General features: G+C 70.1%; 47 protein-coding genes and 1 pseudogene (1 of these 48 running past the window's edge). 35 read left to right on the forward strand and 13 right to left on the reverse strand.

Going from position 1 to position 57,671, the window contains the following annotated elements; translation table 11 throughout:
- Window positions 1-718: 718 nt before the first annotated feature.
- Window positions 719-1,735, reverse strand: a complete 1,017-nt coding sequence (locus IT347_08840) for a hypothetical protein (GenBank protein MCC6349680.1) — start codon at window positions 1,733-1,735, stop codon at window positions 719-721.
- Window positions 1,736-1,790: 55 nt separating this feature from the next.
- Window positions 1,791-2,492, reverse strand: a complete 702-nt coding sequence (locus tag IT347_08845) for a hypothetical protein (protein ID MCC6349681.1) — start codon at window positions 2,490-2,492, stop codon at window positions 1,791-1,793.
- 183 nt (window positions 2,493-2,675) lie between these two features.
- Between IT347_08845 and IT347_08850 the strand changes: the two genes are divergently transcribed.
- The 4 genes from IT347_08850 (at window position 2,676) to IT347_08865 (ending at window position 7,170) form a co-directional block, all read left to right on the forward strand.
- Entirely contained in the window at window positions 2,676-3,602 is a 927-nt protein-coding gene (locus IT347_08850) for a site-specific DNA-methyltransferase (protein MCC6349682.1), read from the forward strand.
- A gap of 67 nt (window positions 3,603-3,669) precedes the next feature.
- The gene (locus tag IT347_08855; protein ID MCC6349683.1) at window positions 3,670-4,845 is read left to right on the forward strand and encodes a DEAD/DEAH box helicase; all 1,176 of its coding nucleotides are present in this window, start codon (window positions 3,670-3,672) and stop codon (window positions 4,843-4,845) included.
- Window positions 4,820-5,626: a hypothetical protein gene (locus IT347_08860; GenBank protein MCC6349684.1), complete on the forward strand. Its 807-nt coding sequence runs from the start codon at window positions 4,820-4,822 to the stop codon at window positions 5,624-5,626. The genes IT347_08855 and IT347_08860 overlap by 26 nt, the downstream gene beginning before the upstream one ends.
- Window positions 5,627-5,631: 5 nt before the next feature.
- The gene (locus IT347_08865; protein MCC6349685.1) at window positions 5,632-7,170 is read left to right on the forward strand and encodes an ATP-binding protein; all 1,539 of its coding nucleotides are present in this window, start codon (window positions 5,632-5,634) and stop codon (window positions 7,168-7,170) included.
- A gap of 652 nt (window positions 7,171-7,822) precedes the next feature.
- On the opposite strand, the gene IT347_08870 is transcribed toward IT347_08865, so the two are convergent.
- The 4 genes from IT347_08870 to IT347_08885 all read right to left on the reverse strand — a co-directional run bounded on the left by IT347_08870 (window position 7,823) and on the right by IT347_08885 (window position 14,166).
- Entirely contained in the window at window positions 7,823-8,305 is a 483-nt protein-coding gene (locus tag IT347_08870) for a hypothetical protein (protein MCC6349686.1), read from the reverse strand.
- A 552-nt stretch (window positions 8,306-8,857) separates the two neighbouring features.
- Entirely contained in the window at window positions 8,858-10,294 is a 1,437-nt protein-coding gene (locus tag IT347_08875; GenBank protein ID MCC6349687.1) for an ATP-binding protein, read from the reverse strand.
- A gap of 195 nt (window positions 10,295-10,489) precedes the next feature.
- Entirely contained in the window at window positions 10,490-13,171 is a 2,682-nt protein-coding gene (locus IT347_08880; GenBank protein ID MCC6349688.1) for a serine/threonine-protein kinase, read from the reverse strand.
- 101 nt (window positions 13,172-13,272) lie between these two features.
- A complete protein-coding gene (locus IT347_08885) occupies window positions 13,273-14,166 on the reverse strand; it encodes a hypothetical protein (GenBank protein ID MCC6349689.1) in 894 nt (297 codons plus the stop codon).
- 268 nt (window positions 14,167-14,434) lie between these two features.
- Between IT347_08885 and IT347_08890 the strand changes: the two genes are divergently transcribed.
- Window positions 14,435-16,393 (forward strand): GAF domain-containing protein, encoded by a 1,959-nt coding sequence (locus IT347_08890; protein MCC6349690.1) that lies wholly within the window; start codon window positions 14,435-14,437, stop codon window positions 16,391-16,393.
- Window positions 16,394-16,412: 19 nt separating this feature from the next.
- On the opposite strand, the gene IT347_08895 is transcribed toward IT347_08890, so the two are convergent.
- The 3 genes from IT347_08895 to IT347_08905 all read right to left on the reverse strand — a co-directional run bounded on the left by IT347_08895 (window position 16,413) and on the right by IT347_08905 (window position 18,831).
- Window positions 16,413-17,024, reverse strand: coding sequence for a redoxin domain-containing protein (locus IT347_08895; GenBank protein ID MCC6349691.1), 612 nt, complete (start codon window positions 17,022-17,024; stop codon window positions 16,413-16,415).
- A gap of 150 nt (window positions 17,025-17,174) precedes the next feature.
- On the reverse strand, window positions 17,175-17,747 hold the full coding sequence (locus tag IT347_08900; GenBank protein ID MCC6349692.1) for a peroxiredoxin family protein: 573 nt from the start codon (window positions 17,745-17,747) through the stop codon (window positions 17,175-17,177).
- Between the two features lie 67 nt (window positions 17,748-17,814).
- Window positions 17,815-18,831: a hypothetical protein gene (locus tag IT347_08905; GenBank protein ID MCC6349693.1), complete on the reverse strand. Its 1,017-nt coding sequence runs from the start codon at window positions 18,829-18,831 to the stop codon at window positions 17,815-17,817.
- Window positions 18,832-18,948: 117 nt separating this feature from the next.
- Here IT347_08905 and IT347_08910 point away from each other — a divergent pair, with 117 nt between their 5' ends.
- Window positions 18,949-19,500, forward strand: coding sequence for an energy transducer TonB (locus tag IT347_08910; GenBank protein ID MCC6349694.1), 552 nt, complete (start codon window positions 18,949-18,951; stop codon window positions 19,498-19,500).
- A gap of 10 nt (window positions 19,501-19,510) precedes the next feature.
- On the opposite strand, the gene IT347_08915 is transcribed toward IT347_08910, so the two are convergent.
- Window positions 19,511-20,446 carry a GNAT family N-acetyltransferase gene (locus IT347_08915; GenBank protein ID MCC6349695.1) on the reverse strand — a complete coding sequence of 312 codons (936 nt, stop codon included), beginning with the start codon at window positions 20,444-20,446 and terminating at the stop codon, window positions 19,511-19,513.
- Between the two features lie 91 nt (window positions 20,447-20,537).
- Between IT347_08915 and rfaE1 the strand changes: the two genes are divergently transcribed.
- The 3 genes from rfaE1 to IT347_08930 all read left to right on the forward strand — a co-directional run bounded on the left by rfaE1 (window position 20,538) and on the right by IT347_08930 (window position 22,772).
- A complete protein-coding gene (rfaE1, locus tag IT347_08920) occupies window positions 20,538-21,539 on the forward strand; it encodes a D-glycero-beta-D-manno-heptose-7-phosphate kinase (GenBank protein ID MCC6349696.1) in 1,002 nt (333 codons plus the stop codon).
- A complete protein-coding gene (rfaE2, locus tag IT347_08925) occupies window positions 21,536-22,036 on the forward strand; it encodes a D-glycero-beta-D-manno-heptose 1-phosphate adenylyltransferase (protein MCC6349697.1) in 501 nt (166 codons plus the stop codon). Before rfaE1 ends, rfaE2 begins: the two co-directional genes overlap by 4 nt.
- Window positions 22,037-22,277: 241 nt before the next feature.
- Window positions 22,278-22,772: a sigma-70 family RNA polymerase sigma factor gene (locus IT347_08930; GenBank protein ID MCC6349698.1), complete on the forward strand. Its 495-nt coding sequence runs from the start codon at window positions 22,278-22,280 to the stop codon at window positions 22,770-22,772.
- Window positions 22,773-23,230: 458 nt separating this feature from the next.
- Here IT347_08930 and IT347_08935 read toward each other — a convergent pair whose 3' ends face one another.
- Window positions 23,231-25,750, reverse strand: coding sequence for a serine/threonine protein kinase (locus IT347_08935; protein MCC6349699.1), 2,520 nt, complete (start codon window positions 25,748-25,750; stop codon window positions 23,231-23,233).
- 241 nt (window positions 25,751-25,991) lie between these two features.
- Between IT347_08935 and sucC the strand changes: the two genes are divergently transcribed.
- From sucC to IT347_09045, 22 genes and pseudogenes are all read left to right on the forward strand, one after another.
- Entirely contained in the window at window positions 25,992-27,131 is a 1,140-nt protein-coding gene (gene sucC, locus IT347_08940; GenBank protein ID MCC6349700.1) for an ADP-forming succinate--CoA ligase subunit beta, read from the forward strand.
- Entirely contained in the window at window positions 27,128-28,183 is a 1,056-nt protein-coding gene (gene sucD / locus IT347_08945) for a succinate--CoA ligase subunit alpha (protein ID MCC6349701.1), read from the forward strand. Before sucC ends, sucD begins: the two co-directional genes overlap by 4 nt.
- A 125-nt stretch (window positions 28,184-28,308) precedes the next feature.
- Window positions 28,309-28,731, forward strand: a complete 423-nt coding sequence (gene ndk, locus IT347_08950) for a nucleoside-diphosphate kinase (GenBank protein MCC6349702.1) — start codon at window positions 28,309-28,311, stop codon at window positions 28,729-28,731.
- A 251-nt stretch (window positions 28,732-28,982) separates the two neighbouring features.
- The gene (locus IT347_08955; GenBank protein MCC6349703.1) at window positions 28,983-29,450 is read left to right on the forward strand and encodes a DUF177 domain-containing protein; all 468 of its coding nucleotides are present in this window, start codon (window positions 28,983-28,985) and stop codon (window positions 29,448-29,450) included.
- A 28-nt stretch (window positions 29,451-29,478) separates the two neighbouring features.
- Window positions 29,479-29,661 carry a 50S ribosomal protein L32 gene (gene rpmF / locus IT347_08960; GenBank protein MCC6349704.1) on the forward strand — a complete coding sequence of 61 codons (183 nt, stop codon included), beginning with the start codon at window positions 29,479-29,481 and terminating at the stop codon, window positions 29,659-29,661.
- Window positions 29,662-29,677: 16 nt separating this feature from the next.
- Window positions 29,678-30,700 carry a phosphate acyltransferase PlsX gene (gene plsX / locus IT347_08965; GenBank protein MCC6349705.1) on the forward strand — a complete coding sequence of 341 codons (1,023 nt, stop codon included), beginning with the start codon at window positions 29,678-29,680 and terminating at the stop codon, window positions 30,698-30,700.
- 34 nt (window positions 30,701-30,734) lie between these two features.
- The gene (locus IT347_08970) at window positions 30,735-31,745 is read left to right on the forward strand and encodes a ketoacyl-ACP synthase III (protein MCC6349706.1); all 1,011 of its coding nucleotides are present in this window, start codon (window positions 30,735-30,737) and stop codon (window positions 31,743-31,745) included.
- The gene (fabD, locus tag IT347_08975) at window positions 31,742-32,692 is read left to right on the forward strand and encodes an ACP S-malonyltransferase (protein ID MCC6349707.1); all 951 of its coding nucleotides are present in this window, start codon (window positions 31,742-31,744) and stop codon (window positions 32,690-32,692) included. Before IT347_08970 ends, fabD begins: the two co-directional genes overlap by 4 nt.
- Window positions 32,689-33,471 carry a 3-oxoacyl-[acyl-carrier-protein] reductase gene (gene fabG / locus IT347_08980; GenBank protein MCC6349708.1) on the forward strand — a complete coding sequence of 261 codons (783 nt, stop codon included), beginning with the start codon at window positions 32,689-32,691 and terminating at the stop codon, window positions 33,469-33,471. Before fabD ends, fabG begins: the two co-directional genes overlap by 4 nt.
- Window positions 33,472-33,512: 41 nt before the next feature.
- The gene (acpP, locus tag IT347_08985) at window positions 33,513-33,755 is read left to right on the forward strand and encodes an acyl carrier protein (GenBank protein MCC6349709.1); all 243 of its coding nucleotides are present in this window, start codon (window positions 33,513-33,515) and stop codon (window positions 33,753-33,755) included.
- 120 nt (window positions 33,756-33,875) lie between these two features.
- Complete coding sequence (gene fabF / locus IT347_08990) at window positions 33,876-35,123, forward strand: beta-ketoacyl-ACP synthase II (GenBank protein ID MCC6349710.1); 1,248 nt, start codon at window positions 33,876-33,878, stop codon at window positions 35,121-35,123.
- A gap of 158 nt (window positions 35,124-35,281) precedes the next feature.
- On the forward strand, window positions 35,282-36,589 hold the full coding sequence (rnc, locus tag IT347_08995; GenBank protein ID MCC6349711.1) for a ribonuclease III: 1,308 nt from the start codon (window positions 35,282-35,284) through the stop codon (window positions 36,587-36,589).
- A gap of 67 nt (window positions 36,590-36,656) precedes the next feature.
- Window positions 36,657-38,330, forward strand: a complete 1,674-nt coding sequence (locus tag IT347_09000; GenBank protein MCC6349712.1) for a tetratricopeptide repeat protein — start codon at window positions 36,657-36,659, stop codon at window positions 38,328-38,330.
- A gap of 78 nt (window positions 38,331-38,408) precedes the next feature.
- Window positions 38,409-39,032 (forward strand): sigma-70 family RNA polymerase sigma factor, encoded by a 624-nt coding sequence (locus tag IT347_09005; protein MCC6349713.1) that lies wholly within the window; start codon window positions 38,409-38,411, stop codon window positions 39,030-39,032.
- The gene (locus IT347_09010) at window positions 39,029-39,613 is read left to right on the forward strand and encodes a zf-HC2 domain-containing protein (protein ID MCC6349714.1); all 585 of its coding nucleotides are present in this window, start codon (window positions 39,029-39,031) and stop codon (window positions 39,611-39,613) included. Before IT347_09005 ends, IT347_09010 begins: the two co-directional genes overlap by 4 nt.
- A gap of 25 nt (window positions 39,614-39,638) precedes the next feature.
- Entirely contained in the window at window positions 39,639-40,901 is a 1,263-nt protein-coding gene (locus tag IT347_09015) for a serine protease (protein MCC6349715.1), read from the forward strand.
- A gap of 26 nt (window positions 40,902-40,927) precedes the next feature.
- A complete protein-coding gene (aroB, locus tag IT347_09020; GenBank protein ID MCC6349716.1) occupies window positions 40,928-42,031 on the forward strand; it encodes a 3-dehydroquinate synthase in 1,104 nt (367 codons plus the stop codon).
- 22 nt (window positions 42,032-42,053) lie between these two features.
- The gene (locus IT347_09025; protein MCC6349717.1) at window positions 42,054-42,500 is read left to right on the forward strand and encodes a 3-dehydroquinate dehydratase; all 447 of its coding nucleotides are present in this window, start codon (window positions 42,054-42,056) and stop codon (window positions 42,498-42,500) included.
- On the forward strand, window positions 42,484-43,050 hold the full coding sequence (gene accB, locus IT347_09030) for an acetyl-CoA carboxylase biotin carboxyl carrier protein (protein MCC6349718.1): 567 nt from the start codon (window positions 42,484-42,486) through the stop codon (window positions 43,048-43,050). The genes IT347_09025 and accB overlap by 17 nt, the downstream gene beginning before the upstream one ends.
- Before the next feature lie 50 nt (window positions 43,051-43,100).
- A pseudogene (locus IT347_09035) lies at window positions 43,101-44,431 on the forward strand (type IV pilus twitching motility protein PilT).
- Window positions 44,319-45,686 carry an acetyl-CoA carboxylase biotin carboxylase subunit gene (gene accC / locus IT347_09040; protein ID MCC6349719.1) on the forward strand — a complete coding sequence of 456 codons (1,368 nt, stop codon included), beginning with the start codon at window positions 44,319-44,321 and terminating at the stop codon, window positions 45,684-45,686. Before IT347_09035 ends, accC begins: the two are co-directional and overlap by 113 nt.
- A 6-nt stretch (window positions 45,687-45,692) precedes the next feature.
- The gene (locus IT347_09045) at window positions 45,693-46,430 is read left to right on the forward strand and encodes a 2-phosphosulfolactate phosphatase (GenBank protein ID MCC6349720.1); all 738 of its coding nucleotides are present in this window, start codon (window positions 45,693-45,695) and stop codon (window positions 46,428-46,430) included.
- A 7-nt stretch (window positions 46,431-46,437) separates the two neighbouring features.
- Here IT347_09045 and lptG read toward each other — a convergent pair whose 3' ends face one another.
- Together lptG and IT347_09055 are read right to left on the reverse strand one after the other, a co-directional pair.
- Entirely contained in the window at window positions 46,438-47,517 is a 1,080-nt protein-coding gene (gene lptG / locus IT347_09050; protein MCC6349721.1) for an LPS export ABC transporter permease LptG, read from the reverse strand.
- On the reverse strand, window positions 47,514-48,923 hold the full coding sequence (locus IT347_09055) for an LptF/LptG family permease (GenBank protein ID MCC6349722.1): 1,410 nt from the start codon (window positions 48,921-48,923) through the stop codon (window positions 47,514-47,516). Before IT347_09055 ends, lptG begins: the two co-directional genes overlap by 4 nt.
- A 169-nt stretch (window positions 48,924-49,092) precedes the next feature.
- Between IT347_09055 and sprA the strand changes: the two genes are divergently transcribed.
- The 4 genes from sprA to nusA all read left to right on the forward strand — a co-directional run.
- Window positions 49,093-55,719 carry a cell surface protein SprA gene (sprA, locus tag IT347_09060; GenBank protein ID MCC6349723.1) on the forward strand — a complete coding sequence of 2,209 codons (6,627 nt, stop codon included), beginning with the start codon at window positions 49,093-49,095 and terminating at the stop codon, window positions 55,717-55,719.
- The gene (locus IT347_09065) at window positions 55,719-56,651 is read left to right on the forward strand and encodes a M28 family peptidase (protein MCC6349724.1); all 933 of its coding nucleotides are present in this window, start codon (window positions 55,719-55,721) and stop codon (window positions 56,649-56,651) included. The genes sprA and IT347_09065 overlap by 1 nt, the downstream gene beginning before the upstream one ends.
- 134 nt (window positions 56,652-56,785) lie before the next feature.
- Window positions 56,786-57,298 (forward strand): ribosome maturation factor RimP, encoded by a 513-nt coding sequence (locus IT347_09070; GenBank protein ID MCC6349725.1) that lies wholly within the window; start codon window positions 56,786-56,788, stop codon window positions 57,296-57,298.
- On the forward strand, window positions 57,295-57,671 hold the start of the coding sequence (nusA, locus tag IT347_09075; protein MCC6349726.1) for a transcription termination/antitermination protein NusA. 1,006 nt of this gene lie beyond the right edge of the window; the window shows 377 of its 1,383 coding nt (coding positions 1-377); it begins with the start codon at window positions 57,295-57,297; its stop codon lies off the right edge, out of view. The genes IT347_09070 and nusA overlap by 4 nt, the downstream gene beginning before the upstream one ends.

Here is a 57,671-nt window from a genome sequence, read left to right on the forward strand (position 1 = left end):
GGTTCAGCAGCGCCAGGTTCTGGAAACGATCGGGTCGAACTACCGCGTCACCGCGCGGAAGGCGCTCTACGACGCGAAGAAACCGTTCACGCTCATCAAGGCGACGGGGTCAGATTCTGACTGGTGCGCCACTCTCCGAGACGTTCGAACTTGGATCCTCGAGAATCCCGACTTCTACATGCCGGCCTTCGAGTGGAGCGCCCTCCCAAGCCGCGACAGGGCTGTCGCCTGACACCCTCTTCGAGGAAGCGAGCTAACCTTCGATCAGCTGACGCAAGTACCCTCGGAGGGAACGTTCGATGTCACTGCGCGGCAAGTCGAGCTTCCGAATCAAGCCGATGCCGTAGTGCCGAAGGATAGCGCGTTGGCTCGGGCTTCGACGAAGGGGTGCGCCGAGACGCGGCAGCTTGGCGAGTTGCTTGATGATGGCCGCGACATCTGCGGGTTTCGTTGGTCTGTAGTACATAAGGGGAGTTGTGTGTAAGTGAATGTAGTTCGGCCGGCCCGCATATCAGCGCGCAGGAACAATCGGTTCGCTCACGCGAGCGCAGATCCGCTGCCATCAGCGGGCGGGGTTCACCGCGAGGCGAGAGGTGCATCGGCCTGGAAGGCTCGAACGTAGAGCGCGCATACTATATCACAAATACAGATTCTTGCAAGCAGTTCGCCTTTAGCGCGCTGACCGTCGCCGGTCTGTGTAGTTGCCCCAGTGGCGAACCTATCGCCATTTCGTCGCCGACCACGGCCTTCCGCCGGTCACTTGATCCATCCAACCACTGCGATACGTCGTCACCGATTTTGGTCGCTCCTTCGGCGGGTCGGCACCCCAAAAGTGCCGGCCCTCGGCGTTCGTGCCAGTGGACTCAATGGAGGTCTCCACCGTGACGTGATCGGACTCGGGCAGCGGGTCGAGGTGCATCCGCAAGTCGATCGCCTTCGCGGCGGCGATCTCCTCGACCGGCACCACGGTGAACCCCGACATCCGGATCCGGCCGGGGCCATCGACCACCACCTCGTCGGCGCCATAGTGGATCGTCTTGGACTTCCGCTCACCCAGTGGCATCAATCCGCCGCGGAGGTCCACAAACCCACGAGGTTCGCCCCAGCGTGCTTCCATCGAGCACTGGTGGAGCGGCAGCACGAGGCGCTCGGGGGTCTGGGGGACGACGTACAGCGTGACGTCGACGCTCAGCGATGGTTCGTGTTTGTCGGTGAGGCCGGTTGCAGCTTTGGCTCGCAACACTTGGAGTTCGGGCACGCGCGCTCGCGGAACAAGCAACCGGATGAGGTCGGTGTGACGCGCCGAGCGGGTAGCCGTGCCCTCTCGCCACGGCACCTCCCACAACCCCGAGCTGTCCGTCGGATCCTGCCGGTGCTTGACGACGTATGGCGGGCGATCGGGCTCGAAGTAGAGAACGTGCACGCCCTCTACGATCAGGTGCTCCAGGCGTGGCGGGGAGGGATCAAGGAAGCTCGCCACCTGTGTCCACCAACGCGAGAACTCCGGATCCTTCGGCAGCGCGACCGGCCCCACGCACTCCTTGATGCCGATGAGGACGAGGAATGGCTCTGTCCGAGCGGCGTTCGCCAGCCCCGCAATGCGACGAGCGGCCTTTGCCGGCTCCACGAACGACTCCTTCAACTCGACCCGGTCGTCCTCGACGCGTCGGCCGGCGCGTGAGTCGTCGATGACCGCAAGTGCCCACGCTTCGATCTGCGCTTTCGACTTCGGCATCGTGTCCTCTCGAGAATCGTGCGTCGCGACATCCGCGCCCTCGGCCGTTGAGAGATCAGACGGCGTAGGTGTCGTCGAACTTGAAAGCCTTCCACAGCGTCTGCGCATCCTGAAGGGCATTGGCCAGGACTGCTTCCAGAGCGGCCTTGTCCTCTGCTGCGGGCGGTTTGCGTTCGGGGTGTTCGCCGTAGTGGAGCTCGAGCGTGGTGCGCCAGAACCGCTCTCGGATGAACCAGCGGGCGACCAACCGCCGTATCGAGGCGTCGGTGATCAGGACGAGCCGTTCGCGATTCTGGTCGTAGCACTCACGAGCTCTGTCCAAGTGCTCGAAGAAGTTGGCGGGGATCACCGCGTCGTTCTCCACGAAGTTGATCAGGGTCGGCAGCTGCGCACGGTAGAACCATAGGCTCTCGGCCAGCATGTCGACGAAGACCTCGCGCGACGCGGAGTCGTCAGCCGCCCTCTTGCGCTCGTGGGCATCGACGGCCGTCTGGGATGCCGCTTCCCAGCCCTTTCGAGCCGTCTCAGCCGCCTTGCGCCATCCCCTGACGGCAAAGTACCCGGTGACGACGAATCCACCGATGGTCACGAACCATCCCACGACATGTGCCGCGGTGATCCCGCCGTATGGAGCCTGGTGTTCGGCGAGAGCCACCCAAGCCGTGTCGTGAACTACGAGGGTATCAACCCGCAACGAGGTGGCCAGGAGCGAGTCCTTGTGCGCGACGACGCCAAGAAGCGAGTCAATCACAGACATCCGGCCCCCTGACTGCCCTCACAGGACCACGTGATTGCGGCTGGAGAGGGCTGTCATTGCTTTGACTGCTGACGTTCGGCTAGAGTGCCCACGACTGGCACCGTTCGCCGCCCTAACCGCCGCTCCGGCAAGAGGCTCCACGAGTTGACGACTACCGCTCTTCCGCCTGCCCGGCCCGGACAGATCAGACGCCGCAAGGTCCGGATCGCCTACGAGACCACCTACGGCACGGCCTACTACGGCACGGCCGAGAACGTCTTGGGCGACCCGTGGTTTCAGCGGCGCTACGCCGGCAAGGTTCAGCTGATCTTCACCTCACCACCGTTCCCTCTGAACCGCAAGAAGAAGTACGGCAACCTTCAGGGCCAAGAGTACGTGAAGTGGCTGGCCGACTTCGCGCCTCGATTCAGGGAACTGCTCACGGCGGACGGGTCCATCGTGATGGAACTGGGCAACGCCTGGGAACACGGCGCTCCCACCATGTCCACCCTTGCGCTGAAGGCGCTGATCGCGTTCCAGGAGGAGGGCAAGCTCCAGCTCTGCCAGCAGTTCATCTGCCACAATCCGGCTCGTCTCCCTGGGCCGGCACAGTGGGTGACGGTTGAGCGGATCCGGGTCAAGGACACTTACACCCATGTCTGGTGGATGTCCCCGACGGCGAATCCGGCCGCCGACAACCGTCAAGTGCTGACGGAGTACAGCCCCTCGATGCTGAAGCTCCTGAAGACGAAGAAATACAACGCTGGCATTCGCCCTTCCGAGCACAGCATCGGCGACGAATCGTTCTTGAAGGACAACAATGGGGCAATCCCGGCCAACGTCCTTACGATGGCAAACACGAAGGCCAACGATCCGTTCCAAGTCTACTGCCGGAAACATGGTCTCAAGGGGCACCCAGCTCGGATGCCCGCTGGGCTCCCCGAGTTCTTCGTCAAGTTTCTCACGAAGCCTGGGGACATTGTCCTCGACCCATTCGGCGGCAGCAATACGACCGGTGCCGTGGCGCAGAAGCTCAAGCGCAAATGGGCTGCGATCGAGCCGGTACCAGAGTACATCGAGGCGTCTCGCGCGAGGTTCGCCGCACTGCGGATGCTGGAGCCGGCGAGGTAGGGGGGATTCCTCGATGTCCGCTCCTTGGCACCTCGCCCCATCGCCACGCGGCTGGCAGAACGAGGCCTTGGAACTCTGGGCCAAGGACTATCGCGGAATCGCCAGCGTGGTTACAGGTGCGGGCAAGACGGTCTTTGCCGAAATCTGCATGCTCCGGGTTCGCGAACGTTGGCCGTCCACTCGGTTCATCGTTGTTGTACCGACCATCGCCCTGCTCGACCAGTGGTACATCAGCCTCACCGAGGAGCTTTCAGTCCCGCAGGTGGAGATCGCCACCTATTCAGGCGTTGGCAAGGCGGCGGAGCCAGCGCGAATCAACCTCGTCGTCCTCAACACTGCACGAACTGTCGGCCCGGAACTCGCGAAGGGAGTCGAAGCGTGCCTCATCGTCGACGAATGCCACCGGGCGGGCAGCCCGATCAACGCGAGCGCACTTCGCGGAAGCTACGTCGCCACACTTGGCCTATCGGCGACACCGACCCGGGACTACGATGAGGGATTCAAAGAGCACCTGGTCCCTGCGCTCGGGCCGATTGTCTACGAGTACGGCTACGAGCGGGCACGGACTGAGGGTATCGTCGCCCCATTTCGGCTAGTCAACGTGAAGGTCCCGCTCCTCGATCACGAGGCTGAGGAGTACAGCACACTCACCGGACGCGTGGCTCGGTTATTCCAGATGGTCAAGTCAGGGCGTGCCGATCCGGATCAGCTGAAGCGCCTCCTCCAGCGACGCTCAGCCTTCATCGCGAATACACGCCTGCGCATCCCGATGGCCGCGAAGATCATCGACCAGGACAAGCGCCAGCGCGCGATCATCTTCCACGAGCGGATCGCCAGCGCGAACGCCATCGCTTCGCTTCTCCGCGCGCGTCACGTCAATGCGACTATCTACCACACGCGCATCGGCGAGACGATCCGACGGGAGAACCTGCGATTGTATCGCAAAGGCCTCTTTGATTGCCTCGTAACCTGCCGCGCGCTCGACGAAGGCATCAATGTGCCTGAGACGAGAGTAGCAATCATTGCGGCATCAACGCGAAGCACACGGCAGAGGATCCAACGGCTTGGGCGCGTGCTCCGACCGGCGCCCGGTAAGACGTGTGCAACCGTCTACACTCTGTACTCAACTCGCCCCGAGCATCAACAGTTGCTCAAGGAGTCCGAACGACTCGGCGAAGTCGCTCAGGTGCATTGGGTCAAGGGAGGTGTGGCCGCGCGTGAACAGGATCCTGATCAACGATGAGTGGTACGACCCAGTAGACACCGACGCAACCTACGAAAGTGCTTTCGAGGGCGTCGTAATGGGACAGGCCGCTTCCCTGTTCCCGGGGTACCGTGCTCTCCCATTCAAGATCATCGTTGAATCCGAGTACGGGTCCGCCCGGGCTGACTACGCGCTGATTGAGCGGGGCTACCAGAACTGGTGGGTGGTCGAGGTCGAGATGGCCCATCACTCGCTCCCGGGCCACGTCGCGCCTCAGGTGCTTTCCCTCGGGAGCGCGGTCTATGGTGCCGACGCCACTGACTACATCATGGGCAAGGCTCCTGAGCTGGAACGTGTACGCGTGCAGGAGATGCTCCGGGGGCTGGCGCCCAAGATCCTTGTCGTCGTGAACCGGCCGGTCCCGGATTGGGCGCCGCACTTGCAGCCGCTCGGTGCCGAGCTGGCAAGCTTCGAGATCTACCGTTCGGCTCGGAACCGGTACGTGTACCGGGTCGATGGGTTCTTGCCATCGGCCGGAAGCGAGCAGGTCTCGCGGTGCTGGCTCGAGCCAACTATGCCCTTCATGCTTCGCATCGCTTCGCCAGGGAGCGTGCCGCTCGCGAATGCAGAACCCATCCAAGTCCTCTGGCAAGGGCGAGTCACGACGTGGAAGCGCGCTGCGGCACGCGACGCGTTGTGGCTCATTTGCACCGACCGTAACCCCCTCGATCCGGGCCGACAGTACGAGATGGCCTGCCTCGAAGAGGGGGTGCTACTGTTTCGTGAGACTCCGCACCGTGCACCGTATGGAGGTAGGTGATGTCCTTGAAACTTCAGATCGGTCTCGACGCCATCTCGTCGTACCGGCGGCTCTCCTACTCGGCGTGGCACGCGCTCGCCGAGTTCGTGGATAACGCGACCCAGGCGTACCTGAACAATCGAGCCACTCTCGACAAGGTCTACGCGGAGGAGGGCGACAAGCTCGAAGTCTCACTGACGTATGATCAGGAGGGCGGCCTGATTCGGATTGCGGACACCTCCATCGGCATGAGCTACAGCGAGCTGCAGGCGGCCCTCAAGATCGGGAATCGACCGGAGATTGCCACTGGGCGGAGCCGATACGGGCTTGGGATGAAGACCGCGGCTTGCTGGCTGGGCGACCTGTGGACGGTGCGAACGAAGAAGTATGGCGAGACAAGCGAGTACTCGATCGAGGTGGACGTCCCCCGGGTTGCCGGCGGCGACGATGACCTGCGAGAGCGTGTGGCCTCGGGCTTCGCTCCCGAGAAGCACTACACGATCATCGAGATCACGAAGCTCCACCGAGTCTTCCAGGGTCGCACCATCGGCAAGATCAAGAACTTTCTCCGTTCCATGTATCGGGAGGACTTTCGCCACAGCAGGTTGCGGCTGCTCTGGCAGGGCCAAGAGCTCACGTGGGAGGAACTTGATGCCCAGCTCCTGCGCTCGCTGGAAGACAAGATCTACAAGAAGGAGTTTAACTTCGAGATCAACACCAAGCCCGTTCGGGGCTGGGTTGGGGTCCTTGCCTCCGGAAGTCGTTCGATGGCTGGGTTCTCCATTCTGCACTGCGGGCGTGTCGTCAAGGGCTGGCCCGACGCGTGGCGGCCGTCGACGCTCTTTGGCCAGATCCTCGGCAGTAACGACCTGGTCAATCAACGGCTAGTTGGCGAAGTCCACTTGGATGCGTTCGAAGTCAGCCACACAAAGGACGACATCCTGTGGCTTGGCGACGAGGAGGACTTGGTTGAGGAGAAGCTCGAGCAGGAGTGCCGGGCCTACCGCGAGGTGGCTAGGAAGCATCGTGTCCGAGGCGGAGATCAGCGCGGGCCGTCCGAACTCGAGACGAAGACGGCCCTCGATGAGCTTCAGAAGGAGCTCGCCTCGCCTGAGATCATCGACACCATTCGACTCGAAACTGCGCCGGACCCCGACACCATCGAGCGTACGTTCAGGACCATCATCGATGCGGAACGATCTAGAGAGGCCACGATTCGTGTCGAGATCGACGGCATTGTCCTGAAGGCCTATCTGACCGGAGATCACTCGGAGAACGATCCTTACTTCGTGTGCGACGCGACGCAGCTGAACGAAGTCGCGGTGGTAATCAACCGGTCACACCCGCACTGGACCCAGCTCTCAGGGCCGGGGAACGTTCTCAACTTCCTCCGCCATTGCATCTACGACGCCCTGGCCGAACACATGGCACGTCACAAGAAGGCGACGATCCAGCCCGACACCATCAAGATGTTCAAGGATCGCTTCCTGCGGGTGCCGATGGAGATGGAGATGGGATCTGGCGGGGGCGGCGAAGAGGTCGCTGACGAGACGCCGGCCCCTTGAAATGTGGAGCCAGTCGTAACCGTCGTCTGACGCCCACCCTTCCGCGGAGCGTCACGATGCCGGAAGGTTCTCTCGAAGAGGTGGTTGCCAGCAGGGCTGGGGCAAACTAGTTAGCCGTCGTGTCCGCTATCGCAGTACGGCGTGGGACTTGGGCGCTCTTCGCTCGCGTGACAAGGAACATGAGAGCCACTGTGAGTACTAGGCCCAAGGACACGCCCGCTCCGGGATCTCGGCTCCCATATTCGTAGATGCGCTGCTGAACGCTCGGCAATACCGCGAATCCGACCGCCATGCAGCAGCTCCAGATCGCTTGGCGCCGGGATCGCTGAAGTAGCGCAATCGCGCTCAAGACCACAAACACGCCGACTGAGACTTGGCCTCCCACCCGAAGTTGCCTGAAGTAGGATGCATCCGCGGCGGCTATCAGAGCCTGATGAACACCGTCGCAGCCTGGCCCCCCACAGATCTTTGACCAACTCGGTGCGGGCAGGGTGATTTCAAGGAACAGGCTTGCGAGGAGGAGGACAAGTATCGCAAGGAGGATGGGGCGTAGTGATGAGCTAATATGCATTCTGTAATTATATAGCAAAGCGACGCGCTTCGCAAAGCGCGTCGCTTGGAGAGTGGCCGTTGTGGCCGCGTGCAGTCCTGATTACCAGGCGAGTTGGAAGCGGGACGCGAGAGTCTCCTTGCTAATGAAGATCTTGTGCGTGTACCACCACCAGCCGTCCGCGAACAGCATGTAGGTCTGGCAGTTGCTCGAGATGTTCCCGCCGCCACGGCTCGGCCAGATCATCCACTTGTTGAGCCAGTCGTACTGCTGGCCGTTGTAGAAACGAGCCGTCGGGTACGGGCGGCTCATGCTGCACGAGCTCCAGAACCACATGACGACGTGCTCTTGGCTCGGGTTCTTCGGATCGCGCCAGTGCTCGTCCACGTAGTAGGGCCGAACGACGTAGCTGTACGTGGCGGCAGGCGACGCGGGCGGCCTGCTCACTCCCTGAGCGGAATCGCTCACCTGCGCGACATCAGCCTTGGGAGCAGTCGGTGAATCACTGCAGCCAGCCAATGGGATGGCCAGACCGACGAGCGCGACCACCAAGACGATGACCGCACGAAACGGAAGCGTGCGCATCGCGCACCTCCTCGGTGGTCGAGTCGTGCTGCCCTCGTCCATCCCCAGCGGTCGCCGTGGTGTTCGTGGCAACCGCACGACCCGGAGCCACCTTTGCTTGGGCTAGGAACCCAAGTGCAGGATCGGTGATCCGGGTGACCGCGTCAAGAAAAAGCAGCGGCCGGATGCACATGCCCGACGGGCACGGCACCCGACCGCCGCAGGAGACGACCTTTCTCTCAACCTAGGGTTCCTAGCGCCAAGGAGGAGGTTCTGGTCGCCTATACCACCAAGAAAAAGGGAACGGTCGCCGCCATCAGGCAGCAACCGTGGGAGCGGTCGCTAGTGAGCGCTCTTGGCCCCGACGAAACGGAGCACGGTGGACGTACGTCGCATACACCTTCCGACGATCGTTCCGATGCGGCCTCAAAGGAGCAAGCACTCCATGAACGGGGCGGAGACTACTCCGCCATGCGATCCATGCAAGAGGATTCTGCAACAGGGCTAAGGTGTTGTCAATGGCCCTCATGGTCTTCGCCCAGCGCCCGATCGAGTTTTCGGCGTGTTCGACGACTAGGCGGGTGGTTCCGCAGCTCGACGTTCCTCACGGTCCGAATGTCGACCCCGGCCCGCTGTGCCAACTCTCCCTGCGTAAGCCCGAGCCGGAGCCGGGCCGCCCGAACTTGCCCGGGCGGGCCGTCCAGTTCGGGCACGAGGCCGCGCCCGAGGACGGCTTCGATCGACGGCCAACGTCGCGCGAGCGGGAGGGACTCGTCTCGCTCCCAGGCGGCGACGGTCACCTCCCAGACGTCTAGCCGCTGGGCGAGGGTGTGTTGCGTCAGCCCGAGATCCATCCGGCGCTGGCGGATTCGCTGCCCGAGCGTTTCCGGCTTGTGCGGATAACCCCTTGGGAACACGCGTGGTTTGCAGCCGGACAATGTGCGTTGAGTAAATGGCAACGCTGGCCCACGGGTTCATCGCCGCCACCAGCAGCGGCCGCGCCGGGAAGTGCGCGTGGCCGCTCGCGCGCGTGAGGTGCACGGCGCCGGTCTCGAGCGGCTCGCGCAGGGCGTCGAGCAGCGTGCGCGGGTACTCCGCGAACTCGTCGAGGAAGAGCACTCCCTGGTGCGCGAGCGACAGCTCGCCCGGACGCGGCGGCGATCCGCCGCCGATCAGACCGGCGCGGGTGGTCGAATGATGAGGGGCGCGAAACGGGCGCTCGCACATCATGCCGTTGCCGGGCAGGCGCAGCCCTGCGGCCGAGTGGAGCCGCGTCACGACCAACGCTTCCTCGGGTTCGAGGGGCGGGAGCAATCCGGGCAGCCGCACCGCGAGCATGGACTTGCCCGCGCCCGGCGGGCCAATGAGCAGCAAGTGATGTCCGCCTGCGGCGGCAATCTCGAGCGCGCGCCGCGCCATCGCCTGCCCGCGCACATCGGCCAGGTCCGCCCGGCCGTCGGCGCGCGCGTCGGGCGACGCCGGCGCGGCTCGCGGCAGCGATTCTCCGCGCAGCCATTCGAAGGCTTCGAGCAGCGTCGCGGCGGCGAGGACTTCGAGCCCCTCGACGAGCGCGGCCTCGGGGGCGGCTTCGGCGGCGCAGACCAGCGTGCGCGCGCCGGCACGCCAGGCGGCTTCGGCAAGCGAAAGGGTTCCGCGCGTGCCTCGCAGACGACCGTCCAGGGCAAGCTCGCCGAGCGCGGCCGCGCGCTCGAGCCGCTCGGACGGCGCCTGTCCGGTCGCGACCAGCATCCCGAGCGCGAGCGCGAGGTCGGCCGACGCGCCCTCCTTGCGGCGGCCGGCGGGGGCGAGGTTCACGGTGACGCGGCGCTCGGGCGGCGCGAGTCCGGTGTTGCGCAGCGCCGGCCACACCCGCTCGCGCGCCTCGCGCGCGGACGAATCGGGCAGGCCGACCATCACGAACCCGGGCAGCCCCGGGCCCATGTCCACCTCGCAATCGGCCGCGAAGGCTTCGAGTCCCCACAGCAGCGCGGTGCGCACGCGGGCGAGCATGGTCCTCGCGCGGGGGCGGGTCGTGCCCGCGGGTTGCAAGAGCCGTGCGCGGCCGGCCGAGTTCGCGAGCTGCGGCCGCGTGCATGCGCGGCAGCCGGCTTCGAGGTCGCAGAGGGGTCTGCGCGGGCCGTTCGCGACGTGTCCGGCGTGCACGATCCGGCCACGCCGTGCGGGGCGGCGCCGCCGAGACGGGCTCTACCGCGTTCGCTGCGCCGCGCGCCAGTTCACGACGACCGTCATCGGCGTACTGGCTTCGCCCGCGGTGACGAGGAACAGGAAGCGCTTGCCGTCGGGCGCGACGTCGTAGACGTTCCGGCGCGCGCTGCTCTCGACCACGACACGGAAGAGCGGCTGCGGCGTGCCGGGTGAGAACGTCGTGCCGACGGTGACGGGCACCGCCATCAACCGCCGGTCGGGCGAGAGGTAGAAGATCTCGCGGCCGTCGTGGCTCCAGAAGGGATCGGTGCCGCCGCGCGTCGAGATCTGCCACTTGCCCGCGGAGCCGTGGAACGGGACGACGTACACCTCGGCGCGGCCGGATTCGTCGGACTCGTAGACGATCCAGCGCGCATCGGGCGAGAAGCGCGCCCGGCCCTCGCCGAAGGGCGTTCCCAGGACGCGCTGGGGCGGCGCGGCGCCCGAAGCCGGCACGGCGAATACGTCCATGCCGCTGCCCGCCGTGATGCCCTGGAAGAGGATCCACTGGCCGTCGCGGGACCAGTCGAGCACGGCGCTCCCCCCGAAATGGCGGGCGACGATCCTCGTCTCTCCGAGGCCGGTGGCGGACTTCACGGCCACGGCGTCGGAGTCGCCGGCCTGCACGGTCCACGCGATGCTGGAGCCGTCCGGCGACCAGACGGGATTGCCATCCGGAGCGGGGTCGAACGTGAAGCGCGTGCTGGTGCCCCGCACGAGATCCATCACGCGCAGATCCATGTTGGTGCTGCCGACTTCGCGCAGCCGGATGGCCACGCGGTCGGCGCCCGGCGACAGCGCCGGTGCGCGGAAGTCGGCGGCCGGCGCGAGCTCGGCGAGCTCGCGCCCCGTCCGGTCGAGCCACACCAGGCGATTCTTGGTCTCGCCGGTCGAGCGGTAGACGAGCACGCCGTTGCGGGAGACCGTGAAGTTGGCGAGGGCATTGCCCGCGACGGGCAGATCCTCGGCGACCGGGAAGGGCTCGCCCTGAAGCTTCATGGCCCGGGCGTCGAAGCGCTGAGCGAGCAGCGTGCGGTCGCGCGCGAACAGCAGGTACCCGTCGGGGGAGTACTCGACGCGCGAGCCGGCGATCTCGAGCCGGCGGGTCGCGGTGTCGCCGAGCGCGCCGAACATGATCTCCGACGTCCCGGTGCCGCCGCTGATGCGGCTGAAGAAGAAGTGCCGGCCATCGGGCAGGAACGCGGGCCAGCCGACCTGGGCGACGCTGTCGCCGCGGATCGCCACCGTCGGCACGCCGCCCGCGGCGCTGACGCGCCAGATGGGGTCGGATCCGCCGCCGTCGAACAGGATGACGTCGTTCCTGCTCCACGAGCCGTCGGAGCCGGACGGCGCGTCGCACACCACCGTCGCGGGACCGCCCGCGAAGGGGATCTTCTTGAGCTTGCCGCCGGCGATGAACCCGAGCATGCGGCTGTCGGGCGACCAGAACGGCGCCGCGGCGCCCTCGGTGCCGGGCACGACGTTCGCGGCGAGCGCGTCGAGCGGTCGCACCCAGATCATCTTCCGCCCGGCGGAGTCCTCGGCCGCGAAGGCGATCACCCGTCCGTCGGGAGAGAGCCGCGGCATGCTCATGGTGCTGACCGAGGGTGGCACCGGAACGGTGAAGCGGATGACTCCGGCGTCCGCGCCGCCGCCGCCCGTGCCCGCGCGCAGGGCGAAGTATCCGGCCGCGAGCGCCGCGAGCACCGCGGCGCCCCAGGCGAACGGTTCGCGCCGCAGGCGGCGGCGCGGCGCGAGCGGCGCGGCCACTCCCGACTGCGAACCGGACTGCGCGATCCAGGTGAGTTGCAGCTTCACGTCGTGGGCGGTCTGGATGCGCTCCTCGGGGTCCTTGGCGAGCAGCCCGCGCACGAGCGCCTCGAGAGCGGGCGGCGCCAGCGGCACGAGCGTGCTCATCGCCGGCGGCTCGGTGCCCATGATCGCGCCGATCAGGCTGGCCTGGGTGCGGCCCTCGAACGCGCGGCGGCCGGTGACCATTTCGTAGAGCACGCAGCCCAGCGCCCACAGGTCGCTGCGCACGTCGGACTCGCGGCCCTCGAGTTGCTCGGGCGCCATGTAAAGGAAGGTGCCGACGATCGCGCCCTCGGCGGTGAGCGGCGAGGCCACGGTGGGCGATTGCGTCAGGTGCGGGATGCCGCTGCCGCTGCCCGTGCCGGGTCCCGCGACGCCGGCGGCGCGCGCCAGCCCGAAATCCATAAGCTTGGCGCCCGAGCGCGTGAGCATGACGTTGCCCGGCTTGAAGTCGCGGTGGACGATGCCGGCGCGGTGCGCGCGGTCGAGCGCGTCGGCGATCTGGATGCCCAGCTTGAGCGCCTCGGGGACCGGCACCGGGCCCCTCGCCAGGCGTTGCGCGAGGGTTTCGCCGTCCACCAGCTCCATGACGATGTACTCGATGTCGCCCGACCCGCCCTCGCCGGGCGCCCGGCCGACGTCGTGGAGGGTGCAGATGTGCGGGTGGTTGAGGCTCGAGATGGTCCGCGCCTCGCGCTCGAAGCGCGCGTGCACCTCGGCGTTCTCGCGCAGGTGCTGCGGCAGGACCTTGATGGCGACGTCGCGTCCCAGGCGCGTGTCGCGCGCACGATAGACTTCGCCCATGCCGCCGGCCCCGAGCGGCGAAAGGATTTCGTAGGGCCCGAGTCTGGTGCCGGTGGTCAGGTGCATGGGGCGGCACAGTACGACACGCCCGCGCCCCGGCGATACGGAGAAATCGCCCGTCGCGTGCGGCGCGGCGAGCGCAGCGACCGGCCCAGGGCGCGCGGCGACTACTTCTGCTTCGTCCGGGGCAGAGGCTGCACCAGTTCGGCCGCGAGCTCCCACGGCTTCGACTGCCCGCGGTGCCACACGTGCACGTAGAAGCCCGAGTCGGGCGCCGCCGGATCGCCGGTGACGTACGATCCGTACGTGTAGCCGAGGTCGCCGCTCCTCGAGGTGAACTGCGCGAACGACATGAGCGTCGCGCTGCTCTCGCGAACGCGCAGGCTGTCGCAGGCGGGCTCGATGCCGACGACGCGCGGCATGCCCTCGCGCATCACGATCACGAGATCGGCGCCCAGTTTCGCGAGCGCGGCGGCGGCGCCGCCCTGCTTCGCGATTTCGCCGAAGTCCGCGTCGGCCTTCCACAGCGAGCGGCGCCGGTCGAGCGGTCCGCGGCCCGAACGCGGCGCGGTCGCGGGCGGCAAGAAGACCGGCTCGTGCGCGGGGGCGGCGTGCCGGGAATGCGAGACCCCGATGTCGAGCGCGGCGAGGAAACGGCCGTCGGCCTGGCGCCGCCAGACGGTGAGGTACTCGCCCCACGCGGCTTCCTCACGACCCCGGTCGGGCCGCCAGGCCCACGGCCCCGTCGTCCAGCCGAGGTCGCCTCCGCCGCTGATCGCCGCGTAGGCCGGCCGCCAGGACAGCACCGCCCGGTCGGGCTTCGCCGCGTTCCAGGACTTGCGGCCGTTGACGGGTCCTGGCCGGAAGACGACGCCCGTCGGCGCGAGCCATGTGAGGAATGCCGCCCGGGTGCTCTTTTCCGCCGCGTCATGGGCGAAGGCGCGCTCGCACTCGACCAGCGTTGCGGCCGTCGGCGGGCCCGCGGGTGCCGGAGCGGTGGCCGGGGTCGCGCCGGCGAGCAGCGCGAACCAGGGGAGCGTGATGAACAGGATCGGCTTCATGGCGGGTGTTCCCATGGACCTTCGGTATCGAACCGGTCCGAACCGGGCCGGCCCGCGAAACCCTCGCGCCGAGTCATAGCACCCGGTGCGCGCCGGCGCGAACCGGACGCGGTGACGGTCCCGGGCCCGGCGCGCGCCTTCGCCGGCCGGTGCCCTTGCAGGATGCAACGAGGGTGCGGAATGCGAAGGTCCTTCCTCAAGTCACGCGCCGGCAAATCCGAAAACTCACTCGGCCCTCGCACCTCCTACCCATTCGGAGAGCAGCCCGTTGCACAGGCCCATCGCGCGATACCTGAGGCGTTACCGGGACCGGCTCGTGGATGCGATGCAGCGTCCGCTCGCCGGGACGCTCGGTCCCTCGCGCGCCCGCGACGAGGCTCAGGCGCTCGTCTCGGAACTGCGCGAGGCGTTCCTCGGTCCCGACCCGCGGGCGTTCATGAAGCCGCTCGGCGTTCGCATCGCCGGCTGGTGCGACGCCGGCGTGGACGAACGCGCCATCGGCGAGGCGCTGCTCGCGATCGTCCGTTCGCCGGCGCTGCCCGATCCGCCCGTGCAGGAGGTGCTGGCCCGCGAGAAGCGGCAGAGCGAGAAGTTCGCCGCGCTGCTCGCCGTGAGCCATGCGGTCGTCAACACGCTCGACCTCAACGTCATCCTGACCACCATCGCCAAGAAGGTTCGCGAGGTGATCCAGACGGACGAGTGCACCGTGTTCCTGTTCGACGAGAAGGAGCAGGTGCTCTACCCGGTCGTGTGCGACGCCAAGGCCTGGATGGAGGAAATGATGGCCATTCGCCTCAAGCTCGGCGAAGGCATCACCGGCATGGTCGCGCTCACCGGGCGCGGCGAGATCGTGGACGATGCCGAGACCGATCCGCGCTCGGTGTCCGTGCCCGGCACGCCGCCCGAGCCCGCCGCGCTGCTGTGCGTTCCGCTCGTCAGCCAGGACAAGGTGGTCGGCGTCATCACGCTCTCGCGCCTCGGCACGCGCACGTTCCAGCAGGAGGACCTCGAGCTGGCCACGCTGTTCGCCGGGCAGTGCAGCGCCGCGATCGCGAACGCCCGCATGTACGAGAGCATGAAGGCGGCCTACGACGAGCTGCGGGACACGCAGGCCCAGCTCGTGCAGGCGGCGAAGCTCAACGCGCTGGGCGAGATGGCCGGCGGGGTGGCGCACGACTTCAACAACATCCTCGCGGCGATCCTCGGGCGCACCCAGCTGCTGTTGCAGACGGTGCCCGAGCACGAACTGCGCCGGCAGTTGCTGGTGATCGAGCAGGCGGCGCTCGACGGCGCGCAGACGGTGCGCCGCGTGCAGGAGTTCACGCGCGTGCGCCAGGACGAACACTTCCAGACGGTGGACATCAACCAGGTGCTGCTCGGCGTCACCGAGCTGACGCGTCCGGTGTGGGAGTCGGGCGCGAAGCGCAAGGGCGTCTCGATCGACCTGCACCTCGAGCTGGGTGCGACCAGCAGCACGGTCGGCAACGCCTCCGAACTGCGCGAGGTGTTCACCAACCTGGTGCTCAACGCCGTGGACGCGATGCCCAACGGCGGCGAGCTGTGGATCACCTCGAGCAACGGCCAGGGTGTGGTGAACGTGCAGCTCCGCGACACCGGCATCGGCATGGACTCGACGATCCTCGGCAAGATCTTCGATCCGTTCTTCACGACCAAGGCCGTCAAGGGCACCGGGCTGGGTCTTTCGGTCGCCTACGGCATCGTTACGCGCCATCGCGGCACGATCACGGTGGACAGCGAGCCGGCGGTCGGCACGCTGTTCACGCTGACGTTCCCGGTCGGGACCGCCCCCGACGAGTCCCTGCCCGCGGCCGACGACGCGCCGCTGCCGAAGCGGCGGGTGCTGGTCGTGGACGACGAGGAGATCGTGCTCGAGGTGCTCGCCGACCTGCTGACCGCGATCGGCATGGACGTCGAGCGCGCGCTCGGCGGCGCCGCCGGCGTCGAGGCCGTCCGCGGCGGTCAGTACGACGTGGTGTTCACCGACCTCGGCATGCCCGAGGTGAACGGCTGGGACCTCGCGACCGCGGCCAAGGAGCGCAGCTCCGCGACCGCGGTCGTGCTCGTCACCGGCTGGGGTTTCCAGCTGGGCGAGGACATGGCGGTTTCGGGCGGCGTGGACCTCATCATGGCCAAGCCGTTCTCGTGGGACGACGTGCGGCAGGCGCTGCGCCAGGTCGCCGTGCTCATGGAGCGCAAGGCGGCCTGAGCGCAGTCGCCGGCCGCGGTCAGCGCGTCGAGGCCGCCGGAAGCGAGCTGCCCTCTGCGGGCAGCCCGAGCGCGGTCGAGGCGACGTTCACCCACGCCTCGCGGGGCAGCTCGAAGCGGTCGAGGCCGCGCACGCGGCCCGCGCGGTCCACGAGGAACCAGGCCGGCGAATCCTGCCGCGTGTACGGATCGAGCACGTTGTACTGCGCCCCGATCGCGCGCTGGCGATCGGGCACGACCGGAAACGTGAGCGACAGGCGCCGGACGACCTCTCGGCACGCGCCGACCCGCCAGTCGAGCACCGCGACGGGAACCACGCCCAGCCGGGTCAGGCGTTCGGACTCGCGCTGCAGCCGCCGCAGGTCCGCCTCGTCGGCGCCGAAGACCAGCAGCACGTCGCCCTGGGCGCGAAGGTCACGCAGGCGCGCGGTGCCGCCGGCGAGCGTTTCGTAGGCGAAGTCCGGCGCGCCCGAGCCGGTCACGACGGTGGCGTATTCGGTGCCGGTGCCGAGCGGAACCGGCGCCGGCGACCGGGGACGATCGAGCGGCCCGCCGGCCGCGCCGGCCGCGAGGGCAAATCCCGGAAACCCGAGCAGGGCGGCGAGGGCCACCGGGAACAGGATGCGATTCAATTTCTGACCTCCGGAAGAGCGACACGAGTGCGGTGCGGACACGAGGATGCACCGGTCGTATCGGCCCCTCCGGGTGCCCGGTTGAATCACTGCGAAACGCGATTTCGCAAAGCCGCGCGCGCCAGCGCTTCAGCGATTCGGATTGCGAAGCTAGAGGCCCGTGACGGCGTATTGCACGGCGCGGGCAGCGTCGCTCGGGACAAGTCCCTCACGAATCTCGATGCGGACGACGACGCCCTTGGGGTCCACGATCACGTAGCCCGGCAGCGGCTGGTTGCGGCTCATGTCGTAGGCCCCGTAGAGCGCGGCGATGTCGCCGGTCATGTCGTCGAGCAGCAGCGCCTTCGTGTCGCGCCGGGCGGCCCACGCGGCGAGCTGGCTCACCTTCTCGGCCACGACGCCCAGCACGACGGTCTGCTCCGGCACCGCACGGGCCAGCGAGTCGAGCGAGCCCAGCGCGCGGCGCGGGCAGAAGCACACGACCGCCCACTGGCCGCGCAGGTTCGAGAGCCGGACCTTGCCTCCGCCCGCGAGCGGCAGATCGAAGTCCGGCGCGCGGTCGCCCTTCTCGACGCTGCCGAGCGACAGGCGCGGCGAGGACGGTATGCCGCCGGCCGCGGCGCGCTTGTCGGTCGGTGGTTGCGCGGGCCGGTAGCGATCGGTCTGCGCCGCGGCGGGCGCGGCGGCGAGCAGCAGGGCGAGGACGAATGCGATCCGCGGCATGTCGGCACCTCCTCCACGGCCTTTCGCGGCGGACGGGCCGCCGTGCGATGAGGGGGGCGCGGAGCCTTCAGCCGGCCAGGCGTCCCCCGGATGCCGGGGCGCGAGCGACCTCGTCGCGCAGCGCCGCGAGGTTGGCCTCGGGGCTGTGGGGCGGGATCGAACATCCCGGCGCGACCAGCCAGCGCCGTCCGCCCGTCTCGGCGAGCGCACGGCGATACTGCTCGAGTACGGCCTCGGGATTACGATCCTGCAGCGCGCCCTCGTGGGCGATGCCGCCCATGACGGCGCCCGGCAGGCGCGCGAGGCCCTCGGCCAGCGACGGGTTCGCGGGCGCCAGCGCGTCCCAGGAGAACGCGCCGACGGGATAGTCCGCGAATTCGAACAGCAGACAGTCGTCCTTGCAGACGTGCATCGTGTGATAGGGCGACGGGCCCGCGGCGGCGAGCAGCCGCAGGTCGTAGGGCCGCGACCAGCGCCGCAGGTCCTCGGGGGTGACGAACCGGCGGCAGCCCCAGTCCACCGTGGCGAGGTAGAGCCCGTCGGCGCCGGCCCGCAGGTACGCGCCGGCGAGCCGTTCGAACACGCGCGTCACCACTTCGAGCGCGCGCGCCACGCGCGCCGGCTCGGTGACGAGGTGCTCGCGCAGCAGTCCCGGCGGCTCGGTGAGCTCGGCCAGGATCGCCAGCGGGGTGAACACGGTGGCGAGAACGGGCACGTTCGGCGGGACGGCGGCGCGCACGAGACGCACGGCCTCGAGCTGCTCGCCGAGCGCCCCCGCGTCGTGCGGAATCTCGGCGATGCGATCCCAGTCGGCGGCCTCGTGCACCGGCCAGCGTTCGAGCACGGGCTTTTCGTCCGGCACTCCCGGGTAGCGGTAGCGGACGCCCCAGTCCTCGACGTGATAGTGCTTGCGGGGGTTGATCTTGATCCAGTCCCAGCCGAAGCGCCGCCAGCGTTCGACGGTGTGCTCGGCGAGGTCGCGGGCGCTCGACTCACGGTGGTACACATGGCCCCAGAAGGAAATCGGGGGTCGGTCCACCGGCTGGCCACGAAGGGCCGCGAGCACCCGGTCGCGCTCGGTCATGGCTCCAAGTTAGACCCGCGCCGCGCGCGCCTCAAGCACTCGCTGCCGGCCCGGTCCGGGCCACGCCGCCGCGGGCGGGCGCTGGCGTGCCGCTGCGGGCGCGGCTACCGTCCGGCCATGAAGCTCCCAGCGGCCGTGTGCCTGGCGCTGCTCGCCCTCGGTTGCGCCCCGCGTGCCGGACCGCGCGCCGCGCGCGAGGGCCCCGAGACCCTGGCGGTGTCGGTGCTGGGCGATACGTCCGAAGCCGGCACGCTTCGCCCGGCACGCTTCGGCGCCGCGCCGGGGGCAAGGCTGACGCTCGTGCGCATCGCGACCGCCCGGGCGGACATCGGCGCGGCGCTGCCGGTGCCCGAGCCTTCGGCGCCGCCGGCGCACGACGAATCGCCGACGGAAGCCTCCGGTGACGACATCCTGCGTCCGCCGCTGCCCCGCGGAACGGCGACGCTTCGCGTGCGGGCCGACCGGCCGGCGTGGGTCGAGTTCGACGTGCGGGTGGACGAAGCCGGCGAGGTCACCGACGTCATCGCCGTCGCCGGCGACGCCGACCCGGCGGTCGTCCGCGCGGCGACCGACGCCGCGCTCGCGCTGCGCTGGCATCCCGCGACGCGACGCGGGCAGCCGGTGGCGGTGTGGTGCCGCCAGCGGTTCGAAGCGGGCCCGGGGCGCTGAGCCGCCGCGCCTACTCCCGCCGACCTTCGGCGCGGCCCCAGATGCGACGGGTGCGCGCGACCTCGAAGCCCTCGGAGCGGTAGAGCGAGAGGGCGCCTTCGTTGTCGCCGTCCACCATCAGCGTGACGGGACCGGCGGCGTTCGCCTCGAGCCAGCGCACCCCCCAGCGCAGCAGCGCCCGCCCGAGACCGATGCCGCGCGCCTCGTGCGTCGTGCCGAGCACGCCGACCTCGCCGCGCGTCGCGTGCCGCTCGTTGCGGCAGAAACCCACGCAGCGGCCGTCGCGGTAGGCGAGCAGCAGGCCTTCGGCGGCGAACGTCGGGTCGGCGGCGAGATTGCGCCCGGTCTCCTCGTTCGCCACCACGAACCGGTAGTGCTGCGCGAAGGAATCGTTGTAGGCGGCGGTCCAGTCGGCGAACATCGGGTCGCTGTGGTCGAACGTCCGCCGCTCGATTCCCGCCGGCCAGGCCGGCTCGGCCGCGCCGCCGCGCGGGCGTTCCATGAGCCAGAACCAACGCTCGTGCGCGAAACCGAACTTCGCCGCGAGCCGCTCGGCGGCCTCGTTCGGCATCCACGCGCTGCCCGCCACCTCGATGGCGCCCGCTCCCGCGCCTGCCTCGCGGACGAACGCGAGCAGCGCCTCGGCGAGCCGGCTGCCCACGCCGCGGCCGCGGAAGCGCTGGCGCACCCCGACGCGCAGCATGGTCCAGACGCCGTTCGCCTGCGGAAGCGCCCAGGGCACGCCGAAGCCGGCGATCTCGCCTCCGACTTCGGCGATGCGAATGCCCGCCTGCACCAGCCGCCGGTCGTGCAGCTTGTGCTCGAGCCCCTCGGGTCCGAGGAACTTGTCGAAGTGGGGAGCGAGTTCGGGTTCATGCAGGGCCGCACGCAACGGCTCGCGATCGGCGGGCGTCCAGGCTCGCAGGGTGACGTTCATCCGCGACACGCTAGAAAGCTCCGGGCCGCGCGTCAACGGCCGGCGCGCGCGGCGCAGCGGACTTTGACGGCCTCGCGCGGGCGCGCGTAGCCTGCCGCGCATGTCCGTCACCGCCTTCGCTCCCGAGCGGCTCGAGTCGCTGGTGGCGCGCTTTCCGGGCCGCCGGCTGCTGGTGCTGGGCGATCTGATGCTCGACCACTACCTGTGGGGGCGCTGCGACCGCATCTCGCCCGAGGCCCCCGTGCCCGTCGTCGAGATCGAACGCGAGAGCAGTTCGCTCGGCGGTGCCGGCAACGTCGCCGCCAATCTCGCCGCGCTGGGTGCGCGCCCGGTCCTGGTCGGCGTGCTCGGCGAGGACGCGCGGGCGCAGCAGCTGCTGGACGCGTTCGCCGCGCGCGGCGTGGACACGCGTTCGCTCGTGCGCGACGCGACGCGGCCGACGACGATCAAGACGCGCATCCTCGCGCAGAACCAGCAGGTCGTGCGCGCCGACTGGGAATCGCGCGCCGACCTCGCCGGCGAGGCGCTCGCCGGGGTGCTCGGGGCGCTCGCGCGCGAGCTGCCGAACTGCGAGGGACTGGTGGTCAGCGACTACGGCAAGGGCATGGTCACGCCCGCGGTGCTCGAGCAGGCCATCGGGCTCGCGAAGGCGGCGAAGCTGCCGATCAGCGTGGATCCCAAGGAAAGCCACCTCGACGCCTACCGCGGCGTCAGCATCCTGACCCCGAACCAGCACGAGGCGGGCTGGGTGATGGGCCGGCGGGTCACCGACGCAGCCAGCCTCATGGAGGTCGGCTGGGGCCTGCAGAAGCGGCTGGACGTCGAATGCGCCCTCGTCACGCGCGGCGCCGACGGCATGAGCCTGTTCGAGAAGGGGGGGCGCTACACCCACCTGCCGACCGTCGCCCGCGAGGTCTTCGACGTGACGGGCGCCGGCGACACCGTCGTGAGCGTGGTCGCGCTCGCGCTCGCGGCCGGCGCCGACTATCCCGAGGCCTGCCATCTCGCGAACCACGCCGCCGGCGTCGTCATTCGCGAGGTCGGAACCGCCACGTGTTCGCCCGATCAGCTCCGCCGCTCGCTCGCCGGGGTCGCGCCGTGACCGGCGGGACGTTCGAGCTTCCCTCGGCCGCCGCCGCGAAGCTCGCCATCTGGCGCGCGGCTCGGGAGCGGATCGTCTTCACGAACGGCGTTTACGACCTGCTGCACCGCGGGCATGTCGAATACCTCGAGGAGGCGCGCGCGCTGGGCGACCGCCTGGTGGTCGGCGTGAACAGTGACGCCTCGGTGCACCGCCTGAAAGGCCCGACCCGGCCCATCCTGCCGCAGGGTGATCGCGCCGGGCTCCTCGGAGCGCTGGCGTGCGTGGACCTGGTCGTGATCTTCGACGACGACACGCCGCTGCGGCTCGTCGAGGCGGTGCGGCCCGACGTTCTCGTGAAGGGCGCCGACTGGGCCGCGGAGGCGATCGTCGGCGCCGACTTCGTGCTCGCCCGTGGCGGACGCGTCGAGCGCATCCCGCTGCGCGAAGGTCTCAGCACCTCGGTGATCGTGAAGCGCATCCGCGAGGGCCGAAGCGCGCTCGATCCGTGGACGTAGACCGCCGCGCGCGGTGCGCGGCGCGAACGCGGCCCGCGGGCTTCGTGTCCGGCCGCGACTGGCGGTGCGGGATGCGGACGGGTTAGCATCCGCGCCGGCCCCCGCTCAGGACAGGACCGCGGCGCCCCCGGGCCGCGCGCTTCGCACCGCAGTTTCAGGCAGCCGACGTCCGGCTGGAGCGAGCACAGACCGGGTGAACTCCTCCGATACTCCGATTCCTCGCCGCATCTCGTCCCGGTACCTGCCCGAGGTGTACGAGGAGTTGCGCCAGATCGCCGAGGGCTACCTGAGGCGCGAACGGCCCGACCACACGCTCGAGCCGGCGGGCCTCGTGCACGAGGCCTACCTCAAGCTCTCGGCGCAGTCGAAGCTGGCGCCGAACGACCGCCGGCACTTCCTGGCGATGGCCGCGGGCGCGATGCGCCAGATCCTCGTGGACCACGCCCGCGCCGCGAACGCGCTCAAGCGGGGCGGCGGCTGGCAGCGCATCACCGTCTCGGAAGCGATCACGGAGGCCTCGCGGGGTAGTGAGCATCTCCTGACGCTGGACGCCGCGCTGCAGCGCCTCGCGGCCGAGGACGAAGTCGCGGCGTTCATCGTGGAGATGCGTTTCTTCGCCGGTCTCACCGAGGTCGAGATCGCCGCCGAACTCGGGCGCAGCGAGCGCTGGGTGCGCGGGCAGTGGTCGCACGCGCGCGCCTGGCTGCGCAGGCAAATGGCAGCCGAGGAAGCCTGAGGTCCGCGGGGTCCCGGGGTCGCGCCGCGACCTGAGAGCGCCCGCGTCGGCCGTAGCTTCGCCGCGCTCGCGCCGCGCCGGGCGCGGGCGTGAGCGCGACTTCGGGGCTGCGCCCGAGCCCGCCCGAAACGCGTCCGCCGGAGAATCCCGCCGCCCCGGGAAGATTTCCGTGCCGTTTTCGGGTGCATGGCCCGCTTTCCCTTATGTCGGTCGTGCCGTCCTTCATCCGGCGCGACCGTCGGACCGGCTCCGGCGCGGGTTGAGCGAAGTCCGCCGGGGCCGGTGCCCGCCCAACGAATCCGGCGTGCGGGCCGCACGCGAGGCCGCCGGTACGGGTCGCAGATGCCTTCGGGGGAAGCGCTGACGATACCGGCCGGCGGTCTGTTTTCCGGGCGCCTCGCCTTGCGGCGGTCGGACCGGCGACGCTGGTTCGTCCGGCGGCCGTGACGTCCCGGGCGCTAGAACGGAACGGCCATCGGGTACCGCAGGTCGAATCGCCGCGGCGGTCCCGAGTCGAGCCGCTGCGAGCACCGGGTCGCGAGCCATCGGGTTCGGGGCGACAGGCCGTGCGTGTTCCTGTGAAGCCGATCCAGCACCTGGCGGGTTCGGATGGCCTGGCCCTGCAATCCCCCGATCGCGAATCGCTGCGCGGAAATGCGCAGGCGCTGGAAATCCTCCTGCGTCGCGATCACGGGCGCCCGCTCACGCGTGAGCGCGCGATCCGACTCGTCGAGAGCGCGCGCGGCCTGATCGAGACGGGCGGGGTTTCGCTCGACGCAGGCCAGGTCCACGAGCACCTCGGCGCGACCGATCGAAAGCAGCGCGAGATCCTGCGCTGCGAGCACGACGTCGCCGCCCCCGGGCGCCTCCAGGGCGGTCAGGGCCAGTTCGAGATGGCGCACCTGCCGCCCCGGGTCCGCCGTCCACCATGCGGCCAGCCGATGCGCGCGCGCGAGTTCTCGGCTCGAGTAAATCACGCTGGTGTACCCCGGCAGGTCGGCGCGCAGCCGGCGGGCGTCGGCGAGCCGCACGAGCGCGGAGTCGAGCAACGCGTGGTCGTGGGTGAGCAGCGCCGAACCCAGGTAGGCGCTCCCCAGGTCGTGCTCGAGCGAGGCGAAGGCGGCGCCATCCAGCCATGATTCCACGAGCGAGATGGCGCGGCGGAGCCTGAGCAGACCCTGCAGCGCGGCGCTGGAGTCGCTTCGGTCGTAGCCGAGGCGCGCCAGGCCGGCTCCGACTCCCTGCAGCCAGCCTGCCAGCGCGCTGCGTTCGTCGCTGGTGCCCGGGGTCGGCTGGCGAAGCAGCGTGTCCGGCGGCGCGCCGGGCCTGAACTCGCGCAGGCCCTGTCGCCGAATCTCGAGCGCGCGGGCGTGTGCCGTTTCGGGATCCCGCAACCGCGCGAGGTCGTCGAGCGCCATGGCGGCCGACTTCCAGGTTTCCGTTCCCAGGGGAGTGAGCGCCTGACCGGCGACGATGCCCAGCGTGTCCGGCTGCGCGGCGATCCGCACGGTTCGCAGGGTCGTGCCCGCGGAAGACCAGCTCGCCGCCGCGCGCTCGTACAGGTCGGCGTCGTAGGTCCGCTCCGCGATCAGGTACTCGGCCTCTCCGAGGCGGAACTGAACCAGCCCGCGGACCTGTCCGCACCATGGCTGGCGCGCGACCGTGCGAAGCAGCGCGAGCGAGCGCAGCACGTGCGCGCGGGCCTCGCGCAGGCGGGGCAGCGAGCGGGTGTTGAAATGCAACCGCACCGCGGCGCTGTCGGCCTCGTTCATCGCCCGCCGAAAGACGTGCGCCGGAGCGAGCGCACCGCTCGCCCAGTCGAGCGGCGATGGCGGAGGGCCGAGGAATCCGAACACCCAGAGGAGCGCGCCGACCGCGGCGGCGAACATCACGCTGTTCCGGCCGGCGGCCAGCCACCGTCCGGCGTCCTCGCGCGGCGCGCGTGCGAGCGGCGCGCGCCCGCCGGCGATGCGCCGAAGATCCGCGGCGAGCAGCGCGGCGGAAGCGAGCCGGTGCGCCGGATCCTTCACGAGCGCGGCCCGCAGCAGCCGTTCGAGCGGACGGCGCAGCTTCACGGGGAGCTCGTCCATCGGGCGCGGAGGCGCCGTGAGCACCGCGACGAGCGCGCGATGCACCGAATGCTCGGGCACCTCGAACGGCAGGCGCCCCGTCATCAGCTCGTAGGTCAGCACGGCGAGCTGGTGGACGTCCGAGCGCGGCCCGATGCCCTCGGGACGGGCGTCGGCCTGCTCCGGGCTCATGTAGCGAATCGTCCCGAGGAGCTCTCCCGCGTTGGTGTGCAGGGTCGTCGCGCGCAGATCGCTGTCCACCAGCCGCGCCACGCCGAAGTCCAGCACCACCGGCGAGCCGTCCGGGCGGACGAGGATGTTCTCGGGCTTCAGGTCGCGGTGGACGACGCCCTGCGTGTGCGCATGCTCGGCCGCGTCGCACACGCGGGCCATGAGCTCGAGCCGCGCTTCCAGGCCGTGCTCGCGCGCGGACCAGGCACGCAGGTCCTCTCCCTGGATGAGCTCCATGGCGAGCCACGGCCGGGGTCCGACCGGCCCCTCGTCGAGGCCGGTCTCGATCGCCCGTGCGATGCCGGGGTGGTCGAGCCGCGCGAGGACCGCCGCTTCGCGCCGGAATCGCGCCACGAGGACCGGGGAGAGCAGGCCGCCGCGCAGCACCTTGAGCGCCACGGGGGGGCCGTCCGCGCGGCGCGCGAGGTACACGACGCCGATACCGCCGCGGCCCAGCTCACGCACGATCTGCCAGGGACCGATGCGTTCCGGAGCAGTATCCGGCAGGGGCTGGGCCTCGAGTTCTCCCGGCTCATCGTTGAACGCGAACAACTCCTCGACCTCGCGCTGGAGCTCGCGGTCGTGCCCGGCTTCGCGCCGGACGAACGCTTCACGCTCGCCCTCGGGCAGCTCGAGCGCGCGAACGAAGATGGACTTGGCGGCTTCGTAGCGGCGCACGCGAATGCGCTCCGGATTCGGGGACGCGCGGGCCGCTACGGGGGGTGGGCCGCGGGAGAGTGGTCGGGAGCGAAGTCTAGCCCGCCCGGTTCGGGACCCGCCACCCGCGCGACCGGCGCGGCGTGCTTCCTTGCCTCGAAACGCTCACTCCGTTAGTTTTCCTCGTCCATTTTCACCCCCCCCTCTTGCGACTCCCGGGATGCCGCCCCCGGCCCGGAGGCGCCGCCGACCGGGAGTTCCCATGAATCTTCACGAATACCAGGGCAAGGAGCTGTTCGCCCGCTTCGGCCTGCCGGTGCTTCCCGGGCAGGTCGCCGCCACGCCCGAGGAGGCGCGTGACGTCGCGGCCTCGATCGGCGGGCTGGTGGTGATCAAGGCGCAGGTGCAGGCCGGCGGGCGGGGGAAGGCCGGCGGCGTGCAGCTCGCTCGCACGCCGGAGGAGGCCTTCGAGAAGGCCCGCGACATTCTCGCGCTGACGATCAAGGGGTTGCCGGTCCGCCGCGTGCTGGTGGCCCAGGCCGCGGACATCGCCAGGGAGTACTACCTCTCGATCGTCATGGACCGGGAAGCGAAGGCGCCGCTGATCATGCTGTCCGCCGAGGGCGGCGTGGAGATCGAGGAGGTCGCGCGCACCGCGCCGGAGAAGATCCTCAGGCAGCACATCGGGCTCGATGGATTGCGCCCGTACCAGGCGCGGAACCTGATGGCGAAGGTCTTCACGGACTCGAAGCAGGTGGCGCAGGCCGCCGACATCCTGCTCAAGCTCCACCGAGTGTTCACCGAGAGCGACTGTTCGCTCGCCGAGATCAATCCGCTCGCGGTGACGCCCGAGGGGCGCGTGATCGCGCTCGACGCCAAGGTCGTGCTCGACGACAACGCCGACTTCCGTCACCGCGACCGGGAACACTGGCGCGATCCGGGCGAGGAGACCGCCGGCCAGAAGCTCGCGCGCGAGAAGGGGCTGTCGTACGTGAAGCTCGACGGCGACATCGGCTGCGTCGTGAACGGCGCGGGTCTCGCGATGGCGACCATGGACCTCATCAAGCACTACGGCGGCGAGCCCGCGAATTTCCTCGACATCGGCGGCTCGTCGAATCCCGAGAAGGTCACCGCCGCGCTCCGGATCATCACCGGCGAGTCGCGCGTGCGGGCGATCCTGTTCAACATCTTCGGCGGCATCACGCGCTGCGACGACGTCGCCAACGGCATCGTCACGTCGCTGCGCGAATCCCCGCTGACCGTTCCGCTCGTCATCCGGCTCACCGGCACCAACGAGGACAAGGCCCGCCAGATCCTGTCCGATTTCGGCCTCGGGGCCACGACCAGCATGGACGAGGCGGTGCAGATGGTGATCGCCCGCGCCCAGGAGGTGAACGCGTGAGCATCCTGATCGACCGGAACACGCGGCTGATCGTGCAGGGCATCACCGGCCGCGACGGCGCGTTCCACACCCAGCAGATGATCGCGTACGGAACCCGGGTGGTCGGCGGCGTCACTCCGGGCAAGGGCGGCGAACGCGTTCACGGCGTGCCCGTCTTCGACTCGGTCGCCGAGGCGATCGAACAGACGAAGGCGAACGCCTCGGTGATCTACGTGCCGGCGCCGTTCGCGGCCGACGCGATCCACGAAGCGGCCGACGCCGGCATCGCGCTGATCGTCTGCATCACCGAGGGCCTGCCGGTGCGCGACACGCTCGGCGCCTTCCACAAGGTCCTGGCGCTGCGCGGCGCCGGCAACCCGCTCGGCAAGCCGCGGCTGATCGGACCGAACTGTCCAGGCCTCATCACGCCGGGGCAGGCGAAGGTCGGCATCCTGCCGGGGCACATCGTCACGCCGGGCCCGGTCGGGGTCGTCTCCAAGAGCGGCACGCTCACCTACGAGGTGGTCAAGCAACTCACGGACCGCGGACTCGGCCAGAGCACCTGCCTCGGAATCGGCGGCGACCCGGTGATCGGCACGGACTTCATCGACGCGCTGACGCTGTTCGAAGCGGACCCCCGGACCGAGGGGATCGTGCTGATGGGCGAAATCGGCGGCAACGCCGAGGAGCAGGCGGCCGAGTTCATCCGCCGCCGCGTCAGCAAGCCCGTCGTGGCGTTCGTCGCCGGCCAGACGGCGCCGCCCGGCAAGCGGATGGGCCATGCGGGCGCGATCATCTCGGGCGGGACCGGCACGGCCGCCGAGAAGATGGCGGCTTTCGAGGCCGCGGGCGTTCCGGTGGCGCGCATCCCGTCGGAGATCCCCGAGCTGATGGCCGAACTCCTGCAGCGTCGCCGCGCGCGCCGCCGCAACGGCAGGGAAGCGGACCACGGCGCCACGAAGCCCCGGGCGACCGCCGCGAGAAGGTCTCCCGCGCGAAAACCCGCCGCGAAGAAGCCCTCCGCGAAGCCGCGGGTCGCGAAGCCGGCGAAGAAGGCCGCGAAGAAGAAGTAGGGATCCACCCGGGCGGCGGTGAGCCGCCCTGCGGATCCTCGGGACAGGCGCGCGGCCGGCTGGCCGCGACGCGAGAGACATCAAAGGAAAGGGTCGCGTACGCGACCCTTCGAGGAGAGAGGTCCATGGCGCTGGAGCGCACGCTGTTCATCGTCAAACCCGACGCCACGGAGCGAAACCTCGTCGGGCGCATCCTCGCGCACGTCGAGGACCAGGGATTCCGGATCGTCGAGGCCCGGTTCGCGCGCCTGACGCGCGAACAATGCCAGGAGTTCTACGCCGAGCACGTGGGCAAGCCGTTCTTCAACGACCTCGTGGACTTCATGACGTCGGGTCCGGTCATGCTCTGCTGTCTCGAGCGCGAGGCCGCCGTCGCGACCCTGCGCGACGTGATCGGCGCCACCGATCCCGCCCAGGCCGCACCGGGCACGATCCGCAAGCTTTACGCGAAGTCGAAGGGATCGAACTCGGTGCATGCCTCGGACAGCACGGCGTCGGCCGAGCGCGAGGTGAAGCTGTTCTTCGGTGTCGCGGCGCTGACCCACTGACTGCGACGGTCCACGTCCGCACGAAGTCCTGCCCGAAGCGGCGACGCGCCGCGACCCGGGCTCGTGTCCGCCATGCCTTACGCCCATGCGGCAAGGTGGCCCCGGTCTTCGGGGCTGGCCTGCGGAGAAGGCGAGGACGTCTTTCCCCGCCCGGCTGGACGAAAACCGCGCGCCTGTGCTAGCTTGCGCGCGCTTCTGAGGGGTCGGCCTCGCGCCGACTCGTTCGTTTATTGAGCGATTTCATCCTCGATTTGGCCACCCTTCGGTCCTCGTTCGACCGGGTGGAGATCGAAGCGCCGGCCGCGGAGGCCGGGCTTGCCGACACGGAGTGGCGCGGTTCGGTCCGCGCCTCGCTCCGCGTCGAGAAGTCCGGTGACCGCGTTTCGGTGCGCGGAGACGTGTCGTCCACGGCCCGCCTCGAGTGCGTGCGCTGCCTGCGCGCGTTCGACCTGGCGATGTCCGTGCCGTTCACCGCCTTCGCGGATCGCAGGGGAAACGCGGATTCCGCCGAGGAGGACGTCCTCGAGCGGGACGACTACATGCTGTTTCACGACGGGCGGCGGCTGGACCTGCGCGAGAGCGTTCGCGAAACGCTGCTGCTCGAGTTGCCCATCACTCCCCATTGCCGGGAGGATTGCCCGGGGCTCTGTCCGAAGTGTGGCGCCGACCTGAACCTCGGCCCGTGCGGATGCGCGCGCGTGACGCCACGCCTCGGATGACGCCCCGGCTCGGAGGAGGACCCGATCCATGGCGGTTCCGAAGCGACGTCACTCGTCCACGCGCGGCAAGAAGCGCCGCACCGGATGGAAGCTGGCCAAGCCGGGCCTGAACGTCTGCGGTCACTGCGGCGCGCCGCGCCAGCCGCACCGCATCTGCCCGAGCTGCGGGCACTACCACGGCGAGGAGATCGTCACGCCGCGCGAGCGGTAGGCGGCGGCCGACCCACATGCCCAACGTCCCGCGCATCGGGATTGATGCGATGGGAGGCGATTTCGGCCCGCAACCCGTGGCCGAAGGCGCCGCGCTCGCCCTGCGCCAGTCGCCGGGGCGTTTCGAGCTCACGCTCGTCGGCGACGAGCCCGAGATTCGCGCGGCGCTCCGCCGCGCCGGCGCCGAGCGCCTGCCCGTCTCCATCGTGCACGCCGCCGGCCGCGTGGACATGGGCGCCAAGGCCGCGGCGGTCGCGCGCCGCAGCGACACCTCGCTCGGCGTGCTGACGCAGCTCCACAAGGAGCGCCGCCTCGACGCGATCTTCAGCGCCGGCAACACCGGCGCGGTCGTCGCCACCGCGCTGCTCGGCCTCGGCCGCATGGAGGGCGTTTCGCGCCCCGCGCTCGCCGCCCGCTTTCCCAACGTGCGCCAGGGGACGGTGGTGCTCGACGTCGGCGCCAACGCCGAGGTCAAGGCCCAGTACCTGCTGCAGTTCGCGCACATGGGCGCCTGCTACGCGCGTCATCTTCTCGGACGCGAGAATCCGACCGTCGGGCTGCTGTCCATCGGCGAGGAGGACTCGAAGGGCAACCAGCTCGTCCAGGAGACGCTGCCGATGCTGCGGGCCGCCAAGCACCTCAACTTCATCGGCAACGTCGAGGGCCGGGACCTGTTCAAGGGCACGTGCGACGTGATGGTGACCGACGGCTTCACCGGCAACGTCCTGCTCAAGACCGCCGAAGGGGCGGCCAGCTTCATCGGCGGGACGCTCAAGTCCGAGATGCGGCGCGATCCGCTCTCGCTGCTCGGCGCGCTGTGCATGATGCCGGCGCTGGGCCGCCTGCGGAAGCGGCTCGACTGGGAGGAGTACGGCGGCGTGCCGCTGCTGGGCGTCAACGGCGTGTGCTTCATCGGGCACGGGGCCAGCGGGCCGAAGGCGTTCCACAGCGCGATCCGCGCCCTCACCACGTTCGTCGAGCAGCGCGTCAACGAGCACATCCGCGAGGAGATCCTGAGTGACGACGTCACCGCGGCCTGAGTCCCTGCGCGGCGTCACGATCACCGGCACGGGCATGTACGTGCCCGACCGGGTGCTGACGAACCGCGACCTCGAGCAGCTCGTGGACACTTCCGACGAATGGATCGTCGAGCGCACGGGCATTCGCGAACGGCGCATCGCCGCGCCGGACCAGGCCTCCTCCGACCTCGCGCTGATCGCCGCGCAACGCGCGCTGGCGATGGCGAAGGTGGACGCGAAGGACGTGGACCAGATCGTCCTCGCGACGACGACGCCCGACCGCATCCTGCCCTCGTGCGCGTGCACGATGCAGCGCAAGCTCGGGGCCACGAAGGCGGCTGCGTACGACATGTTCGCGGCCTGCACCGGATTCATCTTCGGCATGGGGCTGGCCCGGGGGCTGATCGGCGGAGGCGTCGCCGAAACGGTGCTGGTCGTCGGCGTCGAGACGCTGTCGCGCATCGTGGACTACGGCGACCGCAACACCTGCGTGCTGTTCGGCGACGGCGCCGGCGCGGCCGTCTTCCAGGCCTGCGAGCACGGACTCGGCATCCACGCGGTGGACATGCGCAGCGACGGCGAACTGGGCGAGGTGCTCGAGGTGCCGGCGGGCATCTCGCGCAACCCGGCCAGCGAGCGGACCGTCGCGGGCCGCGAGCACTTCATCCGCATGCAGGGCAAGAAGCTGTTTCCGTTCGCCGTGCGCAGCATGGAGCACTCGACGCGCCACTGCTGCGAACTCGCCGGCTGGGCGGCGGACGACGTGGACGTGTTCGTGCCGCACCAGGCGAACCTGCGCATCATTGACGGGGTTCGCGAGCGGCTCGGGCTCTCGCCGGAAAAGGTGTACGTGAACATCGACCGTTTCGGGAACACCTCGTCGGCCTCGATTCCGGTCGCGCTCGACGAGCTCGTGCGCGCGCGCAGGGTCACTCCGGGCTCGAAGGTGGCCTTCGCGGCCTTCGGCGGCGGCGCGACCTGGGGGGCGAGCACGATGACCTGGACCGCGCCGGTTCCCGAGCCGGCCGAGCTGGCGGCCGCCGGCGCGACGGGCAGGGCTTCGTGAAGCTGGCGTTCCTTTTTCCCGGCCAGGGCGCGCAGAGCGTCGGCATGGGGCGCTCGCTCGCCGGGGCGCATCCCGAGGCCGCGGACGCGTTCGCGACCGCCGACCGCGTGCTGGGCTATTCGCTGAGCACGCTGTGCTGGGAAGGCCCCGCCGAGGAACTCCGCAAGAGCGTGCACACGCAGCCGGCCCTGCTCACGCACAGCGTCGCGGCGCTCCGCCTGGTGCGCGCCGCGGGGCTCGCGCCCGCGTTCACGGCCGGCCACAGCCTCGGCGAATACTCGGCGTGCGTGGCCGCCGGAGCCGTGTCGTTCGAGGACGCGCTGCGCGTGACGGGCAGGCGAGGCGAACTGATGTACGCGGCGGGCGTGCAGCGGCCCGGCGCGATGGCGGCCCTGCTCGGTCTCTCGCGCGAGGACGCCGAGGCCGCGTGCGCCGACGCCGCGTCCGCCGGCATCGTGCGCGCCGCGAACCTCAACGCTCCGGGGCAGGTGGTGATCTCGGGCGAGCCGGCCGCCGTGGACGCCGCCTGCGAGGCCGCGAAGTCGCGCGGCGCGCGGCGCGCGATCCGGCTCGAGGTGAGCGGCGCCTTCCACTCGCCGCTCATGGCCTCGGCCGCGGCCGGACTGGCCGAAGCGCTCGACGGGATCGCGATTCGCGATGCCGACTGCCCGGTCGTGTCGAACGCCTGGGCGCGTCCGCTGCGGAAGGCCGACGAGATTCGCGCCGCGCTCAAGGAGCAGCTGCTCGCCCCGGTGCGCTGGGAGGAATCCATGCGGGCGCTGCTCGCCGCCGGCGTCGAGGGCTTCGTCGAGCTGGGCAGCGGCAAGGTGCTGCGCGGCCTGCTGCGCACCATTCACAAGGACGCGGCGAGCTGGAACGTCGAGGACCCCGAGAGCCTGCAGGCGACGCTGGCCGCGGTCGGTTCGGCGGCCGGGAGGGGCGCATGAGCGACACCCGGGTCCTGACCGAGGCCGCGTTCGCGCGGGATCTCGCGGGTCAGGTGGCGTTCGTGACGGGCGGCGCGACGGGCATCGGGCTGGCCGTGGCGCGGCGACTGGCCGCGGCCGGGGCGACGGTCGCGATTTTCAACCGCAACGCCGAGCGCGCACAGGCGGCCGTTTCCGCCATCGCGGACGCCGGCGGGACGAGCTTCGCGTTCGCCACCGACATCGCCAGCGCCGAGTCCGTCGAGCGCGGCTTCGGTGCCGCGCTCGGGCAGCTTCAGCGGGTGGACGTGCTCGTCAACAACGCCGGCCTGACCCGCGACGGGCTGTTCATGCGCATGAGCGACGAACAGTGGCAGCAGGTGCTCGACACGAACCTCGGTGGCGCGTTCCGCTGCTGCCGGGCGGTCGCGCGGCCGATGATGAAGGCGCGCTACGGCCGCATCGTGAACATCTCGTCCGTCGTCGGGCTGATGGGCAACGCCGGGCAGGTGAATTACGCGGCCTCGAAGGCCGGCCTGCTCGGGCTCACGAAGTCGCTCGCGCGCGAGCTCGCCCCGCGCAGCGTGACGGTCAACGCCGTCTGCCCGGGATTCATCGAGACCGACATGACGGCCGCCCTGCCCGAGGGCGCGCGTGCCGATCTGCTGGCCCGAATCCCGCTCGGCCGCCTCGGCGGCCCCGGCGAGGTCGCCGAGGTCGTGGCGTTCCTCGCTTCGCCGCGGGCCGGCTACGTCACGGGCCAGACCTGGACCGTGGACGGCGGCATGGTGATGGAGTAGTAAGGCGCAGCGAACCCCAACCGGCACAGGAGGTGAATGGAATGGCAGCTTTCAGTGAAGACCGCGTCCGCGAAATCATCGCGAAGGAGCTCGAGGTGGACGCCAAGCAGCTGACGCCCGAGGCCAAGTTCATCGAGGACCTCGGCGCGGACTCGCTCGACATCGTCGAACTGGTCATGGCGCTCGAGGAGGAGTTCGGCCTCGACATCCCCGACGACGACGCGGACAAGATGAAGACCGTCGGCGACGCGATGAAGTACCTGCAGGAGCACGCGAGCGCGTAACGCGCCGACCGTGTCGCGGATCGCGTTTCGCCCGCCGCGTCGCCCGCGGACCCCTCGGGGGCCGGGCGGCGCGGGACGACGGCACGATTCGCGTGACATCACCCCGGAGAAGGGCAGGAGATGAGCACGAACGGACCTCGCATCGTCGTGACCGGAGCCGGCGTCGTATCGCCGGTCGGCAACGACGTCGAGGCATGCTGGAACAACCTCGTCGCGGGCGTTTCGGGCGCCGGACCCATCACCCGGTTCGACGTCACGAACTTCGACACGAAGTTCGCCTGCGAGGTGAAGGACTTCAGCTTCGAAGGCGTGATCGACCGCAAGGACGCGAAGCGCATGGATCGCTTCGTCCAGTACGCGGTCGTCGCCGCCGCCGAAGCCGTACGCAATGCCGGACTCGATCCCGTTCGCACCGACCCGGAGCGGGTCGGCGTGCTGATCGGCTCGGGCATCGGCGGCATGGAGACCTTCGAAACCCAGCACAGCGCGCTCGTGGAGAAGGGTCCCGGCCGCGTCAGCCCGTTCTTCATCCCGATGATGATTTCGGACATGGCCGCCGGCCAGGTGTCGATCCAGTTCGGGTTCAAGGGCCCGAACTTCGCCACCGTGTCGGCGTGCGCCTCGGGCGCACACGCCATCGGTGAGTCGCTGCGACTGCTGCGCGCAGGCGACGCCGACGTCATCATCGCCGGCGGAGCCGAAGCCACGATCACGCCCATGGCGGTCGCGGGCTTCAACTCCGCACGGGCACTCTCCCTCAGAAACGACGATCCCCAACGCGCGAGCCGCCCGTTCGACAAGGACCGGGACGGCTTCGTCATCGGCGAAGGTGCGGGGCTCGTGGTCCTCGAGACCGAGGACCATGCCCGGCGCCGCGGCGCGACGATCCTTTGCGAGCTCGTGGGCTACGGAGCCTCGGGAGACGCCTATCACATGACCGCTCCCTGCGTGGACGGCAACGGCGCGGCGCGCGCGATGAAACGCGCGCTCCAGGACGCCGGGATGGCGGCCGACGAGGTGACCTACATCAATGCCCACGGCACGTCGACCCCCGCCGGAGACCCCATCGAGGTCACGGCGGTGAAGTCGGTTTTCGGCGCTCACGCCGGCCGGCTCATGATGGGTTCGACGAAGTCCATGACCGGCCACCTGCTCGGTGCCGCCGGCGGGCTCGAAGCGGTCGTCACCGCACTCGTCCTGGCGCGAGGGGTCGTTCCACCCACCACCAACCTCGACACACCGGATGAGGCATGCGACCTCGATTTCGTACCGAATCAGGCCCGAACGCTGAGCGTGAAGGCCGCCCTGTCGAACTCGTTCGGGTTCGGCGGGCACAACGTCAGTCTGGCGATGAGGGCTTCCAGGTAAAGGCCCGCGCGCGACGCCGCGGAGGACGCGGCCGCCGGCGCGGTGGACGCGCCGTCGCGCCGCCGGCGCCGAAGCGCCGTTCGTTCCTCGGCTGGCTCAAGTCGCTGTTCGGCTTTCCGCGCACCGCTCCGCGTCCCGGACGCAGGAACGAGCGGCGCGTGGAGGCGCTCGCGCAGCAGGAGTCCCGCACGCTCGCCGAGTTCATGCGCCGCTACGGGATCACCTTCCGCGATCCCGGACTGCTCAAGCTGGCGCTGACGCATCGCTCCTACCTGAGCGTCACCGGGCAGGAGCCGAGCGAGTCCAACGAGCGCCTGGAGTTCCTCGGGGATTCGGTGCTCGGACTCGTGACCAGCGAGTATCTGTACCTGCGCCATCCCGGCGAGCACGAAGGCCAGCTGACGAAGACCAAGTCGTTGCTCGTCTCGAAGGCGATCCTGTCCCGGCGGGCGCTGCGCATGGGGCTCGGGAACTACGTGCTCCTCAGCCACTCCGAGGTGGAGTCCGGCGGCCGGAAGCGGCTGTCCATCCTGGCCGACGCGTTCGAGTCCGTTCTGGGCGCGGTGTACCTCGACCAGGGCTTCGAGACGGCGCGCCGCTTCATCCATCGGTGGCTGCTCGCGGAGTCCGACGCGATCGTCTCCGACAAGCAGCACACCAACTACAAGAGCGACCTGCAGGAGTACGTGCAGAGCACCTATCACACGCATCCGGTCTACCGACTGCGCAGCGAATACGGTCCCGACCATTCCAAGTACTTCGTGGTTGACGTAATGGTCGGTCGCCGGACCCTGGGCCAGGGGCGCGGACAGAACAAGAAGGAGGCCGAGCAGGCGGCGGCCCGGCATGCGGTGGAGAGCGTCGAACAGCAGCGCCGCGCGGCGCGGGGGGCGGTGGAGCGCGAGCCCGCCGAAGTCCGCGGCGACGACGAGGCCAGTTCGGCCGACAGCCGCCGCCGCCGCCGGGGTCGCCGGTCGCGAGGACACGAGCGCGACCGCGAGTCCGAGCCGTCCACCGGCGCGACCGCGGCGGAGCCCGCGTGGGAGGAGGAGCGCGAGCCGGCCGAGGCGGACTTCGCGCCCGAGGATTCCGGCGAGGACGATCTCATCGAGGACGAGTCCGTCGAGGACGACGGGCGCGCCCCCGAAACGGATGCCGGGGACGACCGGGACGAGTCCCGGGAGCCCGCGGCGCGACGGGAGTCCCCGGAGCAGGCCGCGCCGTCGCAGGAGCCGGCCCGCGACGAGACACGACTCGACCCCTACGGGTTCGCCGAGGAACGCGGTGTCCGGCCGGTCGTGGAACTTTCGGGAAGCGAAGCGGAAGCGCCGGATGAGGCCGCCGAGTCGCGGGATCGCGACGCGCGCATCGAGGAGATCGAGCGCGCCATGGCCAGCTTCGGCCGCCAGCGCGAACGCCACGGCGGCGGCGAGCGGTACGGCCGCAAGGGCCGTCGCGGGCGCTGACGTGCCGGCTTCCGGCCGTACGCGTCATGGAGACGCGACGAAGTCGCGTGCTAGGCTTCGCGCAACCATGAGGCTCCTCCTGCTCGTCGCCGCGCTCGCCGCCTTCGTCCTGCCCGCTTCGGCCGCGATCGCGCCGGCGGACTCCGGCGCCGGCGCCTACCGGAGCGAGCAGGCGCTGCGCCATTACCTGCAGGGCCGCTGGCTCGAGGAGGCCGAACGCCCGCAGGACGCGCAGGCGGAGTTTTCGCGCGCCCTGTCGCTCGATCCCGGCGCCGCCGACGTCATGCTGCACCTGGCCGAGCTGGCGGCGAACTCCGGCGAGTCGGGCCGCTCGCTCGAACTCGCGGATCGTATCCTCGGGGATGACCCCGGCAACGCCCGGGCACTGTGGCTGCGCGGCGCGGCGCTCTTCAATCTCGGCAGGGCGGGCGAGGCCATCGGACCGCTCGAGGCCGCGAGTCGCGCCGACTCGCTGAATCCGGACTACGCGCGCACGCTCGCGCGGGTCGCCGAAGCGCTCGACCGCCTGCCGGTGGTCTTCGCCGCATGGGAGCGGGTGACGCGCCTGGACGACGAGGACGCCGAGGCGTGGTTCCAGCTCGCCACGGTCGCGATGCGGGTGGGCCGCTTCGGTCTGGCCGACAGCGCGCTCGACCGCTCCGACGAGCTCAATCCCGTGCGGCCGGGAGCGCTGCTCCTGCGCGGCTGGATCCGCCAGTACACGGGCCGGCCCGCCGAGGCGGCGGAGTTCTTCCGCCGGCACCTCGAGATCCACTCGGGCGACCAGGCGACCCGCCGGCAGCTCGTGCTGCTGCTCCTGAGGCTCAAGCGGCCGGGGGAGGCGTTCCGCGAATCGCAGCGGCTCGCGGCCGCCCGGCCCGAGGACCCGGACGCGCTGCAGCTCGAGGCCGACTGCGCGTTCGCGAGCGGCAACGAAGTGGCCGGAACGCGGGCGCTCGCCAGCCTGCGCGCGCTGGCGCCGGACGACCCCGGGCTCGTGCTGCGCAGCGTCGCGGTGCTGGCGCGGCACGATCGCTCCGACGAGGCGCTGCGCGTCGTCAACGAGTGGACGCGCGTGCGGGCGGACGACGAGCGCGCGCTGTCGCTCGCGGCGCGCGCGCGCGCGATCGCCGGCCGGTACGATTCCGCGGCCGTGTACGCGCGCCGGCTCGTCGAGGCGACGCCCGACTCGGTGGACGCCCGCACGCTGCTGGCGCGCATCTACCAGGATTCGCGCCGCTGGCCCGAGGCCGTCGAGGCGTGGCGCGCGGCGCGCGCGCTGGCGCCCGACGATCCGCAGCTGATGCTCGACCAGGGCTACTGCCTCGAGCGCGCCGGCGACATCGCGGGCGCGATCGAACTGGGCCGCAAGGCGCTGGAACGGGCGCCGGAGATGGCGGGAGCGCTCAACTTTCTCGGCTATCTGCTCGCGGACAACGGTCGCGATCTCGAGGAGGCGCTCGGTCTCGTCACGCGCGCGCTGGCGCAGGATCCCGACAACGGCGCCTACGTGGACTCCTACGGCTGGGTGCTCTACCGGCTGGGGCGGCTCGCGGAAGCGCGCACGCAGCTGGAAAACGCGCTGGCCATCACCGGCGGCGACCCGGAGATCCACGAGCACCTCGGGGACGTTTACCGCGACCTGCGGATGCTCGACCGCGCCCGGGAACAGTACCGGGCCAGCCTTGCCGCGGACTCGCGCAACACCCGTGTCCGGAACAAGTTGCAGCAGCTTCGCTGAACCCCCGGGTCGCCCGCCCGGGAATCGCCCGGAACCGGCGCGGGACGCGGGGGTATCACGAGCACGGAGAGGTTCCGCTTGGCCCCTGACCGAAACCCCCCGCTCGCCCAGATCGTGAGCCTGTCGGACGAAGACCTCATGGCCCGGGTGGCCGAGGACGACGACCGCGCGTTCACGGAGCTGGTGGGGCGTTTCCAGGGCCGGGTCACGAACCTCGTCAGCCGGATCCTGAACGACCGCAACTGCGCGGACGACCTGGCGCAGGAAGTGTTCGTGCGGGTGTTCGTGCACCGGCGGAACTACCGGCGCGGTTCGAAGTTCTCGACGTGGATCTTCACGATCGCGGCGAACCTCGCCAAGAACGAGATTCGACGCAGGGTCAGGAGACGGAACTGGTTTTCGCTGGACGCGCTGACGGAGATGCTCCACGACAGCGTTCCCCAGCTGGCGGATCCCACCGAGTCCCGCGAAACGGGGCTCGAACGCGAACAGTTGCAGGGTGAGATCGGCAAGGCCATCGTCACCGTGCCCGAAAAGTACCGTCTCGCGCTGGTGCTGCGGGACATCGAGGGCCTGGCCTACGAGGAGATCGCTGAAGTGCTCGGTGTTCCGGGCGGAACGGTGCGCTCGCGCATCAATCGCGCCCGGAGCATGCTGAAGCGCAAGCTCCAACCGCTACTACGAAAGCAGGCAGAACCATGAAGCGTTGCGGACGGGCCCGGGACCTGTTCGGGCCGTATTGGGACGACGAGGTCACGCGCGCCGAGCGCGAGTGGCTCGAGGCGCATTTCCAAGCCTGTCCGGACTGTCGTGCCGGGTACGAGCAGTTCGCCAGGACGCTCGAGGCGATGGCCACCCTGCCACGCGCGGAAGCCGCGCCCGACCTCGCCGCCCGCGCGCTCGCGGCCGCACGCCGCGCCGCCCCGGCGCCCGACGTCATCTTCGTGCGCGAGACGCCGCGCTGGGTGCCGGTGACGGCGGCGGTTGTGGCGCTCGTGCTCGTCGCCGCCTCGATCGCCCCCTATCTCGCGGGAATGCGATTCGGCGCCCCGCTCGCGGGCCGCGTCGCGGCCGTGCCCGAGGCGCGCCTGGTCCCGGCGCGCGTGTCCGGAGCGGAGCCGGTGAGCGGCACGATGGCCACCGCCGTCATGGACAGCCTGTTCGATCACAGCGAAGACGTGGATTTCGTCCTCGATCCGGTCAACCCGCGCGAGGGACGCGCCGCGGCGGGCATGCGGCTGCCCGGCGGGGTCCAGGCCGAGCAGACGGTCATCACCTTCTGATCCGCCGGAGGCGGGCCGAGACAACGTGAACGCATCCGAGTCGAGTCGGCGCCGCGCGAGCGACGAACGGGCGGGCCCCCGCAGGCGCGGCCCGCGGGCGCTGCTGACGCTCGTGGCGGTGCTGCTGGCGGTCGCGTTCGCGGCCGGTCGCGCGGCCGCCCAGGGCGCGCTCTCGGCCGTCGAGTCGGACCTCGACCAGCTCACACGGCGAGCGCGGCCTTCGCTGCTCACGATCGTCGCGCAGAGCCCGATCTCGGCCGAGGGCACGGCCTCTCCGTCGGGCGGCGCGCGGCGCGTGCACAGCCGCGTCGGGTCGGGCGTCGCGGTCGGCGTGGACGAGGTGCTCACCACGGTCAGCGTGGTGATCGGCGCCGAGCACTTGCTCGTGCTCACCGCGAACGGCCTGCAGGCCGAAGCGGTGATCGCCGGCATCGACCCGATCCGCAACATCGCGCTGCTGCGCGTGAGCGGGCTCGCGTTGCCGCCGCTGCGCCTGGCGCCCAAGCCGGCCAGCCTCGGTGACTGGGTGATCGTGCTGGGAAGTTCGTACCGGGGAGCGCCCACGCAGTCCGTCGGCAACATCGCGTTCCGCTTCCGCGAACCCGGCTCGAGCCTGCTGCAGCTGACCAACGAGGTGTATCCGGGCAACAGCGGGGGAGCCGCGGTCAACTCGCGGGGCGAACTGCTCGGCCTGGTGCAGGGCGAGCTCGGCTCGCCCGAGGCCCCGGGCCGCCGCGAGCGCGGCGAACGCAGGCCGGGCGGCATCAGTCTGGTCATTCCGGTCGAGGACATCCGCGAGCCCCTCGAATCGCTGCGCCGCGACGGGCATGTCGAGCTCGGCTACCTCGGCGTCTCGACGCGCGGCGCGTTCGTGGACAGCGACACCGAGCCGGGTCTGCGCGTGCCCATCGGCGCGATCGTCGAGGCGGTGCAGTCCGGCGGACCGGCGGACCGCGTCGGCCTGCGCAAGGGCGACCTGATCGTCGCCTACCAGGACCAGCGCGTGGAGTACCCCGAGCAGCTCGCGCGCTGGGTGGCCGCGACGCGTCCGGGCACGGTCGTGAAGCTGGTCTGGGCGCGCGACGAAATGCAGCGGACCGGGCAGGTCCCGCTGACCGGATCACCCACGGCGATTCCGAGCTGGATGCGCCTGAACGTCGGGACCCCGCAGGCCGTCCGGCCCGCGGCCACCGGCGGCGAGCGGCGCATGGACGAACTTCAGAGCGAGATCCGCCGGCTGAGCGCCGAGCTCGACCGCCTGCGCCAGGCGCAGGACTCGACGCGCTGAAGCGCCCGCGTGTAGGTTCCGCGGCGATGGCGGACCTCCTGCTCGGCTATCCACCGGCGGCCGGTCGCTCGCGCGTGCGCGTGGCGCGGGGCGCGCTCGCGCGCCTCGGGGCGTTCGTGCGCGAGACCACGGGTGCGCGTACGGTCGCGCTGGTCTCAGACCGGCGCGTGGACCACCTGTGGGGCGGGCTCGCCCGCCGCTCGCTGCGCCGGGCGGGTGTGGCGGCGCTGCCGTTCCCGGTTCCCGCCGGCGAGCGGGCCAAGTCTCCCGGCCAGCTGGCGCGGCTCTGGGAAGGCTTCGCGGCGGCGGGTCTGTCCCGCGCCGACGCGGTCGTGGCGCTTGGCGGCGGGACGACGGGCGACCTGGCCGGACTGGCGGCCGCGACCTGGCTGCGGGGCGTGCCGTGGGTGTGCGTGCCGACGACGCTGCTCGCGCAGGTGGACAGCAGCGTCGGCGGCAAGACCGCCGTGGACCTCGACGCCGGCAAGAACCTCGTGGGCGCTTTCCACCAGCCGGCCGGTGTGCTCGCTGACCCCGAGGTGCTGGGCACCCTGCCGGCGCGCCAGGTGCGCGCGGGGCTCGCCGAGGTCCTCAAGAAGGGCTTCGCGGTGGAACGGCGGCTCTTCGAGTGGTGCGAGCGCAACGCCGACCCGCTCGCGGCCGGCGAGAGTGCGGCCCTCGCGGAGGCGGTGAAGCGGGCGATCCGCGTCAAGGCGCGAATCGTGCGAGCCGACGAACGCGAGCGCGAGGGCGGACGGCGCACGGCGCTCAACTTCGGGCACACGCTCGGGCACGCCCTCGAGGCCGCGCTCGGCTACCGGCGGCTGCTGCATGGCGAGGCGATCGCGATCGGCATGCGCGTCGCGGCCGAGCTGAGCGTGGCGGTGGCCGGGCTGCCCGCGGGCGAGCGGGTGAGGCTCGAGGCGATGCTCGACCACGTCGGGCTGCCGGTGCACATGCCGGCGGTGCGAATCCCGGCGCTGCGAGCCGCGATGGCGCGCGACAAGAAGCGCCGCGGAGCGGTGGTGCGCTGGGTGTTGACGCCCCACATGGGCGCTGTTACGTTGCCCCGCGCTGTTCCGTATCCGCTCGTGCGTGCCGCGCTGCTGCACGCCGGAGCGCGCGGTTGACGCACGTGTCCGGTGAGCCCAGATGCGCATCCTGATCCTTCACGGACCCAACCTGCACGCGCTCGGCACACGCGAGCCGGAGATTTACGGCCGCGTCACCCTGGCGGACATCGACGCGCGGCTCGTGGCGCTGGGCGGGGAACTCGGCTGCGACGTCGAGAGCCTGCAGAGCGATCACGAGGGCGTTCTGATCGAGGCGCTTTATCGGGCGCGCGGCCGCGTCCACGGAGTCGTGCTCAACCCCGGCGGCCTGACCCACACGAGCGTCGCGCTCCGCGACGCCGTCAAGGGCGCCGCGCTCCCGACGGTCGAGGTGCACGTGTCCAATCCGCACTCGCGGGAACCGTTTCGCCACCAGTCGTTCGTCTCCGGCGCCGCCCTGGCCGTCGTGCAGGGGTTCGGGGCCGACAGCTACACCCTCGCGCTGCGCGGCCTTCACGCGCACCTGAACCATGCCCGGCAAGGGTAGCCGGGCCGGCGGCCGGCCTGCGCGCGGCGTGAAGCCGGCGGCTCGCAAGGCCGATAACGCGGGCGGTGCGTCGGCGGCCGGCTTCGAGCTTCAGGAGCTTCGGCAGCTGATCCGGCTCGTCCAGCGCACCGGCATCGGCGAGCTCGAGGTCGCTTCGGGCGGCCGTTCGGTGCGCATCTCCGCGGTTTCGACGGCGCCGGCTTCCGGGTCGGTCGCCGTTCCCGCCGCCGTTCGCACGGCCGGCCCGGCGCCCGAGGCGCCCCCGGCCGCCGCGCCGGCGCCGGACGCCGCGGCCGCGCCGGCCGGCAACCTCAAGGCCATCACCTCGCCGATGGTGGGCACCTTCTATCGCGCTCCGGCTCCGGATGCCGACCCGTTCGTCGAAACGGGCGACGTCATCGCGGCGGGACAGACGGTGTGCATCGTCGAAGCCATGAAGCTCATGAACGAGATCGAATCCGAGTTCAAGGGCCGCGTGGTGCAGGTGCTGGTGGAAAACGCGCAGCCGGTCGAGTTCGGGCAGAAGCTGTTCCTGATCGACCCGGCCTGACGCGCAGGCCGGGACGCGCCGGGCTCCGGTCCGGCGACGATGGGAGCGACATGAACATCCGCACGGTGCTCGAAAAGATGATCGCGGCGCGGGCCAGCGACCTCCACCTCAAGGCGGGCACGCCCCCCGTCGTGCGCGTGGACGGCGTGCTCTACACGCTCGACGAGCCGCCGCCGTCGGCGCAGGACCTGCGCGAGGTTGGGAACCAACTGCTCAACGAGGAGCAGCGCACCTACTTCTCCTCGCACAGCGAGATCGACTTCGCGTTCGGCGTCTCGGGCCTGGCCCGCTTCCGCGCCAACATCTTCATGCAGCGCGGCACCGCCGCGCTCGCGCTGCGCCACGTCCCGGTCGAAGTGCCGACCCTGGACGACCTCGGGCTGCCGGCGGTGGTCCGCGAGCTGGCCTTCTCCCCGCGCGGGCTCATCCTGGTCACCGGACGCACCGGCTCGGGCAAGTCCACGACCCTGGCGGCCATGATCGACACGATCAACCGCACGACCACGCGCAACGTGATCACGGTCGAGGACCCGATCGAGTTCCTGCATCGCGACCGGTTGTCGTTCATCCACCAGCGCGAGGTCGGGCTCGACACGCAATCGTTCCACGACGGCCTGCGCTACGTGCTGCGCCAGGATCCCGACATCATCCTGGTCGGCGAGATTCGCAGTCTCGAGACCATGAGCACGGCGCTCATGGCCGCCGACACCGGCCACCTCGTCATGTCCACGCTGCACACGACCGACGTCGTGCAGAGCCTGCAGCGCATCATTTCGTTCTACCCGCCCCACCAGCACGACGAGATTCGAATGTCGCTCGCGGCGAACCTGCGTGCCGTGATCTCGCAGCGCCTGATCCCGCGCCGCGACGGCGCCGGCCGCGTGCCGTCGTGCGAGGTCATGGTCAGCACGCCGACGATCCGGGAGTACATCCTCAATCCCGAGAAGATTCCGCTCATCCACTCGATCGTCGCCGAAGGCGTGACGCAGTACGGCATGCAGACCTTCGACCAGTCCGTGCTGGGGCTGCTGCGCGAGGGCCTCATCACCGAGGAAGAAGCGCTGCGAAACTGCAACAACCCGAACGAGCTCAGCCTCAAGCTCAAGGGCATCTCGGCCGCGAGCGACCGCACCTGGCAGCCGGTGGCTTCCGGGTCCGGCGAACGTGCGGAAGGCACCGCGCACGGAGGCGGTGGTCCGGGCGGCGGCAAGAGCCCCTCACCTGAGTGGATGTCCCGCGAGTAGCCCCACCCGAGCCCCCTGCCGCCCATGCTCAAGAAGGTCCTGATCGCCAACCGCGGCGAGATCGCGCTGCGTGTCATCCGAGCCTGCCGCGAACTCGACATCGCGACCGTGGCCGTCTTCAGCGAAGCCGACCGTGACAGCCTTCACGTGCGGCTCGCCGACGAGTCGGTCTGCATCGGGCCCCCGGCGCCCGCGCACTCCTACAACTACATCGCGCGCGTGATCTCGGCCGCCGAGGTCACCGGCGCCGACGCCATTCACCCGGGCTACGGATTCCTGTCCGAGAACGCCCATTTCGCCGACGTCTGCGGCCAGTGCGGCTTCACGTTCATCGGCCCGACGCCCGAGATGATCCGGCGCATGGGGGATAAGGCCGAGGCCAAGCGCACGATGCGCGCCGCCGGACTGCCGCTCGTGCCCGGCAGCGACGGCATCCTCGCGGACGTGGACGAAGCCGCGTCCATCGCCCGGAACATCGGCTACCCGGTCATCATCAAGGCCTCGGCGGGCGGCGGCGGGCGGGGCATGCGCATCGCCTGGGACGATCGCCAGCTGCGGACCGGTTTCGGCATCGCGCAGGCCGAGGCGGGCGCGGCCTTCAACAACAACGCCGTGTACCTCGAGAAGTACATCACCAAGCCCCGGCACATCGAGTTCCAGCTGTTCGGTGACGGACAGGGCGGCGTCGTGCACCTGGGCGAGCGTGAGTGCTCGGTGCAGCGCAACCACCAGAAGCTCATCGAGGAGGCGCCGAGCTCCTTCCTGAGCGCCGAGCAGCGCCGCGACATCGGCGCGCTGGCGGCGAAGGGCGCGGCGAGCATCGGCTACCGCAACGCGGGCACGATCGAGTTCCTGTTCGACGAGGACGGCTCCTTCTACTTCATGGAGATGAACACCCGCATCCAGGTCGAGCACCCGGTCACCGAGGAGGTGACGGGGGTGGACCTGGTCAAGGAGCAGCTGCGGGTCGCCTCCGGCGAGCCGATGTCGTTCGGCCAGGACGACCTGGAATGGAGCGGGCACGCGATCGAGTGCCGCATCAACGCCGAGGACTTCGAGCACGGATTCCGCCCGAGTCCCGGCAAGGTCAGCTACTGGTACAAACCGGGCGGGCCCGGCCTGCGCGTGGACAGCCACGTGTACAGCGGCTACTCGATTCCCCCGTACTACGACTCGATGATCGGCAAGCTCATCGCGCACGGGAAGAGCCGGGCCGAAGCGCTCCGCCGCATGGAGATCGCGCTCGAGGAGATGCTCGTGGAAGGCATCAAGACCACGATTCCCTTCCACCAGCTGGCCCTCCGCCACCCCCGCTTCCGCGCCGGCGACCTCGACACGCGCTTCGTCGAGCAATTGCTCAAGGAGCGCGAGGCCGCCGCCGCGGCGCACTGAGCCGCGGTGGGACGGGCGCGCGAGGTCCGCGTCGCCCTGTGGACGACATCGCGTCCGTGGCCGGACCGCGTCCCGGCGGAAAGCCGCGTCGTCGTGGTGGACGTCCTGCGCGCGACCTCCACGCTGAGCGTCGCGCTCGCGAACGGGGCCTCGCGGATCGTGCCGCTGACCGACACGGCCGAGGCGCTGGCGCGCCGCGACGCCGATCCCGGATCGCTGGCGTGCGGCGAGCGCGACGGGCGCATCGTGCCCGGGTTCGACCTCGGCAACTCGCCGTTCGAGTACGCGCCCGGGCGGGTCCGCGGGCGCACGCTCTACTTCGCGTCCACGAACGGCTCGTGGGCGATGCGCCACGCGGCCTCCCGGGATTCACGTGGGGACGGCTGGACGCTCGGGTCGTTCGTGAGCGCGAACGCCACGCTCGAGGGCGTCGCGAACGACGCGGAGGTGTTCGTCGCGTGCGCGGGCAAGGATGGGCGCTTCGCGCTCGAGGACGCGGCCTTCGCCGGCTGGCTGTGCGCGCGGCTGGCCGAACGGGGAGCGAGGCCCGCCAACGACGCCGCGCGCTTCGCGCTCACGCTCGCGCCCCGCGACGAGACCGAGATCCGCGCCCTCGTCGAGGGCTGCTCGCACGGCCGCTACCTGCGCTCGCTGGGTTCCGAGTTCGCGCGCGACGTCGAGTTCTGCTCGCGTCTCGACGTCGTCGGCGGGGCCCGCACGCCGGAGTCCGCGGCCCAGACTTGAGCGGTGCTCAGCGCCGCTGGGCCTGCACCATCATGTACAGGCCGATGCCGCCGAACAGGATGTCGCCCATCCAGGCGGCCACGTACGGCGGCAGGGAGCCGTAGTGCCCGAGCGCCTGGCCGGCGCGCATGACGCCGTAGTAAAGGAACGAGATGGCGATCGAGAGCCCGAAGCCGAGCGCCGCGCTCTGCGTGCGCAGCCGCGTCGCCAGCGCGCCGCCGATCAGCACGACGACCAGGCAGATGAGCGGAAACGCGAGCTTGAGGTGCAGGTCCACGAGATAGTTCGAGACGCGCGCGCCGCTCGCGCGCAGCCGCTCGACGTACTCGCGCAGCTCGAAGAAGTTCATCTGGTCGGGCCGCGCCGCCTCCTTGGCGAAGTCCTCCGGACGTTCGGCGAGCCCGTTCACGGCCATGCGCTGGAAGGGTTCCGCCTGCTCGCGTCCGCCCACGAACGTGCGCACGAAGCCCGAGACGAACACCCAGCGGGAGCCGTCCCAGCTCGCCTCGGCGGCGTCGATGCGGCGCACGAGCTGACCGGAACGGAACTCCTGGAGCGAGACCTCGTGCATGCGCTGCTCGGGCACGACGTACAGCCGCGCGTACCAGATCCGGCCACCCTCGCCGAGATACGTGAGATTCGGGCGCTCGACGCCGCGGGTGTTCGTGATCTGCTGGATGCCGCGGTTGTAGATCTCGTCACGGGCCCGCGTCGCGGGCGGAACGACCCACTCGCCGAGCAGCAGCGAAAGCACCACGCAGCCGATCGCGACACCGAACACCGGGCGCATGATGCGCACGAGCGACAGTCCCGAGGCGCGCATCGCGGTCAGCTCGCCGAACTTGTTGAGCTGGCCGAGGGCGAGGAACGTCGCCAGCAGCAGCGCCACCGGCAGCATCTTGACGACGATGTCGGGGGCGAGGTTCAGGTAGTAGGCGAGCACGAGGTGGAACGCCGCGCGGTGATCGAGGAACACGTCGATCTTCTCGATGACGTCCACGACCACGAAGATGACGATGAACCCGAGCAGGCCGAGCGCCAGGTACCCGGCGAACTCGCGCAGCACGTAGCGGTCGAGAATCCTCACGCCGCGGCCCCGGGGGCGACGGGAGGTGCGCCGGGCGGCCGCCGGCGGTGCCGTTCCCGCCGGTGCCAGGGCAGGCGGATGTCGCACGCGCGGGCGGTCAGGTCCAGACCGAGCAGCCCGAGCAGGATGTTCGCCAGCCAGATGGCCAGCCACGGCGGCAGCCACAGGCGGTTGGCGAGATCCTCGCCGCCGATCAGGCAGACGTAGTAGAAGAGGAAGAAGCCGATCGAGACGAACGCGATCGCCGGCCCGCCGCGCCGCACGCGCATGCCGATGGGCGCGCCGATCAGCACGAACACCACGCACGCCGCCGGCAGCGCGAACTTCTTGTGCACCTCGACGGACAGGCTCGCCATGCGCCGCCGCAGCCCCTCGCGTTCCATGCGCCAGAGGTCCGCGTCCATGCGCAGGTCGGGGTGGCGCTCGAGCACCGGCTCCAGCGGATCGCCGTGGTGGAACAGCGCCGAAATCGCCAGCCCGGGCCGGGCCGCGAGCGGCGCCCGTTCCGGCGCGAGGCGCTCGAGGTCCGCGCCCGGAACGCCGGCCGCCCGGAAGCGCAGGCGGCGCTGCTCGAGCGAGCGCAGGTACTGCGCTTCGACCTCGCCGCGCTCGTCCAGCAGGGCGCGCGCGCTCTTCTCGCGATCGCCGCGCGAGTTCCGCATCGTCCGCTCGAGCATGCCGCCGGCTCCCTGGACATAGATGACGTGACGCTTGAAGACGAGGCGATGGTAGCGGCGCGGGCCGTCGGCCTCGGGCGGGATCTCGTGGATCTCGCCGTTGGAAAGCTCGATCACCGCGGTGTGCCCGTCGGGCGTGTAGCGCAGGTAGCCGCTGCGGGCGAGGATCGTGGTGGGCGGCCCGCCGGGGTTCATCTGGTAGATGGTCACGCCGCGCATCTCGTTGGTGCGGCCGTTCACCGACTTCACGATCAGGTTGTAGCCGGGCAGGTCGGTGATGAACACGCCTTCCTGCAGCTTGACGGTCGGGCGCATCCGCTGGATGTCCACCAGCAGGTTGGCGAACGCGTGGTTCGCGTCCGGGTAGACGTAGTTGTTGAACAGCGTCAGGCCGACCGCGAGCACCCCGGCCGCGACCAGGGACGGCACGATCACCCGGAAGAGGTGGACCCCGCTCGCCCTCAGGGCCGTGACCTCGTTGTCCTGGGACAGCCGCCCGAACGCCATCAGCTCGGCCACCAGCACCGCGCAGGGCACCGACAGGACGATCACGAACCCCAGCGAGAGCGCAAACAGCTGCAGCACCGCCGCGACCGGGACCCCCCGGTTGATGACCAGGTCCAGGTAGTCGAAGAGCACGTCCATCTCGAGGATGAACGTGATCACCCCGAACCCGAGGAGAAAGGGAACCAGGTGCTGCCTCAGGATGTACCACGAGAGGATCCTCACGGCCGAGCAATCTAACCCGCCCCGTTCGGAAGCCGCCACTCGAATGGGCGGTTTCACCATGTCCGGCCAGGAGCTGCGAGACGAGGCAAATGCTTTGACCCCGGCTTCACGGCGCTGCTACGGTCGCCCGATGCGCGTGCTTCCCGCTGGCCCGCGTCACGCCTGACGCATGCTCGCTTCGCTGACGCTGCCCGCGCTGGCGTTCCTGATGGGCATTTCCGGCATTCCGGGGCTGAACGCGCTGCCCGGGTTGCGAAAGGCTCTCCGGCACAAGCCGCCGCCGGCCGCCGCCGACTCGCTGCCGCCGCCCTGGAAGTCCGCCTCGCGCCTGGCGGTGGAGCACGACTTCCTCAAGCCGGGGATTCCGGCGTTCGGGGCTCCGGGCGCTTCCCTGACGATCGTCCCGACCCTCGATCCACGCCGCCTGATCGTCCGCGTGGACCCCGACTCGGGCGTCTACAAGAGCGACGTCGAGGTGGGCGACCTGCGGCTGGGGATCGGCTACCGCGCGCCGCTGTCGGGCTTCGCGGCGTCGGCCATGCAGCGGAAGTTCAGCCAGCGCTGGATGGAGCGCTCGCGCAAGGACGTCAACTCGCTCGGCGCTTCCACGCCGGCCACGCACACTGGCGTGCAGCTCCGCCTGCCGGTCGCGCTTCCGACGCCGATCCAGAGCCTGCTCGGCCCGGGCGGCCCGGCGCTCAATGTCTCGGGAGCCGAGAACATCCGCATCTCGGGGACGAGCAACTGGACGAACCAGCAGACGGGCCTGCTCGGCCAGCGCCGCTCGCTGTTCCCTTCGCTCGACATGCAGCAGGACCTCGACATCCGCCTCGAGGGTCAGCTTTCGGACCGCGTGAAGGTGAACCTGCTGCAGAACTCGGCGAACCAGGTGCCGCTCGCGAACCGCATCGCGATCAACTACCGCGGCGACGAGGACGATCTCGTGCAGGCCCTCGACCTGGGCAACACGAGCCTGTCGCTGCCGGGCACGCAGTACGTCTCGTACAGCGGCCGGAACGAGGGATTGTTCGGCGTCAAGCTCGCGACCCGCTACGGACCGCTCGACTTCACGGCGCTGGCGAGCAAGCAGGAAGGACGCAGCGAACGCGCGAGCTATTCGGGCGGCGGCGCCTCGCGCACCCCGCAGATGCTGGCCGACTACGACTACGTCAAGGGTCAGTACTTCCTGCTCTACGACCCCAACCTGCCGAATCCCAACGCGCCGGGCCTGCCGTCCGTCTACCGGGTGGACGACACGTCCATCCAGCTCTACCTGGACGACGGCAACTACGGCAACGACACGAACACGCTTCCCGGTCGGGCGGTCGTGGACCCGCTGCGGGCGCTGCTCGGCGGCCGCTATGCAGGCACGCCGACCGACACCGCCGGTTTCCGCGGACGATTCGACCTGCTCAAACCCGGCCCGACCGCCGACTACGAAATCCTGTCCGACTATTACCTGTTCAACGGATTCGCCTACAAGATCATCCGCCTGCGCCAGCCGATCGTGACCAACAGCAACGCCTGCCTCGCCGTCACCTACACGGCGACCCCGCTCGACCTTTCGGGCAACGTGATCGGCGCGCCGATCCGGGTGGGCGGGGACACGGTCTCGACGGCCGGCCCCGACCAGGGTTTCGTCCTGCTCAAGATGCTGAGGGTGCCCCGCAACAAGCAAACACCGCAGGACCCGGCCAATCCGAGCGTTTCCCTGTACGCACCCGACGGCATGTTCGAGCCGGTGCGCGAGCTGGAGATGAAGAACTTCTACCAGCTGAACGGCTTCGGCATCGATCCGACGACGTTCTCGATGCAGATCCAGCAGGGACGGAACGATCCGCCCGACAACTTCGCGTCGCTCGGGGACTCGCTGGTGAGCTACATCGAGCTCGCCGGCCTCGACAACGTCAATGAGAGCGTCTCGCCGCCCGTGAAGGGGCACGATCTCAAGGTGGACGGCACGCTCAACACCGGCGGTTCGCTCAAGTCCTCGACGCGTTACTTCGTGGACTACAAGAACGGCATCCTGTTCTTCCCGGACCCGCGACCGTTCGCGCCGCGCGTCGCGCCGGCGGACTCGCACTACTTCGATCAGGTGATGGACTTCAACGCGAACCGGCGGATGCGATTCGACGGCCCGTCCGACAGCACGAACGCGGCGAACCGCGACATCTACGACAAGTACAGCCTGCAGTCGACCGACGCGGCGTACTACCTGGCCCTCGACTACGCGGCGCAGCGGGGTGGCGGCGAGATCTCGCTGGGCAAGGGTTCGATCCTCGAAGGCACCGAGGTCGTGACGGTGAACGGCGAGCGCTGGACGCGCGACCGCGACTACACCATTGACTACGACCTCGGCCGGTTGTCGCTCAAGCGCCAGCTCGGCCCCACCGACCAGCTGAGCGTGGATTACTCCTACGCGCCGCTCTTCCAGCAGGCGTCGAAGACGCTCCTCGGCAGCGCGTTCCGGCTCGAGGGCCGCAACCGCAGCCTCGGCGGCGCGCTGCTCTACGAGAGCAAGGGGGCCCAGGACCTGCGGCCGCGACTCGGAGAAGAGCCTTCGCGCACGCTGATCACCGACCTCAACACCGAGTGGCGCTTCAAGCCCGAGTTCCTCACCCGGCTGGTGGACCGGCTGCCGGGTGTTCGCACGACCACGCCCTCGGAGTTCAACGTCCAGGCCGAAGTCGGCGCCTCGTTCCCCAACCCGAACACGCGCAACGAGGTTTTCCTCGACGACATGGAGGGCGTCCGCGACGCCGTCTCGCTGTCGCTCTCGCCGCTCAGCTGGAAGTACGCGAGCCCGCCGCTCATCGCCGACGCCGGCGACATCGTCTCGGGCGTCGCCACCATCTCGCGCTCGATCCTCGCCGACACCACGCAGGGCCGGCACCTGCGCAATGCCGAGCTCCGCTGGTATCAGCCGCCCAACTACGTGAAGGAAGGCAACCTCAAGCCGACGCTCGAGGAGGCGCAGGGCTCGAAGAATCCGCGCCAGGTCCTCGCGTTGACCGTGCCGAAGCGGCCGGCGAATGCGCTGCCGAGCGACAAGCTGTGGGCGGGGCTGACCTACCCGCTCGATCAGGTCGGCATCGACCTGTCACGCGCGCAGTTCATCGAGGTCTGGGTGAACGACTTTCGCGACCAGCACGTGCCCGGCACGACCGTGCCGCGCATCCGGGGCGATCACGTCAAGCTGCACATCGACCTCGGCGTCGTGAGCGAGGACCAGATGCGCGCCCCCAATCGGCTCCCCGACGGCCGGCTGCAGAGCGAGGACCAGGTTCCGCGCGACCGGCAGCTGGTCGTGGCCGGCGGCACCGACGAGGACACGGGCTACGACGGCATCAAGGACGAGGACGAGCGCGCGCGCGTCCAGAGCGGCGCCGCCGTAAGGGCGGACCTGACGACGGCGAGCGACACGGATCCCGAGGGTGACGACTACAAGGACCCGGACGACCGCTTCCACGACATCGACCCGCGCAAGTTCACCTTCACCAACGGCAGTGAAGGCAACAAGCGGCTGCTTCCCTACCCCGAGACGGAGGACCTGAACCTCAACGAGCTCGTGGACCAGGACGAGGCCTACTACGAGTACACGATCGCCCTCGACGACACGAGCCGCTACCTCGCCACCGACGTCTATCGCGACTTCGCGAACGACCCGAAGGTGGTGACCCCGGTCTATCCCGACAACGGCTGGCGGCGCTTCCGCATCCCCATCCACGACGAGCAGCGCGTGCAGTTCGGGGTGCCCGACCTGTCGATCGCCCGGAACGTGCGCGTCTGGATCGAGGACCTGCAGAAGCCCGACGAGTCGCAGGTGGCCGGCGAGAACGAGGTGCGTCCGCTGCTGCTGATCGGCGGCATCGACATCGTCGGCAGCCGCTGGCTCGCGAGCGACCTGACGCCGCGGCAGCGGGACACGACCAACACCACGGTGACGCTGAACTCGGTGAACTCGCTCGACGACGCGGACGTGTACGTCTATCCGTTCGACCCGGGCGAGACGCGCAACGGCAACCAGGCGCTGACGCGCCGCGAGCAGTCCATGCGGCTCGAATTCACCGAGCTGGCGCCGGACGACACGCTCGAGGCCTACCGCACGTTTTCGCTGGACGAGAACTACAGCCGCTACGGCGCGCTGAGCTGGTACGCGACCGGCTTCGGGATCGAGAACTACCGCGACCAGCCGAACGACCGGCTCTTCTACTTCGTGCGGTTCGGGACCGACGAGAAGGGTGACAACTACTACGAGGTCAAGCGTCGCGTGCCCGCCTCGGTGCGGGACACGCTGCGGCAGTGGGTGGGTTCGCCGGTGCGCGCCGACCTCGCGGCCATCGCCAACCTCAAGCTGAACGGCGACTACCCGACGATCGCGCCGTTCCTGTACCGCGTGCCCTACGGCGCGGACGGCGACTCGATCATCATCAAGGGCCGCCCGTCGTTCACCCGATTGCGACGCATCTCGTTCGGACTCATCAACGGCTCGGACGCTTCGCCCTCCGGCCCGGTCACGTACCCCGCCGGCGAACTGTGGTTCGACGAGCTGCGCGCCGTGGACGTCGCCAAGGACGTCGGCTACGCGAATCGCCTGCTCGTCAACGGCCGGCTCGCGAACCTGATGACCTACAACGTCTCGTGGAACACGCTCGACGCGAACTTCCTGAGCGTCGGCCAGACGCGCGGCAGCGGCAGCCGCACCTCGAGCCTGGCGATCACCTCGTCCATGGACCTGCACCGCTTCTTCGAGGGCACGGGCATCGTGCTGCCGGTGACGGCGAGCTGGACACGGAACGTCTCGCGGCCTCGTTTCAGCGCCGGAGACGACGTCGTGCGCACCGGCCGTCAGCAGGAGTTGAGCGAGACCGGCTCGCAGTCGCGCACGATCTCGACCTCCTACACGCGCAACTGGAGCCAGCGCGCGAATCCCATTCTCCGCTACACGCTCGCCGGCCTGACCGCGAACATCGCCCGCACCGAGACCGACAGCCACAACCCGACCGGCGGTGGGAACTCGGCGAGCACCAACGCGGGCGTCAGCTGGAACATCGCGCCGAGGTCGCTGCTGGCGCTCGGCCACAAGGGCCTGCCGTTCAAGCTCTACCCGCTGCCCGAGCGCGTGTTCTGGACCTACACCGTTTCGCAGACGAACAGCGAGTCCTACACGCTCGCGCCCGACGGCTCGGGGCGGCGCATTCCGAGCGCGAACACCAGCGGCCGCATCGCGGGTCTGACCTTCGGCGCCGATACGCGGCCCATCGAACTGCTGCGCCACCACATCGAAGGGCAGCGCGCCCTGAGTCTGGTCGGCGTACCGCTGGATCACCTCGGCTTCATCAACTTCGGCCGGCTGACGCAGTGGCGCCAGAGCCTCGATGCGAGCTGGGCCGCGCAGCGGGGAAGCGCCTGGCTGCGGCCGTCGCTGCGCTGGAGTTCGAACTACAGCCAGAACAACGATCTGCTTTCCGAAAACCTGTCGGTGCACGCCATCCAGAACGGCCAGAACATCCAGGTGAACTGGACGCTGCCCTTCGACCAGCTGCGCGGCGCGTCCGCGAATCCGGCCGGAAGGCAGTACGTGCCGCCCGCCGCCAGCGCCCGCCCGCCGGTGCAACGCCCGCCGGCCGGCGCCGAGCAGGGTCCCATCGGCTCGACTCCGGCGGACAGCTCCGGCACCTCGCCCTCGGGCGCCGCCGGCCCCGACTCGCTCGGAGCGCCCGCGGCGCCCGGACAGCCGGGCCCCGCCGATTCGACGGGCGCGGGAGCCCCGGGCGGATCCGCGATCGGCACGGGCGCTCCGGCGGCCGCGGACAGCGCGCACGCGTCGCCGGCGAAGCCGCCGAGGCCGAGCTTCCGGCTGCCGGGCTTGCGCGATCTGCTCGCGCGCGTCGGGCAGGTGCAGACCGATCTGTCCCTCAACCGCTCGAGCAGTTACTCGCGCATGCTCGGCATGCCCGGTCCGCTCTACCTGTTCGGACTGTCCGAGAACCCGGGGCTCGAGGACAGCACCGGGCGCGTCCGTGAGGTCAACGGCAACGCGATCTCGACCGGCCTCGACTGGCGGCTGAACGCGCGCACCCAGGTGCCGCTCGTGTTCAACAGCGCGCTGTCCGTGCGCGGCAGCTACGGCGACCGCACGACGGTCGCGAACGGGGTCGTGGCCCGCACCCGCGAGCGCCGCTTCCCGGACCTCGAGGTGGACTACGGCCGGCTCGCCGACGCGCTGCGGCTGTCGAAGTTCCTGCGCACGCCACAGCTGCGCACCGGCTGGGGCTGGTCGCGATCGTGGGAATACCAGGGCGACCGCTCGCGCCAGATCTCGCAGTCGTCCACGCACGACCTGCGCCCGCTGATTTCGGTTCGAGGCAATCTCAAGAACGGCACGACGGCGGACCTGGGCATCAACATGCGCAACACCTACCGCGAGGTGACGCAGCTCGGCCTTTCCACTCAGACGGACAAGAACACCGATCTGAACCTCACGCTCACGCGCTCGTACTCGCAGGGTCAGAAGGTGAACGTCTTCGGCCGCACGAGCACGGTCCGCAGTTCGGTCAGCATGAGTCTGGCCACCGTCTATTCGCACCGCCAGGGCGAGACTCGTATCGCCGGCGTCGGCGTCCAGAACCAGGTGGACGAGACCCAGCTTTCGGTGACCGGCAAGGGCACCTACGGTTTCAGCTCGAACGTCACCGGCAGCGCGGTGCTCGGCTATAGTGGCCGCACGAACCACGTGCAGAACATCGTCCGCCGCAGCATCCGCGTCGAGCTCAGCGCGCAGTTCACCTTCTGATGGCGACCCGTTCCCGGAATCGGCTGCTGTGGTCCGCGCTGCTCGCTCTGGCGGTGGGCGCGATGCCCGCATGCGCCGGACGCTTCCGGGTGGACGGCGCCCGGGCTCTCGCTCGCGTCAGCCGGCAGGTCGAGGCGGGCCCGCGCATCGCCGGCACGCCCGGCAACGCCGTGATCCGGGAGTGGATCGCCGCGGAGTGCGAGCGGCTCGGCGGCACGGTCGAACGACAGGCCTTCACCGACACGACGCTGGGCCATCCGCTCGAGGTGACCAACGTGATCGCACGCTTCGGTCCGAATGGCGGGCGGCGCATCGTGCTGTGCGCGCACTTCGACACGCGCCCGTGGTCGGACCAGGACCCCGACTCGGCGATGCGTTCGCGGCCCGTGCCCGGAGCGAACGACGGCGGTTCGGGCGTGGCCGTGCTGCTCGAGGTCGCGGAGCTCATGGCGCACCGCGCTCCGCCGGTGGGAGTGGACCTGGTGTTCTTCGACGCCGAGGACCTCGGCCGCAGCGACGCCCCCGACGAGTTCTGCCTCGGCTCGAAGGGATACGCGGCGCGCCTTCCCGCGGCGGGTGACCCGGCGCGTCCGGTGGCGGCGTTCCTGTTCGACATGGTCGGCGATCGCGATCTGCAGATCTGGAGGGAGAAGAACTCGAGCGATCGGGCCTCCAATCTCGCCGCGCTCGTCGTCGAGGGCGCCAGGGCGACGGGGGCGAAGTCGTTTCACGACGAAGTCCGTTACAGCCTCGTGGACGACCACATCCGCCTGCTCGACGCGGGACTCCCGGCGGTGGACATCGTGGACTTCGACTATCCCGCCTGGCACACGCACCGGGACTCCACCGACCAGGTCTCGGCCGCGAGCCTCGCCGAGGTCGCGCGCGTCGCCGCCTGGCTGATCTACCGCAGCCCCCTCGCGAAGCCCTGACGCGGCGCCGCGGGCTCCCCGCGCCGCCGACCGACTTCCGGCTTGCCGCGAGCGGGGGCAATCGGTTAGGTTGCCGGCAGGAGTGGGGCAGGTGCGACCACTCCTTTCTTTGTCTGTAGGGAGCCAAAGTGGATGTGAGAGAAGAGGTTCGCCAGATCGCGACCCCCCTCGCGGAGGAGGAGGGCTACGAGCTGGTGGACGTGGAACAGGCGGCCTCCGGACGGCATCGGGTGATCCGGGTCTACCTGGACAAGCCCGGCGGTGTGAGTGTCGGGGACTGCGCGCGTTTCAGCCGGCGGCTTTCGGACTGCCTGGACATGAACCAGACGGTCGCCGGGAGCTACCACCTCGAGGTGAGCTCGCCCGGGCTGGAGCGGCCGGTCCGGACGCTCGAGCACGTGCGGCGCTTCTCCGGGCAGCGGGTTTCCCTGACGGCGCACGACCCGCACGACGGCCGCAGGAACTTCGAGGGTATCCTGCTCGGTCCGGACGGGGAGCGCGCGGGGCTGCGGTTGGACGAGGGCGAGGAACACTGGTTCGAGTGGTCGGAAGTGAAGTCGGTCCGTTTGGTGGTGGATCCGTGGGCGGGACTGCGGAACTCCAGCGGCCGCGGCGCGGCGGAACGCCGTCGGGGAGGGGCGCGATGAACAACGAAATCCTGGATGCGCTGAGCCAGATCACGCGCGAAAAGAGCGTGGACCGCGCCATGCTCATCGAAACGCTGGAAATGGGCCTCGCGAGCGCCGTCCGCAAGAAGCACGGCGCCACCGCCGACGTTCAGGTCCGCTTCAACGACAAGTCCGGCACGCTCGAGTGCGCGCTCCGCATGACCGTCGTCGAGAACGTCGAGGATCCCGCGTTCCAGTGGACGGTCGAGAAGGCCCGCACGCACCGCCCCGACGCGAGCGTCGGCGACGTCATCGTCCTGCCGCTGCCGATCTCCGAGTTCGGCCGCAACGCGATCCAGACGGCCAAGCAGGTGCTGATCCAGCGCGTGCGCGAGGCCGAGCGCGATCGCGT

This window comes from Candidatus Eisenbacteria bacterium, assembly GCA_020847735.1.
Lineage (GTDB): Bacteria > Eisenbacteria > RBG-16-71-46 > RBG-16-71-46 > RBG-16-71-46 > CAIXRL01.

Excerpts from the sequence above, each read along its gene's own strand:
- IT347_08870 (MCC6349686.1), bottom strand. The coding sequence starts at position 8,305 with ATGCGCACGCTTCCGTTTCGTGCGGTCATCGTCTTGGTGGTCGCGCTC.
- fabG (MCC6349708.1), top strand. The coding sequence starts at position 32,689 with ATGAGCGACACCCGGGTCCTGACCGAGGCCGCGTTCGCGCGGGATCTC.
- IT347_08840 (MCC6349680.1), bottom strand. The coding sequence starts at position 1,735 with ATGCCGAAGTCGAAAGCGCAGATCGAAGCGTGGGCACTTGCGGTCATC.
- accC (MCC6349719.1), top strand. The coding sequence starts at position 44,319 with ATGCTCAAGAAGGTCCTGATCGCCAACCGCGGCGAGATCGCGCTGCGT.
- IT347_08910 (MCC6349694.1), top strand. The coding sequence starts at position 18,949 with ATGAAGCTCCCAGCGGCCGTGTGCCTGGCGCTGCTCGCCCTCGGTTGC.
- IT347_08845 (MCC6349681.1), bottom strand. The coding sequence starts at position 2,492 with ATGTCTGTGATTGACTCGCTTCTTGGCGTCGTCGCGCACAAGGACTCG.
- aroB (MCC6349716.1), top strand. The coding sequence starts at position 40,928 with ATGGCGGACCTCCTGCTCGGCTATCCACCGGCGGCCGGTCGCTCGCGC.
- IT347_08900 (MCC6349692.1), bottom strand. The coding sequence starts at position 17,747 with ATGCCGCGGATCGCATTCGTCCTCGCCCTGCTGCTCGCCGCCGCGCCC.
- IT347_09065 (MCC6349724.1), top strand. The coding sequence starts at position 55,719 with ATGGCGACCCGTTCCCGGAATCGGCTGCTGTGGTCCGCGCTGCTCGCT.
- acpP (MCC6349709.1), top strand. The coding sequence starts at position 33,513 with ATGGCAGCTTTCAGTGAAGACCGCGTCCGCGAAATCATCGCGAAGGAG.
- fabF (MCC6349710.1), top strand. The coding sequence starts at position 33,876 with ATGAGCACGAACGGACCTCGCATCGTCGTGACCGGAGCCGGCGTCGTA.
- plsX (MCC6349705.1), top strand. The coding sequence starts at position 29,678 with ATGCCCAACGTCCCGCGCATCGGGATTGATGCGATGGGAGGCGATTTC.
- rpmF (MCC6349704.1), top strand. The coding sequence starts at position 29,479 with ATGGCGGTTCCGAAGCGACGTCACTCGTCCACGCGCGGCAAGAAGCGC.
- sucC (MCC6349700.1), top strand. The coding sequence starts at position 25,992 with ATGAATCTTCACGAATACCAGGGCAAGGAGCTGTTCGCCCGCTTCGGC.
- ndk (MCC6349702.1), top strand. The coding sequence starts at position 28,309 with ATGGCGCTGGAGCGCACGCTGTTCATCGTCAAACCCGACGCCACGGAG.
- sprA (MCC6349723.1), top strand. The coding sequence starts at position 49,093 with ATGCTCGCTTCGCTGACGCTGCCCGCGCTGGCGTTCCTGATGGGCATT.
- IT347_08880 (MCC6349688.1), bottom strand. The coding sequence starts at position 13,171 with ATGCACCTGACCACCGGCACCAGACTCGGGCCCTACGAAATCCTTTCG.
- IT347_09010 (MCC6349714.1), top strand. The coding sequence starts at position 39,029 with ATGAAGCGTTGCGGACGGGCCCGGGACCTGTTCGGGCCGTATTGGGAC.
- IT347_08885 (MCC6349689.1), bottom strand. The coding sequence starts at position 14,166 with ATGAAGCCGATCCTGTTCATCACGCTCCCCTGGTTCGCGCTGCTCGCC.
- IT347_09025 (MCC6349717.1), top strand. The coding sequence starts at position 42,054 with ATGCGCATCCTGATCCTTCACGGACCCAACCTGCACGCGCTCGGCACA.
- accB (MCC6349718.1), top strand. The coding sequence starts at position 42,484 with ATGCCCGGCAAGGGTAGCCGGGCCGGCGGCCGGCCTGCGCGCGGCGTG.
- rfaE1 (MCC6349696.1), top strand. The coding sequence starts at position 20,538 with ATGTCCGTCACCGCCTTCGCTCCCGAGCGGCTCGAGTCGCTGGTGGCG.
- IT347_08970 (MCC6349706.1), top strand. The coding sequence starts at position 30,735 with ATGTACGTGCCCGACCGGGTGCTGACGAACCGCGACCTCGAGCAGCTC.
- IT347_08875 (MCC6349687.1), bottom strand. The coding sequence starts at position 10,294 with ATGCTCGCCCGCGTGCGCACCGCGCTGCTGTGGGGACTCGAAGCCTTC.
- IT347_08905 (MCC6349693.1), bottom strand. The coding sequence starts at position 18,831 with ATGACCGAGCGCGACCGGGTGCTCGCGGCCCTTCGTGGCCAGCCGGTG.
- IT347_09000 (MCC6349712.1), top strand. The coding sequence starts at position 36,657 with ATGAGGCTCCTCCTGCTCGTCGCCGCGCTCGCCGCCTTCGTCCTGCCC.